This window comes from Ectothiorhodospira haloalkaliphila ATCC 51935 (assembly GCF_000633935.1).
GTDB lineage: Bacteria > Pseudomonadota > Gammaproteobacteria > Ectothiorhodospirales > Ectothiorhodospiraceae > Ectothiorhodospira > Ectothiorhodospira haloalkaliphila.
This window is the reverse complement of record NZ_KK214998.1, coordinates 1523425-1580469: the sequence shown is the minus strand read 5'-3', so window position 1 is coordinate 1580469 and position 57045 is coordinate 1523425. Positions and strand designations below refer to the sequence as shown.

General features: G+C 63.5%; 51 protein-coding genes (2 of these 51 cut by a window edge). 16 read left to right on the top strand and 35 right to left on the bottom strand.

The window, feature by feature from the left end; genetic code table 11:
* Window positions 1-283, bottom strand: the 5' portion of a protein-coding gene (locus ECTHA_RS0115145; protein ID WP_025283060.1) for an ArsR/SmtB family transcription factor. 32 nt of this gene lie to the left of the window's left edge; only the first 283 of its 315 coding nucleotides appear in the window; it begins with the start codon at window positions 281-283; its stop codon lies off the left edge, out of view.
* A 93-nt stretch (window positions 284-376) separates the two neighbouring features.
* Here ECTHA_RS0115145 and ECTHA_RS0115140 point away from each other — a divergent pair, with 93 nt between their 5' ends.
* The 6 genes from ECTHA_RS0115140 (at window position 377) to ECTHA_RS18585 (ending at window position 5450) form a co-directional block, all read left to right on the top strand.
* Window positions 377-1591 (top strand): murein hydrolase activator EnvC family protein, encoded by a 1215-nt coding sequence (locus ECTHA_RS0115140; protein WP_244875630.1) that lies wholly within the window; start codon window positions 377-379, stop codon window positions 1589-1591.
* A 95-nt stretch (window positions 1592-1686) separates the two neighbouring features.
* Window positions 1687-2988, top strand: a complete 1302-nt coding sequence (locus tag ECTHA_RS0115135; protein WP_025283062.1) for a S41 family peptidase — start codon at window positions 1687-1689, stop codon at window positions 2986-2988.
* Between the two features lie 25 nt (window positions 2989-3013).
* Window positions 3014-3823 (top strand): divergent polysaccharide deacetylase family protein, encoded by an 810-nt coding sequence (locus ECTHA_RS0115130; RefSeq protein ID WP_025283063.1) that lies wholly within the window; start codon window positions 3014-3016, stop codon window positions 3821-3823.
* Entirely contained in the window at window positions 3763-4317 is a 555-nt protein-coding gene (locus ECTHA_RS0115125) for a DJ-1 family glyoxalase III (RefSeq protein WP_025283064.1), read from the top strand. Before ECTHA_RS0115130 ends, ECTHA_RS0115125 begins: the two co-directional genes overlap by 61 nt.
* Window positions 4318-4435: 118 nt before the next feature.
* Window positions 4436-4885 carry a hypothetical protein gene (locus ECTHA_RS0115120; protein WP_025283065.1) on the top strand — a complete coding sequence of 150 codons (450 nt, stop codon included), beginning with the start codon at window positions 4436-4438 and terminating at the stop codon, window positions 4883-4885.
* A gap of 118 nt (window positions 4886-5003) precedes the next feature.
* Window positions 5004-5450 (top strand): cytochrome c, encoded by a 447-nt coding sequence (locus ECTHA_RS18585; RefSeq protein WP_025283066.1) that lies wholly within the window; start codon window positions 5004-5006, stop codon window positions 5448-5450.
* Window positions 5451-5540: 90 nt separating this feature from the next.
* On the opposite strand, the gene glmS is transcribed toward ECTHA_RS18585, so the two are convergent.
* The 22 genes from glmS to ECTHA_RS0115005 form a co-directional block, all read right to left on the bottom strand.
* Complete coding sequence (glmS, locus tag ECTHA_RS0115110; RefSeq protein ID WP_025283067.1) at window positions 5541-7373, bottom strand: glutamine--fructose-6-phosphate transaminase (isomerizing); 1833 nt, start codon at window positions 7371-7373, stop codon at window positions 5541-5543.
* A gap of 57 nt (window positions 7374-7430) precedes the next feature.
* Window positions 7431-8804 (bottom strand): bifunctional UDP-N-acetylglucosamine diphosphorylase/glucosamine-1-phosphate N-acetyltransferase GlmU, encoded by a 1374-nt coding sequence (glmU, locus tag ECTHA_RS0115105; protein ID WP_026623853.1) that lies wholly within the window; start codon window positions 8802-8804, stop codon window positions 7431-7433.
* 175 nt (window positions 8805-8979) lie between these two features.
* Window positions 8980-9411 (bottom strand): F0F1 ATP synthase subunit epsilon, encoded by a 432-nt coding sequence (locus tag ECTHA_RS0115100; RefSeq protein WP_025283068.1) that lies wholly within the window; start codon window positions 9409-9411, stop codon window positions 8980-8982.
* A gap of 12 nt (window positions 9412-9423) precedes the next feature.
* Entirely contained in the window at window positions 9424-10806 is a 1383-nt protein-coding gene (gene atpD, locus ECTHA_RS0115095; protein WP_025283069.1) for a F0F1 ATP synthase subunit beta, read from the bottom strand.
* A 44-nt stretch (window positions 10807-10850) separates the two neighbouring features.
* Window positions 10851-11711: a F0F1 ATP synthase subunit gamma gene (atpG, locus tag ECTHA_RS0115090; protein WP_025283070.1), complete on the bottom strand. Its 861-nt coding sequence runs from the start codon at window positions 11709-11711 to the stop codon at window positions 10851-10853.
* Between the two features lie 14 nt (window positions 11712-11725).
* Window positions 11726-13267, bottom strand: a complete 1542-nt coding sequence (gene atpA, locus ECTHA_RS0115085) for a F0F1 ATP synthase subunit alpha (RefSeq protein WP_025283071.1) — start codon at window positions 13265-13267, stop codon at window positions 11726-11728.
* Between the two features lie 29 nt (window positions 13268-13296).
* Window positions 13297-13833 (bottom strand): F0F1 ATP synthase subunit delta, encoded by a 537-nt coding sequence (locus ECTHA_RS0115080; RefSeq protein WP_025283072.1) that lies wholly within the window; start codon window positions 13831-13833, stop codon window positions 13297-13299.
* Between the two features lie 10 nt (window positions 13834-13843).
* Complete coding sequence (locus ECTHA_RS0115075; protein ID WP_025283073.1) at window positions 13844-14314, bottom strand: F0F1 ATP synthase subunit B; 471 nt, start codon at window positions 14312-14314, stop codon at window positions 13844-13846.
* Window positions 14315-14374: 60 nt separating this feature from the next.
* Window positions 14375-14644: a F0F1 ATP synthase subunit C gene (atpE, locus tag ECTHA_RS0115070; RefSeq protein WP_025283074.1), complete on the bottom strand. Its 270-nt coding sequence runs from the start codon at window positions 14642-14644 to the stop codon at window positions 14375-14377.
* Between the two features lie 95 nt (window positions 14645-14739).
* On the bottom strand, window positions 14740-15513 hold the full coding sequence (gene atpB, locus ECTHA_RS0115065) for a F0F1 ATP synthase subunit A (RefSeq protein WP_025283075.1): 774 nt from the start codon (window positions 15511-15513) through the stop codon (window positions 14740-14742).
* A 15-nt stretch (window positions 15514-15528) separates the two neighbouring features.
* Window positions 15529-15930, bottom strand: a complete 402-nt coding sequence (locus ECTHA_RS18580) for an ATP synthase subunit I (RefSeq protein WP_025283076.1) — start codon at window positions 15928-15930, stop codon at window positions 15529-15531.
* A gap of 135 nt (window positions 15931-16065) precedes the next feature.
* A complete protein-coding gene (locus ECTHA_RS0115055; RefSeq protein ID WP_025283077.1) occupies window positions 16066-16929 on the bottom strand; it encodes a ParB/RepB/Spo0J family partition protein in 864 nt (287 codons plus the stop codon).
* 86 nt (window positions 16930-17015) lie between these two features.
* Entirely contained in the window at window positions 17016-17816 is an 801-nt protein-coding gene (locus ECTHA_RS0115050) for a ParA family protein (protein WP_025283078.1), read from the bottom strand.
* 3 nt (window positions 17817-17819) lie between these two features.
* Window positions 17820-18488, bottom strand: coding sequence for a 16S rRNA (guanine(527)-N(7))-methyltransferase RsmG (gene rsmG, locus ECTHA_RS0115045; protein WP_025283079.1), 669 nt, complete (start codon window positions 18486-18488; stop codon window positions 17820-17822).
* The gene (gene mnmG, locus ECTHA_RS0115040; protein ID WP_025283080.1) at window positions 18481-20373 is read right to left on the bottom strand and encodes a tRNA uridine-5-carboxymethylaminomethyl(34) synthesis enzyme MnmG; all 1893 of its coding nucleotides are present in this window, start codon (window positions 20371-20373) and stop codon (window positions 18481-18483) included. Before mnmG ends, rsmG begins: the two co-directional genes overlap by 8 nt.
* Before the next feature lie 396 nt (window positions 20374-20769).
* On the bottom strand, window positions 20770-21666 hold the full coding sequence (locus tag ECTHA_RS0115035; protein WP_026623851.1) for a PfkB family carbohydrate kinase: 897 nt from the start codon (window positions 21664-21666) through the stop codon (window positions 20770-20772).
* Between the two features lie 404 nt (window positions 21667-22070).
* Window positions 22071-23075 (bottom strand): porin, encoded by a 1005-nt coding sequence (locus ECTHA_RS0115030; protein ID WP_025283082.1) that lies wholly within the window; start codon window positions 23073-23075, stop codon window positions 22071-22073.
* A gap of 174 nt (window positions 23076-23249) precedes the next feature.
* Window positions 23250-24065, bottom strand: a complete 816-nt coding sequence (locus tag ECTHA_RS0115025) for a glycine betaine ABC transporter substrate-binding protein (protein WP_026623850.1) — start codon at window positions 24063-24065, stop codon at window positions 23250-23252.
* Between the two features lie 74 nt (window positions 24066-24139).
* Complete coding sequence (locus tag ECTHA_RS0115020) at window positions 24140-24994, bottom strand: ABC transporter permease (RefSeq protein WP_025283084.1); 855 nt, start codon at window positions 24992-24994, stop codon at window positions 24140-24142.
* A 93-nt stretch (window positions 24995-25087) separates the two neighbouring features.
* Window positions 25088-26362 (bottom strand): quaternary amine ABC transporter ATP-binding protein, encoded by a 1275-nt coding sequence (locus tag ECTHA_RS18575; protein WP_238623991.1) that lies wholly within the window; start codon window positions 26360-26362, stop codon window positions 25088-25090.
* Window positions 26363-26513: 151 nt separating this feature from the next.
* Window positions 26514-28502, bottom strand: a complete 1989-nt coding sequence (locus tag ECTHA_RS0115010; protein WP_025280259.1) for a BCCT family transporter — start codon at window positions 28500-28502, stop codon at window positions 26514-26516.
* Between the two features lie 338 nt (window positions 28503-28840).
* Window positions 28841-29620, bottom strand: a complete 780-nt coding sequence (locus ECTHA_RS0115005) for an exodeoxyribonuclease III (protein WP_026623849.1) — start codon at window positions 29618-29620, stop codon at window positions 28841-28843.
* A gap of 104 nt (window positions 29621-29724) precedes the next feature.
* Between ECTHA_RS0115005 and pyrE the strand changes: the two genes are divergently transcribed.
* Together pyrE and ECTHA_RS0114995 are read left to right on the top strand one after the other, a co-directional pair.
* Window positions 29725-30372: an orotate phosphoribosyltransferase gene (pyrE, locus tag ECTHA_RS0115000; protein ID WP_025280258.1), complete on the top strand. Its 648-nt coding sequence runs from the start codon at window positions 29725-29727 to the stop codon at window positions 30370-30372.
* 14 nt (window positions 30373-30386) lie between these two features.
* Window positions 30387-31031, top strand: coding sequence for a DUF4124 domain-containing protein (locus ECTHA_RS0114995; protein ID WP_025280257.1), 645 nt, complete (start codon window positions 30387-30389; stop codon window positions 31029-31031).
* Between the two features lie 56 nt (window positions 31032-31087).
* Here ECTHA_RS0114995 and argB read toward each other — a convergent pair whose 3' ends face one another.
* From argB to coaBC, 4 genes are all read right to left on the bottom strand, one after another.
* Window positions 31088-31975, bottom strand: coding sequence for an acetylglutamate kinase (gene argB / locus ECTHA_RS0114990; RefSeq protein WP_025280256.1), 888 nt, complete (start codon window positions 31973-31975; stop codon window positions 31088-31090).
* A gap of 86 nt (window positions 31976-32061) precedes the next feature.
* Complete coding sequence (locus ECTHA_RS0114985; protein ID WP_025280255.1) at window positions 32062-33462, bottom strand: phosphomannomutase/phosphoglucomutase; 1401 nt, start codon at window positions 33460-33462, stop codon at window positions 32062-32064.
* A 98-nt stretch (window positions 33463-33560) separates the two neighbouring features.
* A complete protein-coding gene (dut, locus tag ECTHA_RS0114980) occupies window positions 33561-34016 on the bottom strand; it encodes a dUTP diphosphatase (RefSeq protein WP_025280254.1) in 456 nt (151 codons plus the stop codon).
* Between the two features lie 7 nt (window positions 34017-34023).
* The gene (gene coaBC / locus ECTHA_RS0114975; RefSeq protein ID WP_025280253.1) at window positions 34024-35229 is read right to left on the bottom strand and encodes a bifunctional phosphopantothenoylcysteine decarboxylase/phosphopantothenate--cysteine ligase CoaBC; all 1206 of its coding nucleotides are present in this window, start codon (window positions 35227-35229) and stop codon (window positions 34024-34026) included.
* A 148-nt stretch (window positions 35230-35377) separates the two neighbouring features.
* Here coaBC and ECTHA_RS0114970 point away from each other — a divergent pair, with 148 nt between their 5' ends.
* Together ECTHA_RS0114970 and ECTHA_RS0114965 are read left to right on the top strand one after the other, a co-directional pair.
* On the top strand, window positions 35378-36685 hold the full coding sequence (locus ECTHA_RS0114970; RefSeq protein ID WP_025280252.1) for an MFS transporter: 1308 nt from the start codon (window positions 35378-35380) through the stop codon (window positions 36683-36685).
* Window positions 36686-36847: 162 nt separating this feature from the next.
* The gene (locus ECTHA_RS0114965; RefSeq protein WP_238623997.1) at window positions 36848-37105 is read left to right on the top strand and encodes a DUF2845 domain-containing protein; all 258 of its coding nucleotides are present in this window, start codon (window positions 36848-36850) and stop codon (window positions 37103-37105) included.
* A gap of 120 nt (window positions 37106-37225) precedes the next feature.
* On the opposite strand, the gene ECTHA_RS0114960 is transcribed toward ECTHA_RS0114965, so the two are convergent.
* On the bottom strand, window positions 37226-39610 hold the full coding sequence (locus ECTHA_RS0114960; RefSeq protein WP_025280250.1) for a sucrose synthase: 2385 nt from the start codon (window positions 39608-39610) through the stop codon (window positions 37226-37228).
* A gap of 139 nt (window positions 39611-39749) precedes the next feature.
* Between ECTHA_RS0114960 and ECTHA_RS0114955 the strand changes: the two genes are divergently transcribed.
* The 5 genes from ECTHA_RS0114955 (at window position 39750) to asnB (ending at window position 45555) form a co-directional block, all read left to right on the top strand.
* A complete protein-coding gene (locus ECTHA_RS0114955; protein WP_025280249.1) occupies window positions 39750-40280 on the top strand; it encodes a MarR family winged helix-turn-helix transcriptional regulator in 531 nt (176 codons plus the stop codon).
* 92 nt (window positions 40281-40372) lie between these two features.
* Window positions 40373-41629: a Zn-dependent hydrolase gene (locus tag ECTHA_RS0114950; protein WP_025280248.1), complete on the top strand. Its 1257-nt coding sequence runs from the start codon at window positions 40373-40375 to the stop codon at window positions 41627-41629.
* A complete protein-coding gene (locus ECTHA_RS0114945) occupies window positions 41626-42378 on the top strand; it encodes a cysteine hydrolase family protein (RefSeq protein ID WP_025280247.1) in 753 nt (250 codons plus the stop codon). The genes ECTHA_RS0114950 and ECTHA_RS0114945 overlap by 4 nt, the downstream gene beginning before the upstream one ends.
* Before the next feature lie 34 nt (window positions 42379-42412).
* Window positions 42413-43477 carry an aspartate/ornithine carbamoyltransferase family protein gene (locus tag ECTHA_RS0114940; protein ID WP_026623847.1) on the top strand — a complete coding sequence of 355 codons (1065 nt, stop codon included), beginning with the start codon at window positions 42413-42415 and terminating at the stop codon, window positions 43475-43477.
* Between the two features lie 65 nt (window positions 43478-43542).
* Entirely contained in the window at window positions 43543-45555 is a 2013-nt protein-coding gene (gene asnB, locus ECTHA_RS0114935; protein ID WP_026623846.1) for an asparagine synthase (glutamine-hydrolyzing), read from the top strand.
* Between the two features lie 84 nt (window positions 45556-45639).
* Here the strand turns inward: asnB and ECTHA_RS18570 are convergent, their stop codons facing one another.
* The 6 genes from ECTHA_RS18570 to ECTHA_RS0114905 all read right to left on the bottom strand — a co-directional run bounded on the left by ECTHA_RS18570 (window position 45640) and on the right by ECTHA_RS0114905 (window position 53181).
* A complete protein-coding gene (locus ECTHA_RS18570) occupies window positions 45640-46554 on the bottom strand; it encodes a carbohydrate kinase family protein (RefSeq protein WP_025280246.1) in 915 nt (304 codons plus the stop codon).
* Between the two features lie 79 nt (window positions 46555-46633).
* Entirely contained in the window at window positions 46634-47977 is a 1344-nt protein-coding gene (locus ECTHA_RS0114925) for a GGDEF domain-containing protein (protein ID WP_025280245.1), read from the bottom strand.
* Window positions 47967-48815, bottom strand: coding sequence for an endonuclease/exonuclease/phosphatase family protein (locus tag ECTHA_RS18565; protein WP_128571983.1), 849 nt, complete (start codon window positions 48813-48815; stop codon window positions 47967-47969). The genes ECTHA_RS0114925 and ECTHA_RS18565 overlap by 11 nt, the downstream gene beginning before the upstream one ends.
* A 105-nt stretch (window positions 48816-48920) precedes the next feature.
* A complete protein-coding gene (ccsB, locus tag ECTHA_RS0114915; RefSeq protein ID WP_025280243.1) occupies window positions 48921-50267 on the bottom strand; it encodes a c-type cytochrome biogenesis protein CcsB in 1347 nt (448 codons plus the stop codon).
* Between the two features lie 45 nt (window positions 50268-50312).
* On the bottom strand, window positions 50313-52376 hold the full coding sequence (locus ECTHA_RS0114910) for a cytochrome c biogenesis protein ResB (RefSeq protein ID WP_025280242.1): 2064 nt from the start codon (window positions 52374-52376) through the stop codon (window positions 50313-50315).
* Window positions 52377-52551: 175 nt separating this feature from the next.
* Window positions 52552-53181, bottom strand: coding sequence for a c-type cytochrome (locus ECTHA_RS0114905; RefSeq protein WP_025280241.1), 630 nt, complete (start codon window positions 53179-53181; stop codon window positions 52552-52554).
* Between the two features lie 172 nt (window positions 53182-53353).
* Between ECTHA_RS0114905 and yihA the strand changes: the two genes are divergently transcribed.
* Complete coding sequence (yihA, locus tag ECTHA_RS0114900) at window positions 53354-53998, top strand: ribosome biogenesis GTP-binding protein YihA/YsxC (protein ID WP_025280240.1); 645 nt, start codon at window positions 53354-53356, stop codon at window positions 53996-53998.
* A gap of 401 nt (window positions 53999-54399) precedes the next feature.
* On the opposite strand, the gene polA is transcribed toward yihA, so the two are convergent.
* Window positions 54400-57045: the 3' portion of a DNA polymerase I gene (gene polA / locus ECTHA_RS0114895; protein ID WP_203225290.1), read on the bottom strand. 126 nt of this gene lie beyond the right edge of the window; only the last 2646 of its 2772 coding nucleotides appear in the window; the start codon falls outside the window, past its right edge; the stop codon is at window positions 54400-54402.

The window sequence follows — 57045 nt, the reverse complement described above, 5'->3', positions numbered from 1 at the left end:
TCCCGATCAGGCGCAGGGTGCGGCCATCACCTACCCGGTAATACACCCGATTGGCGTCCTTGCGGGCCGAGAGAATACCCTTGTCCCTCAGGATGGCCAGATGCTGTGAGATATTGCTCTGGGACGTACCCACATGATCCACGATCTCCTGCACACTCACCTCGCGGTCTCCGAGCACGCAGAGGATCTTGAGGCGCAACGGATGTGCCATGGCCTTGAGCGAACGCGAGGCGCGCTCGATATCCTCTTCCTTGTCCATGAGGTCAGAACGATCGGATGGCATGGGCCCTGCCCTGTTCACGGGCTCGGCGGCATTGTTGGCAACTGGAACCGGCGGCATCGGATATCTCGTATATTAGTAGTGGTTAATCCAATTATGATCTTTATCAAAAATATTTCAATGGGCAGGCGGTCAAGAGGCCTGTTCGGGGCGACCACACTCACACTCCTGCTGGCCCTGCCCCCTGCTGCCGATGCCAACCAGACCGACTGGGAGCAGGCCCGCGAGCGCCTTCAGGAAGTGCAGCGGGAGATCGAAGAGGTTCGGGATGAACTGGAAAAGGCCCGTGGCCAACGGGGCGCCCTGGAGGCGCAACTGCGGGAGACCGAGCGCGCTGTCAGCCGTGCGTCGCGGGATCTGGCCGAAAGCGAGGCCGATCTGGAGAAAACCCGGGCGCGCCTGCGCACCCTGGAGACCCGCGCCCGGGAAGAGGAAGCGCGCCTGGAAAGCCATCGTGAGGCTCTCGCCCTGCAATTGCGGCGCGCCCATCAGGCCGGGCAGCAGGATCAGCTCAAGCTCATCCTCAATCAGGAGGATCCGGCCCGGCTGGAGCGCATGCTCACCTACTATCGTCACTTCAACGAGGCCCGTGGCGAGCGTATCCGTGAGGCCCGTGAGGCCCTGGCCGATCTGGCGCGCACCCGGCAGGCCCTGGACCAGGTCAGGGTGGAGCAGGCCCGGCAGCGGTCGGCCCGGCAACGCCTGCAAACCGAGCTGGAAAGCCGCCGGGAGGAGCGATCCGAGGCCCTCGCCGCGCTGCAGGCGGACATCGACGCCGCCGGCCACACCCTCACCCAACTGGAAAGTGACCAACAGGCCCTGGAGGAATTGCTCCAGTCCCTGGATGAAGCATTGAGCGACATCCCCGACGAATCCCTGATGGACGAAGCCTTCGCCGATCATCGCGGCCAACTGCCCTACCCCGTCCGCGGCGAGATCCGGCACAGCTTCGGCACGGCCCGAGCCAGCGGCACCGGCCAGCGCTGGCGTGGCGTGGTGATCGCGGCTGGCCGGGGGGATGCGGTCAAGGCCGTGCATCATGGGCGGGTGGCCTTCGCCGACTGGATGCGCGGGTTCGGCATGCTGTTGATCGTGGACCACGGTGACGGCTACATGACCCTGTACGGCCATAACGAAAGCCTGCACAAGTCTGCGGGCGACTGGGTGCGAAAAGGCGACATCATCGCCCGTGCCGGTGACAGCGGCACGGATGAGGCCCCTGGCGTGTATTTTGAGATACGCCACGACGGCCAACCCGTGAACCCCGCACGATGGTGCGACTCTAACGAGCGAATGGTAGGCTCTCGGTAACGGCGCATGCCAAACAAACCGTCTGGCCGATTGAGGCCCTAGCCCGACATATCGCGGATTCCTCGCGTGGCGGGACTGCAGTGGAGTAAAAGTATATGAAAACCCAAACCCGCGTGGGCGCAGGCCTGCTGATGGGCCTGATTCTGGGCGTGATGCTCAGCGTCTCGTTCGGCGTGGTCGCCGACAGAAAGGAAGCCGCACAAGCCGTCCCCCTGGAGGATCTGCGGGCATTCACGGATGTGTACATGCGCATCAAGCGCAATTATGTGGACGAGGTGGAGGACTCGGATCTGCTGCAAAATGCGATCCGGGGCATGTTGTCCGGGCTGGACCCCCATTCCACCTTCCTCAGCTCCGATGAATTCTCCGAGCTTCAAATCGGCACTCAAGGCGAATTCGGCGGACTGGGCCTGGAAGTGGGCATGGAGGATGGCTTCGTCAAGGTCATTTCCCCCATCGACGGCACCCCCGCGAGCCGTGCCGGCATGCAGGCCGGGGACCTGATCATCCGTCTGGACGACACCCCGGTGAAAGGGATGACCCTCAATGAGGCCGTCAACAAGATGCGCGGCCCCCGGGGCAGCGACATCACCCTGACCGTGGTCCGCGAAGGCCGCGAGGCCCCGTTCGAGGTGGAGATCACCCGGGACACCATCCGTGTGCAGAGTGTGCGCAGCGAGATGCTGGAACCCGGTTTCGGCTACCTGCGGGTAACCACCTTCCAGTCCCGCACCGCACAGATGCTGGTGGAAGAGGCGCGCAAGCTGCAAAAGGAAAGTGGCGGCCTCAAGGGCCTGGTGCTGGACCTGCGCAACAACCCGGGCGGCATCCTCAACGGTGCCGTGGGCGTATCCGACGCCTTCCTGAACGACGGCCTGATCGTCTACACCGAAGGCCGCGTCAAGGACTCCCAGTTCCGCTACACCGCCTCCCCGGGAGACGTGCTCAATGGCGCCCCCATGGTGGTGCTGGTGAACGCGGGTTCGGCATCGGCATCGGAAATCGTTGCCGGTGCCCTGCAGGACCATGAGCGGGCCATCATCATGGGCTCATCCACCTTCGGCAAGGGCTCGGTGCAGACCATCCTGCCCCTGGAGAAGGGCCAGGCGCTCAAGCTGACCACGGCGCGTTACTACACTCCGTCGGGCCGCTCCATCCAGGCTGATGGCATCGAACCGGACATCAAGCTGGAGCAGATCACCCTGGCGGAATCCGGCGAGCCGACCGTACGACCGATCACGGAGGCTCAGTTGAATCGTCATCTGCGGGGTGCGGACCGTGACGCCGATGATGAGGACCGTGTCGAGGCCCGCGAATCCCTGGCACAGCGGGACTACCAGCTCTATGAGGCCCTGAACATGCTCAAGGGGCTGGACATCCTCCAGGCGCGCCGCTGAAGTGACGCGCCTGGCCGGGGCGAGCATGTTGGGCCTGCTGCTTTGGGCCCTGACGTTGACGGTCGCGGAGGCGGTGGCCGGGGATGACCCCAGGCCAGTGATCGCGATCATCATCGACGACCTGGGCAATGACCCGCGGGAAGCGCGTCGTACCGCCGCGCTTCCCGGCCCCATCACGGTGGCCGTGCTGCCCCACACCCCCCAGGCGCACAACGCAGCCATCTGGGCCCATGAGCATGGCCACGAGGTGATGCTGCACCTGCCCATGGAGGCCGACAACGGGCACGATCCCGGCCCCGGGGCCATCTTGCGGCACATGAATGAATACGAAACACGCGACACGGTTCGACTCGCCCTGGCCAGCGTCCCGCATGTGCGGGGCGTGAATAATCACATGGGCAGTCGTCTCTCCCGCGAGCCCCACCATCTGGCCTGGGTGATGGCCGAAGTGAGCGACACCGATCCAGCACTGTATTTCGTGGACAGCCGCACCCACGCAGAGACGCTCGTGCGTCATATCTCCACCTGGGCAGGCCTGCCCAGCACCCAGCGGGATGTCTTCCTGGACGCCCAGCCCCACGACGCCGATTTCGTTCGCAATCAGGTGAAGCTGCTGGGTCAATTGGCACGCATGCGCGGCCATGCGTTGGGCATTGGACACCCCTACCCGGCAACGCTGGAGGTGCTGGAGGCGATGCTGCCCGAACTGAAGGCTCAGGGTATCCGCCTGGTCACCGTCAGCGATTACCTCATACGCAAGCAGGAGGTGAAACAATGGCACGCGTCCTTATCCCCATCACCCACGGAAGCGAAGAAGTCGAAGCCGTCACCCTGATCGATCTGCTGCGCCGGGCCGACTTTCAGGTGGTGGTCGCCGGGCTGGAACCGGGCACGGTCACCTGCTCCCGAGGGGTGGTTCTCAAGCCCGACGTGCTCCTGGACGAGGTCCTGGACGACCCCTTTGATCTGGTCGTCCTGCCCGGTGGTCTGCCGGGTGCCAACCGTCTGGATGCCGATCCCCGCATCCATGCTCTCTTGCACCGTCTGCACGATGAAGGTCGCCTCGTGGGCGCCATCTGCGCTGCGCCCAAGGTGCTCGGCAGCGCCGGCTTGCTCAAGGGCCGCAACGCCACCGGTCATCCCTCAGTGGTGAAGACCCTGGACCTGCCCGACACCCGGTTCGCCGAGCAACCGGTGGTCGTGGATGGCAACATCGCCACCTCGCAAGGACCGGGAACGGCCATGGACTTCGCCCTGACGCTGATCGAACTGCTGGCGGGTGCCGACAAGCGTCGTGAGGTGGAGGGACCGCTGTGTCGGCCTGAATAGGGGCGCGGCATCCCTGCCTTTGGAAGGGCAATACTTGACAAGAATGCTCAGTCTTCTACATTAGGAACTGCTGATGCACCTCGGATCAGCTTGATTTCCATTTTGGAGGAGGCATGCGATGAGTGGTCTGATTCCCAACTTTCCGATGGATGGCGTGGTCACGGTCAACCGGGTGATCCTCAAGCCGCAGTACACGGTGGACGATCTGGAGGAGCGCGTGGCAGTGCTCTGTGAAAACGTGAAGACCTACCACTCAGAAACCGGCTTCGTGGGTGGGTTCGTGGCTCTGAACAGCGGCAATGTGTCCAATGAAGGTTCCACGGTGGGTCAGGCAGTAAAAAGCCCGCTCAAGGGCAAGGAGGCGCTGATCATCACCTTCTGGAACACCTTCGAAGACCATGAGCGCTCCCATCGCAGCGAAACCTTCCAGCCCCTGTTCCAGGAAGTGCTGGACCTGTGCGAAAACGGCAACGAAGAGATCGCCTACGAGGTGCTGTGGTCAGGCGCGGCATACACCCCGGAAGAGGCCCGGGTCGCCCAAGAGGCAAAGTCGCAGCATGCGGCCTGAATCGCTCCCCTTGTCCCGCTGAGCAGGGGCGCTCACCGCTCGGCGGCGGGCACCATCTTGCAGCGCAGCGTAGCGGGGGCTATCGTGGGAGCACGTCCCCACACATGGTCTCTCTGGCATGCGCCTTTCGATGCTCGTCATCCTCATGGGCCTGTGCGTCCTTCCCGCACAGGCCCAGCCACCCGCCCCCCCACCGGATCACCGCCAGATGGTGGAGATGCCGGAATTGCAGCGTGAGTTACTACGACAGGAGATGCAGGAACACCTGATCGCCTATCAGCGAATCCTGGATCATCTGTCACGGGGCGAGATCGCCGAAGCCGGTGACTTTGCGGAGCAGACGATGGGCGTAAGCACCATGGGCAAGCACCGGGAAATCACCCAGGGCATGGGTCCCGGTCGCTTCATGCCGGCGGGCATGCGCCAGATGGCGTTCACGATGCATGAAACGGCCAGCGAATTTGCTCAGGTCGCCCAGGAAGAGGACATGCCGAAGGCCCTCAGGGCACTGCATGAACTCACATCCACCTGCGTGGGCTGTCACATGTCGTTTCGCACCCGCTGAGGCCGGCAAGTTCGGTGGCGGCCAGGTCAGGGGCCCCACCATAAAGCCCAACCGGACCGTGAGCACAAGCCGCCCGGATCCGTCTGCCCCCTACTCCACCGTCACCGACTTGGCCAGGTTACGGGGCTGATCCACATCGGTGCCCTTGAGGATGGCGGTGTGGTAGGAGAGCAGTTGCAGGGGCACGGTGTGGATGATGGCGGAGAGCCAGTCGTCCACCGGAGGAACCGCCAGGCTCTGGATGGCGCCGTCGCTGCCCAGGGCGGCCACGTCGTCGGTGAAGACCATCAGGTGGCCACCACGAGCTCTCACCTCTTCCAGGTTGGACTTGAGCTTTTCCAGCAGGTGATTGTTGGGTGCCACCACCACCACGGGCATGTCGGCGTCCACCAGGGCCAGGGGGCCGTGCTTGAGCTCGCCGGCGGGATAGGCCTCCGCGTGGATGTAGGAGATCTCCTTGAGCTTGAGGGCGCCTTCCAGGGCGATGGGGTAGTGGCAGCCCCGCCCCAGGAACAGAGCATGATGCTTGTCGGCCAACCCCATGGCCAGGCGCTCGATGGGCGTGTCCAGGGCCAGCACCTTCTCCAGGGCCGCAGGCAGGGCGCGCAGTTGCTCCACGAAGGATTGGGCCCGGGCGGGCGCCAGACCATGATGGCGCCCCAGGGAGAGCACCAGCAGGAACAGGGCCACCAGCTGGGTGGTGAAGGCCTTGGTGGAGGCCACGCCGATCTCCGGGCCGGCATGGGTCATGAGGACCATGTCGGATTCACGCACCAGTGAACTCTCCGGCACATTGCAGATGGCCAGGGAACCCAGATAATCATCCTCGCGGGCCTGTCGCAGGGCCGCCAGGGAATCGGCGGTCTCGCCGGACTGGGAGATGGTCACCAGCAGGCAATCGGGTAGCACCGCATGGCGCCGGTAGCGGAATTCGCTGGCCACCTCCACCCGGCAGGGCAGGCCCAGCAGGCCCTCGATCCAGTAGCTGGCCACCAGCCCGGCATGGTAGCTGGTGCCGCAGGCGAGGATCTGCACCGACTTCACTTGCGCCAGGATTTCCTCGGAGCCCGGCCCCATGATGCCTTCCAGCACCCCATCGGGAGCCAGGCGACCCTCCAGGGTCTCGGCCACGGCGCGGGGCTGCTCGTGGATTTCCTTGAGCATGAAGTGACGGAAGCGGCCCCGGTCGGCGGCACCGGCAGTCAGCGAGCTTTCGGTCACCGGGCGGTCCACCGCCTGGCCGTCGGCGTCCAGGATACGATGGCTGTCCCGGCGCAGTTCGGCGATGTCGCCGTTCTCCAGGTACACAAAGCGTTGCGTCACCGGCAACATGGCCTGGATGTCCGAGGCGATGAAATGCTCACCGATGCCCAGTCCGATGATCAATGGGCTGCCTTCGCGCACGGCGATCAGGCGATCGGGTTCGTCGCGGCTGATCACACCCAGGGCATAGGCGCCACTGAAATGCGCCGTGGCCCGCCGCACCGCCTCCAGGAGATCATGACCCTGCTGGCAGTAGTCCATGATCTGGTGGGCGATGACTTCGGTGTCGGTGTCGGAGGTGAATTCAAAGCCCCGAGCCTTGAGGTCGTCCCGCAGGGCCTGGTAGTTCTCGATGATGCCGTTGTGGACCACAGCGATGCGCTCGCCGCTCAGATGGGGATGGGCATTGCGCTCGGTGGGGCCACCATGGGTGGCCCAGCGGGTGTGTGCGATGCCCAGGGTACCGGTCAGGCCGCTGCCGGCCACCCGTTGCGCCAGGGCTTCCACCTTGCCCACGGAGCGTTCCCGCTGCAGGCGACCCTGAGGGTCCATGACGACCATGCCGGCGGAGTCGTAGCCTCGGTATTCCAGGCGCCTGAGGCCTTCGATGAGGATGGGTTGGACATCACGTTGGGCGATGGCGCCGATGATTCCGCACATGGTGAATCCTTTTGTTTATGTCATAAGGGTGAGGGCCCGTATGGCACTCCACCTCCCTCAACCGCCTTTCTTCGTCGGTCGCTGCCAATCGGTTCTCGTTTCCAACGGCGCCCGGGTCAGGGTCAGCTGTCCCGCCGGGGCATCGGCGTTGATGGTGGAACCGGCACCGATGGTGGCACCCTCGCCCACCGTGACCGGAGCCACCAGGGCCGTGTTGGAGCCGATGAAGGCCCCATCGCCGATCACGGTGAGATGCTTGTTCGCACCATCATAGTTGCAGGTGATGGTCCCGGCGCCCACGTTCACGCCCCGGCCCACCTGGCTATCGCCCACGTAGCTCAGGTGGTTCACCTTGGACCCCTCGCCCACCCGGCTTTTCTTGATCTCGACAAAATTCCCCACGTGCACGCCGGCCGCCAGTTCCGTGCCGGGCCGGATGCGGGCAAAGGGGCCGATCCTGGCATCCGCCCCGATGGTGGCGTCCTCCAGGATGCAATGGGACTGAATGATCGTGCCCGGCCCCACGCTGACGTTGCGCAGCACGCAATGGGCGCCCACCTGGACACCCTCGCCCAGGGTGACATCGCCTTCCAGGATCACGTTGACGTCCAGGGTCACATCCTGCCCGGTAGAGAGGGTGCCCCGGATATCCAGACGCGCCGGATCACGCACCGAGACACCCCCCCGCATCAGGATTTCGGCCTGGCGACGCTGATAGGCACGCTCCAGGGCCGCCAGTTGCACCCGATCGTTGACGCCCTGGAACTGCTCGGGATCATCGGCCACCACCGCAGCCACCCGCACGCCATCCCCGGCCGCCAGGGAAATGCAATCGGTCAGGTAATATTCGCCCTGGGCATTGTTACGGTCCACCCGGCCCAGCCAGTCTTCCAGACGGCGGCGATAGGCCGCCATGAAGCCCGTGTTCACCTCGCGGATGGTCAGCTCATCGGCAGTGGCGTCCTTTTGTTCAACAATGCGTGCCGGTTGCCCCTTGGCGTCGCGCAGGATGCGTCCGTAACCGGTGGGGTCTTCCAGCATCATGGTCTGTACGGCCAGTTCATGGTCATCCAGGGCCCGCAGAAGCCGAGCCAGGCTCTCCTGAGCCACCAGGGGCACATCCCCATAGAGGACAAGAACACGGTCGTCCTGCCCGGCCTCAGGCAGGGCCTGGGCCACCGCATGCCCCGTGCCCAGTTGCTCGGTCTGCTCCACCCAGGTGACCGGGGCATCCGCCAGGGCCAGGCGAACCTGATCGCCCCCATGACCGTAGACGACAACAATCCGCTCGGGCGTCAGCGCCTGGGCGGTCTGGATGACATGCGCCAGCAAGGGCTGCCCAGCCAGAGGGTGCAGTACCTTGGGCAGGGCAGAGCGCATGCGCGTGCCCTGGCCGGCGGCGAGGATGATGACAGTGGTTGGGGTGCTCACCTGGGGGCCTTCCCGGTACATGTTCCAATAAGGTGGGGAAAGTCTACCGGAATGAACGGAGACGGGGGAACCGCCAGGGCCCGAAGACCGCCATCCGGGGCGCCAGAACGACAAAAGGCCCCTCTCCCGAAGGCGAAGGGCCTTTGTCGCGAACGGGAACCTCCCCCGCCCGGCCTTACTGCTTGTTACTGCTGTTACGCAGCTTCTGGATCATGCGCAGGCGTGCAGCCGCCTCAATCAGCTCCGACTGAGCCTTGGCATAGTCGAAGTCCGCCTTGCGGTTGGCCAGTGCATCCTCGGCACGCTGCTTGGCCTCCAGGGCCTCCGCCTCGTCCAGATCCTTGGCCCGGATGGCAGTATCCGCCAACACGGTCACCACGTGGGGCTGAACCTCCAGCACACCACCGGAAATGAAGATGTTGTGCTCCTCACCGGAGTCCGACACCTTCACCCGGATCTCGCCCGGCTTGAGCAGCGAGATGTACTGGGAGTGACGAGGCATGACACCCACCTCGCCATGTTCTGCCGGCGCCACCAGCATGTGAGCTGTTCCGGAGTAGATGGACTCCTCCGCACTCACAATATCGACGTGAAACGTCATGGACATGGTTGCCCCCGCTTACTTGTTGAGCTTCTCCGCCTTCTCGACGGCCTCTTCGATGCTGCCCACCATGTAGAAGGCCTGCTCCGGGAGGTGATCGTACTCGCCGTCGACGATGGCCTGGAAGCCATTGATCGTGTCCTTGAGGGACACGTACTTGCCGGGCGAGCCGGTGAACACTTCCGCCACAAAGAAGGGCTGGGACAGGAAGCGCTGGATCTTGCGAGCCCGGGACACCACCTGCTTGTCTTCCTCGGACAGCTCATCCATACCCAGGATGGCAATGATGTCCTTGAGTTCCTTATAGCGCTGCAGGGTGTTCTGCACGGCACGGGCCGTATCGTAGTGTTCCTGACCGATGATCAGCGGGTCCAGCTGACGACTGGTGGAGTCCAAGGGATCCACCGCCGGGTAGATGCCCAGCTCGGCAATCTGACGGGACAGCACCACCGTGGCGTCCAGGTGAGCAAAGGTGGTGGCCGGAGAGGGGTCGGTCAAGTCATCCGCAGGCACGTAAACGGCCTGGATGGAGGTGATGGAGCCCTTCTTGGTGGAGGTGATACGCTCCTGAAGAACACCCATTTCCTCAGCCAGGGTCGGCTGGTAACCCACTGCGGAGGGCATACGACCCAGCAGTGCGGACACCTCGGTACCGGCCAGGGTGTAACGGTAGATGTTGTCGATGAACATCAGCACGTCACGGCCTTCGTCACGGAAGTATTCCGCCATGGTCAGGCCGGTCAGTGCGACGCGCAGACGGTTACCCGGGGGCTCGTTCATCTGGCCATAGACCAGGGCCACCTTGTCCAGCACGTTGGAGTCCTTCATCTCGTGGTAGAAGTCGTTCCCCTCACGGGTACGCTCCCCCACACCGGCGAACACGGAGTAACCGGAGTGTTCGATGGCGATGTTACGGATCAGCTCCATCATGTTCACGGTCTTGCCCACGCCGGCACCACCGAACAGGCCCACCTTGCCGCCCTTGGCGAACGGGCAAAGCAGGTCGATCACCTTGATGCCGGTCTCCAGCAGGTCGGTGGAACCGGCCTGTTCTTCGTAGCTGGGTGCCGCACGGTGGATGGACCAGGAGTCTTCCGCCTTCACGTCGCCGGCGTTGTCCACCGGCTTGCCCAGCACGTCCATGATCCGGCCCAGGGTGCCCTTGCCCACCGGCACGGTGATGGCCTTGCCGGTGTTGGAGACATTGATGCCACGGCGCAGGCCGTCCGTTGTACCCATGGCGATGGTCCGCACCACACCGTCACCCAGCTGCTGCTGAACTTCCAGGGTGAGGCCGACCTCTTCCACCATGAGGGCATCGTAGATCTTGGGCACGGCGTCACGGGGGAACTCTACGTCCACCACCGCGCCGATAATTTCAACGATGTTTCCAGCACTCATGTTGATAATCCTCTAGTCTTTCGAATCTTGAACCGGGGTCGGCCTCAAACCGCAGCGGCGCCGCCGACGATCTCGGAGATCTCCTGGGTGATGGCTGCCTGACGTGCCTTGTTGTACACCAGCTGCAGTTCATCAATGAGATCCCCGGCGTTGTCGGTGGCCGACTTCATTGCCACCATCCGGGCTGCCATTTCACAGGCCACGTTTTCGACCACCGCCTGGTAGATTACGGACTCGATGTAACGGGTCAGCAGGGTGTCCAGCACGGGCACGGTATCCGGCTCGTAGATGTAGTCCCAGTGATGCTTGAGTTGGTCCTCGCCAGCGGGCTCGATGGGCAGCAGGGTCGTGACCTTGGGCTTCTGGCTCATGGTGTTCACGAACTCGTTTTCCACCAGCAGCAGCCGGTCGATCCGGCCCTCGTCATAGGCCTCGAGCATCACCTTGATGGTGCCGATCAGGTCGTTGAGACGGGGCTTGTCGCCCAGGTTGGCCGTATTGGCCACCACATTGCCACCCATGCGACGGAAGAACCCGAGGGCCTTGCTGCCGATCAGGCACAAATCGATCTCCACGTCCTGTTCCCGCCACTCGCGCATCTGCTGCACGGTCTTCTTGAACAGGTTGATGTTCAGACCGCCGCACAGCCCCCGGTCGGTGGACACCACAATGATGCCCACACGCTTGACGTCCCGCTCTTCCAGATACGGATGCCGGTATTCCGCGTTGGCCATGGCCACATGGCCGATCACCTGCCGGATCTTTTCCGCGTAGGGGCGGGTTTCCAGCATGCGATCCTGCGCCCTGCGCATTTTGCTGGCGGCCACCATCTCCATGGCTTTGGTGATCTTCTGAGTATTCTTGATACTCTTGATCTGGCCGCGGATCTCTTTTGCGCCTGCCATAAGTCAGCCCCCGATTACCAGCTGTGATTTGCCTTGAAGTCATCAAGAGCGGCCTTCATGCCGGACTTGATGTCGTCGCCGAAATCACCCGTCTCGTTGATCTTGTCCAGGAGTTCCTTCTGGCTCGAGCGCAGGTAATCGTGCAGGGCGTGCTCAAAGTCCACGACCTTCTTGTCTTCCACGTCGTCCAGGTAGCCTTCCTCGGCGGCGAACAGCGAGAAGGCCATCTCACCGATGGACAGCGGCGCGTACTGCTTCTGCTTCATGAGCTCCATGACGCGCTGGCCGCGTTCCAACTGCTTGCGGGTGGCTTCGTCCAGGTCGGAAGCAAACTGCGAGAAGGCTGCCAGCTCACGATACTGAGCCAGTGCCAGACGCACACCGCCACCCAGCTTCTTGATGATCTTGGTCTGCGCCGAACCCCCCACACGAGACACCGACAGACCCGCGTTGATGGCCGGTCGGATACCTGCGTTGAACAGGTCGGTTTCCAGGAAGATCTGGCCGTCGGTGATGGAGATCACGTTGGTCGGCACAAAGGCAGACACGTCACCGGCCTGGGTCTCGATGATGGGCAGGGCGGTCAGCGAACCGGTCTTGCCCTTCACCTTGCCGTTGGTGAACTTCTCCACGTATTCCGCATTCACGCGGGAAGAGCGCTCCAGCAGGCGGGAGTGCAGGTAGAACACGTCACCGGGGTAGGCTTCACGACCCGGCGGACGACGCAGCAGCAGGGACACCTGACGATAGGCCCAGGCCTGCTTGGTGAGGTCATCATAGATGATCAGGGCATCTTCACCCCGGTCACGGAAGTACTCGCCCATGGCGCAACCGGCGTAAGGGGCAATGTACTGCATGGCGGCGGATTCAGAAGCGGTGGCCGCGACGATGATGGTGTGCTCCATCGCGCCATGCTCTTCCAGCTTGCGCACCACGCTGGCAATGGAAGAGGCCTTCTGCCCCACTGCCACGTAGATGCACTTAATGCCGCTGCCTTTCTGGTTGATGATGGCATCCACGGCCACGGCGGTCTTGCCGGTCTGGCGGTCGCCGATGATCAGCTCACGCTGACCACGACCCACTGGCACCATGGCATCCACAGCCTTCAGACCGGTCTGCACCGGCTGATCCACGGACTGGCGTTCGATCACGCCCGGGGCAATCTTCTCGATGGGAGCCGTCCCATCGGATTCAATGCTGCCCTTGCCATCCACCGGCATGCCCAGGGAGTTCACCACACGGCCCAGCAGGGCCTCGCCTACCGGCACTTCCAGGATGCGACCGGTGCACTTGGCGGTGTCGCCTTCCTTGATGTGCTTGTAATCACCCAGAATAACGGCGCCCACGGAATCACGCTCAAGGTTGAGCGCCAGGCCATAGGTGTCGCCGGGGAATTCGATCATTTCGCCCTGCATGACATCGGCCAGACCGTGCAGTCGGCAGATACCATCGGACAAACTGACCACGGTGCCCTCGGTGCGAGCCTCGGCCGCCGATTCGTAGCTTTTGATACGCTGGCTGATCAGTTCACTGATTTCAGACGGGTTGAGTTGCATAGTTCGAAATCCTCTTAGCTCGAATCCTCTTAGCGGCTCAGACTACTGGCCAGGCGCGACAAGCGCCCTCGGACCGAGCCATCGATGACCAGGTCTCCCGCGCGGATGATGGCGCCGCCGATGAGGCTGTCGTCCACCTGGCAGACCAGATCCACGTCACGCCCGAGGCGCTTTTTCAGCGCGTCGGCGATCGCCTTTTTCTGATCCGCATCCACATCCTGCGCGGAGAACACCGTGGCTTCCACCTTGCGTTCTGCTTCCGCCTTCATGGTCTCGAAGAGCCGGGCGATCTCGGGCAGTAGCGGCAAACGGTCATTCTCCGCCAATAGGCGCAGGAAGTTGCGTCCACCATCATCCACCTTGCCTTCGCAGGTCTCGAGGAAGGCCTTGGCCATCGTCTCGCGGGTGATTTTGGGGCTATCGAGGAACTCGCTCATCTTCGCGTCACTGGCGACAGCGGACATGAAAGCGAGTTGATCGGACCAGCCAGCCAGATTGCCGGCGTCCTTTGCGACCTCGAACGCCGCCTTGGCGTAAGGCCTTGCGGCCGTGGTTTTTTCAGACATGGCGGCTCACCTAGATCTGGCTCACCAGGTCTTTGATCACCTGATTGTGGGCTTTGGCGTCGACTTCCTTCTTCAGGATGCGCTCGGCACCAGTGACCGCCAGCGTACCCACCTGCTTGCGCAGTTCTTCGCGGGCACGATTGACCTCCTGCTCGATCTCGGAGTGAGCGGATTCCTTGATGCGGTCGGCTTCCTGGCGAGCGGTATCCTTGGAGGATTCAACGATTTCGTTGGCGCGCTTTTGAGCCGTGGCGACGATTTCCGCAGCCTGCTGCTTGGCTTCCTGAAGGACCTTCTTGGCCCTGTCTTCGGCAAGCTGCTGCTCATGCTTGCCGCGCTCGGCGGCCGCCAGGCCATCGGCGATCTCTTTCTGACGCTCTTTCATCGCCTTGATGATGGGGGGCCACACATACTTCATGGTGACCCACACCAACAGGGCGAAGGTGATCATCTGACCGAGCAGCGTGAGATTGATATTCACGTTGCTACCTCCCCTAGAGACGGTTGTATCGGGTGGACTGCGCGATAAGGCATCCGCGCTTTAACCGGTCACCGCGCCCAGGAAGGGGTTAGCAAAGGTGAAGAACAGGGCCAGACCCACACCGATCATGGTCACGGCGTCGAGCAGACCGGCAACGATGAACATCTTCACCTGCAGCATGGGGACCATCTCAGGCTGACGCGCAGCGCCTTCCAGGAAACGACCACCCAGCAGACCGAAGCCGATTGCGGTACCGAGTGCACCCAAACCCAGAATCAGACCCACAGCGATGGCGGTCATGCCCTGAACGTTAGCGATGGCGAGTTCCATAACTTCCTCCAGAAAGTTTAAAAGTCAAAGGTTACAAAGAACAGCTTGGGGTGAATCCACCCCGAGTCGCCGAAGGCGGCCCGGGGTGCCGTTCGTCAATGATCTTCGTGGGCCATGCTCAGGTACACGATGGTGAGCACCATGAAGATGAACGCCTGCAAGGTGATGATCAGCAACTTGAACAGCGACCAGGGCAGACCCAGCGACCACTGGATGTACCAGGGCAGCAGGGCAATCAGGGTGAAGATCAGGCCGCCAGCATACATGTTGCCGAAGAGTCGCAGTGAGAGAGAAACCGGCTTGGCGATCTCTTCCACCACCTTGAGGACCAGATTGAAGGGCATCAGCCACTTACCGAAGGGGTGCAGGAGCATTTCCTTGGCGAAACCTGCACCGCCCTTGATATGGATGCTGTAGTAGATGATCAGGCCGAACACCGCCAGGGACATGCCGAAGGTGGCATTGATGTCCGAGGTGGGGTTGATGCGCATGTATTCAAGGCCAACCGCGTGGGCCAGATAGGGAATCAGATCGTAGGGGAGCAGCTTGAGCAGATTCATGAGGAAAATCCACACGAACAGCGTCAGCGCCAGCGGGGCGATCAGGTTGCTGCGGCCATGGAAGGTGTCTTTCACCTGCTGATCCACGAAGCCGACAATGATCTCCACGAGATTCTGAAGGTTGCCCGGCACGCCTTGAGTGACGTATTTGGCGGCTTGCATGAAGATGAAGAGGAACAGACCACCCATGGCCAGGGAGAAGAACATGGTATCCAGATGGATGGACCAGAACGACTCCGGGTTGCCCAGGGTCAAATGCCCGAGGTGGTGCTTGATGTAGTCTCCAGCAGACTCGTATTCCATTGACATGGTGTTCGCTCGCTTTTACTCGTTTGCGCCGGACATCACCGGCAGCAGGGCCAGCCAAAAGGCCATGAGTCCGGCCATGTAAGTCAGAAACATGGGCAGGAACTCAACCTCCAGCCACACGATTGCGACCACAAACAGGGCCACAGTCAGGAAGATTTTCTGGGTCTCCCCGGCATAGAAACTTCTTACGATGGTTTTCGCCGGCCGCCCCCTGCGGCCGGAAAAGACGCGGAACGCAAAATACGCTGTCGAGATGAAGCTGATCAAGCCACCCACCAGGGCAGCCCACGCCGTATCCGATCCACCCGCCAGATAGCCGCCCAGATAACCCAGGCCAGCGACCAGCAACTGCAGGCCAAGTATCAGCTTGGTTGCCCGATTCCAGAGTCTTGCCTGGGCGAGCGGATATTGGGTCATGTCGTCAATCGGTGCTTCACCTTGTTTTTTCGGCGCTCCGGAAGACCGCGCACCGATGACAGCAGCGCGGCATTATAAGAGTCCGCTAACGGGCGGTCAACGCTGGAATTGACAAACACGAGGTTTGATGACCCACTAATTAATGTGGCCAAGGATGCCATCCAGCTCATCCAGGCTGTTGTACTGGATGACAAGCTTGCCTCGTCCGCGGGTGTTGTACTGGATATTCACCCGTGCCCCGAGCCGATCGGAAAGCTCGGATTCCAGGCGTTCCACGTCCGGGTTACGCGAGGGCTTGGTATTGTCGGGGGTCTTTTCCTGCTCGTTGAGCAGGGATTGCACCAGACGCTCGGTCTCGCGCACGGACAACCCCTTGTCGGCCACACGGCGCGCGGCATCCACCTGCACCGGCCCCACCAGGGACAGCAATGCCCGGGCATGCCCCATCTCCAGACGCCCTTCGTCCACCAGGGTCTTGACCGGTTCCTCCAGCTCCTGCAGGCGCAGCAGGTTGGTGACACTGGTGCGTGAGCGCCCCACGGACTCTGCCGCCTGCTGATGAGTGAGGCCAAACTCATCGATGAGCCGGTGCAGGGCGTTGGCCTCCTCCAGGGGGTTGAGATCTTCCCGCTGGATGTTCTCGATCAGAGCCATGGCGGCCGCCGCACGATCCGGGATGTCGCGCACCACAGCGGGTATCTCGCGCAGACCGACCATCTGCGCGGCCCGCCAGCGGCGCTCGCCGGCCACCAGCTCGAATCCCTCCTCCACCGGCCGGACAACCACCGGCTGCACCATGCCCTGGGCACGGATGGAGTTGGCCAGCTCCTCCAGCGCCTCGGGCTGGATGTTCATGCGGGGCTGGTAGCGGCCACGACGGATCTGCTCCACCGGCACCTGCCGCAGGTCGGAAGGGTCATCCCTTTCATGTCCGGCCTGGCTGGCGCTGGAAAGCAATACATCCAGGCCGCGACCCAGTCCCGATTTTCTTCTTGCCATGATGCTGTTCACCCGAAAGTAAGGGGCTGCAAAGCGGATGGGACGCCCCATGCGGCGGGCACCCCGGTCCCGGCGGGCGCAGACACTCAAGCCACGCCCGGGACATTCTCCGGGGCCGTGGGCCGGCCTTCGCGACGCAGGATCTCGCCGGCCAGGGCCAGGTAGGCCAGGGCACCGCGAGAGGACTTATCATACAGGATGACCGGCAGGCCATGGCTGGGCGCCTCCGCCAGACGGATATTGCGCGGAATCACGGTGCGATACACCCGGTCCCCGAAGTGCTGGGTGAGCTGTTCGCTCACTTCGGTGGACAGGTTGTTGCGTGGATCGAACATGGTGCGCAGCAAGCCATGGATCTGCAGTTCATGATTGACCGACTCGCGGATGCTGTCGATGGTCTGCACCAGGGCCGAGAGCCCTTCCAGGGCGTAATACTCGCACTGCATGGGGATGATCACGCCATGGGCCGCCACCAGGGCGTTGACGGTGAGCATGTTCAGCGAGGGCGGGCAATCAATGATGATGAAGTCGTAGTCCTCCTGAACACCGGCCAGCGCCTCCTGCAGGCGATACTCCCGACGCAGGGCCGTCATCAGGTTCACTTCGGCCACGGTCAGGTCGCTGTTGGAAGGCATCAGGCTGTAACCCACGGCCTCCATCTTCATGATGGTATCGGCAGCCGATGCACGCTTCATGAGGACATCACAGGCGCTGTGGGAGAGGTCGTACTTGTCGGCACCACTGCCCATGGTGGCATTGCCCTGCGGGTCCAGGTCGATCAGGAGCACGCGCCGCCGGGCGGCCGCCAGGGAGGCAGCCAGGTTGATGCTGGTGGTGGTCTTGCCGACACCGCCTTTCTGGTTGGCCACGGCGATAATTCTGACCATGTCTCAGGAATCCTTTTTGATTTCGACCAGATGCCGCACGGCAGACAAGCCGGGCACCCGGAGCGAATGGGTCGCCACCACGGACCAGCCAGCGGGCAGCCCTTCGGGGTCATTGTCGGCGTCGCGGCCCTTCATGGCGAGCAATTGTCCCCCGGGGCCGCACAGATGGCCGGCCACACGCGTGAACGTGCCGGTGGCGGAGAATGCGCGGCTCATGACTGTATCAAAGCCCTGGTCCGGACGGTAGTTTTCCACTCGGGAATGGACCACCTCCACATTGCCAAGACCCAGCTCCATGACCACCTGACGCAGGAATCGGGTCTTCTTGATCCCTGAGTCCAGCAGCACGAACTGCCAATCAGGCCGGGTCAGTGCCAGCGGAATGCCCGGCAGCCCGGGCCCCGTGCCCACATCCAGGATGCGCGGCCCGCGCGCATGGGGCAGTGCGGCCAGGGAATCCAGCAGATGGACATTGACCATATCCCTGGGGTCGCGCACGGCGGTGAGGTTGTAGGCCTTGTTCCAGCGAGTGAGCAGGGAGACATAGGCCAGCAGGGGCGTTTTCAGATCGGCATCCAGCCCCAGCTGGCCCAGCCCCCGGGCCAGGCGTTCTCCCACATGGGGTGGAAAGGGATGGACGGCATCGTGGGCGAGGCGGGTGGAATCAGGCACTGCGTTTGAGACTCATGGATTGTTTCTTGAGGTGCACCAGCAGCAGGGAGACGGCAGCGGGCGTCACGCCGGGGATGCGCGAGGCCTGTCCCACGGTGGCCGGTCGGTGTTCCGCCAGTTTCTGACGCACCTCGTGGGAGAGGCCGGCCACGGCCTGGTAGTCCAGATTCTCGGGCAGGGCGGTGTCTTCCAGGCGACGTGAACGCGCCACTTCGTCCTTCTGGCGCTCGATGTAGCCGGCGTATTTCACCTGGATCTCCACCTGCTCGGCCACCCGCGGGTCTTGCACTGGCGGGCCGGCGTCTGCCAGGGCAGTGAGTTCGGCGTAGCCAACGCCGGGGCGGCGCAGCAGTTCCAGCAGGGAGCAGTCCCGGGTCAGCGCCCCCCCGAACAGCGCCTGCGCCTGATCTTCGGGCACACGACCGGGTTTGAGTGTGACCCGCTCCAGCCGGGCGGTCTCGCGCTCGATGGCCTCGCGTTTGGCGGCAAAAGCGGCCCAGCGTGCGTCATCCACCACGCCCAGCTCACGACCGGCCGGGGTAAGGCGCAGGTCGGCATTGTCCTCGCGCAGGGTGAGGCGGTATTCGGCACGACTGGTGAACATGCGGTAGGGCTCGCCGGTGCCGCGGGTGATGAGGTCGTCGATCATCACGCCGATGTAGGCTTCGTCCCGGCGTGGGCACCAGGCATCCTGGTCGCGCACGCGCCGGGCGGCATTGATACCGGCCACGAGCCCCTGGGCTCCGGCCTCTTCGTAGCCGGTGGTGCCGTTGATCTGGCCAGCGAAGAACAGCCCCTGCACGGCACGGGTTTCCAGGCTGGGCTTGAGGTCGCGGGGGTCGAAGAAGTCGTATTCGATGGCGTAGCCGGGCCGGATGATGTGGGCCTGCTCGAAGCCTTCGATGGAGCGCACCACCTGGACCTGCACGTCGAACGGCAGGCTGGTGGAGAGGCCGTTGGGATAGATTTCGTGGGTATCCAGGCCTTCGGGTTCGATGAAGATCTGGTGACGTTCCTTGTCGGCGAAGCGCACCACCTTGTCCTCGATGGAGGGGCAATAGCGGGGGCCGATGCCTTCGATGACGCCGCTGTACATGGGGGAGCGGTGCAGGTTGTCGCGAATGATGTCCAGGGTGCGCGGGGTGGTCCAGGTAATGTGGCAGCTGATCTGGCGCGGGTGCTGGGCGGCGCTGCCGATGAAGGAGAACACGGGCGTGGGGGTGTCGCCGGGTTGTTCGCTCACCCGGTCAAAATCGATGCTGCGGGCGTCCAGGCGCGGCGGTGTGCCGGTCTTGAGGCGACCCACGCGTGGTGCCAGTTCGCGCAGGCGTTCGGCCAGGCGGGTGGCGGGGGGATCGCCGGCGCGGCCTCCTGCGTGGTTGGCCTCGCCCACGTGGATGCGACCGGCCAGGAAGGTGCCGACGGTGAGCACCACTGAGGGGGCCATGAAGTGCAGGCCGCCCTGGGTGATGACGCCGGTGACGCGTTCGCCTTCGATGATGAGGTCGTCCACGGCCTGCTGGAAGAGTTGCAGATTGGGCTGGTTTTCGACGCCATGGCGCACGGCGGCCTTGTAGAGGCTGCGGTCGGCCTGGGCGCGGGTGGCGCGCACGGCGGGGCCCTTGCGGCTGTTGAGGGTGCGGAACTGGATGCCGCCCTGGTCGGCGGCTCGTGCCATGAGGCCGCCGAGGGCGTCGATTTCCTTGACCAGGTGGCCTTTGCCGATGCCGCCGATGGCGGGGTTGCAGCTCATCTGGCCGATGGTGTCGATGTTGTGGGTGAGCAGCAGGGTGTTGCAGCCCATGCGGGCGGCCGCCAGGGCCGCCTCGGTCCCGGCATGTCCGCCGCCGACGACGATGACGTCGTATTGAGCCTGGTAGTGCATGGTTGAGGGCCGGGGTTGGGATATTTCTTTAGTTTAACCGTTTGAGGGGTTGGGTGCAGGGGATCGTGGGTGGTTTGGCTGGGGCATTGGCTTCCTTGGATGGGGGGGGCATTTCCTTCGTTCAGCATTGGGGGCGCCCCTTTGGGGAGGGTAAGGCCGTTCGCGGGACGCCGTGAATACATCCCTGTAGGCTTGAGCGCCGCATCCATGCGGCGCACACCCGCGCACAGCCTTACCCTCCCCAAAGGGGCTCGGATGCTGTATTGGCTTCGCCTTAGGGTGCCCTCCGAGTGGGTCGTGGGTGATCGCAGGGCTTGGGTGGGGGTGACCTCGCCCCTGGGTGCACTTCGGGAGCTCTGTAAGTAATCGCTAAGTTTTGGATGGATACGTCGGGTCTCAGTTGTCGCCTTCGCTTTGCAGGATGCTGATGTCCAGGCCGTCGAGGCCGCGTTGGCCGACCTTGTGGCCTGCCAGGCGGGTGGCGTTGGAGAGGGCCTGGGTGACGGTGCCGCCGTTGGCGAGGGTGTGGATGAGGCCGGCGTTGTAGGTGTCGCCGGCGCCGAGGGTGTCGATGACTTGGGGGGGTGGGCAGGCGGGGGCGTGGTAGAGGCCGTCGCGGCTGGCCCAGGCCCAGGAGCCTTCTTCGCCCCAGGTGCTGATGAGGATGGCGCCGGGCACGCGTTTGTGGATGCCCCTCAGGAAGGCTTCGGGTTCGTCGTAGCCGCGGCCGAGGACGAAGGGTCGGGAGAAGATGATGACGTCGGGTTGACCGAAGAGCATGTCGACGCCGTCTCTGTCCTTTTCCACTTCGAGGGAGATGGGGCGATGGCTGGGCTGGTGGCTGCGCAGGGTTTGCAGGATGCGGCTGGTGGTGTGGGTGTCGCGCGCCTGGAGGTGGATCCAGTCGTAGCGGTCCAGGGGGAGGTTTGCGACGTGGCTGGCTTGCAGTTCGGGCAGGTCGCGGTGGTGGATGATGGTGCGGGAGCCGTTGGTGGCGTTGAGGGTGATGTAGGAGGTGGGGGTGCGGCCGCTGCGACGCTGGCAGGTGTCGGTGCCGATGCCGCGCTGTGTCAGGAGGTTTTTGAGGCGGTCGCCGTCGGGTTCTTCCGCCAGGACGGTGGCCAGGTCGCAGTGGTGGCCCAGTTGTTTGAGGACGTGGAGGGTGTTGGCGGCGTTGCCGCCGGGGCAGGCGCGTTGTTCGAGGGCGCGCATTTCTTCGTCTTCCGCGGGGTAGTGGTCGACGATGTTGATGATGTCCAGGGTGGCGACGCCGATGCCGAGGATGTGGGCCATGGTGTGGGGTGCCTGTGGGCGGGTGGAGGCGGGTCGGGACAGGATAGTGAATGGGGGGGTGGGGGTAAAGTTGGGGGGTGTGGTGGCTGGCTTGGATTCCGCTGGGGGCTGGCGGTCCGCAGCTGGCGGTGAGGTCGGCGCATTGGGGGCGGTCCGGCTGCCGGCGGGACGCCGTGAATACGTCCCTGTAGGCTTGATCGCCGCATCCCTGCGGCGAACACCCGCCCACAGCCGGACCGCCCCCAATGCACCTGGATCGTGGTGAACCTGGGGTCGCGCCTTGCTGTTTGCTTTGGACGGACAGGCTCCGCTTGGGCCTGACACGACAAAGGGGGCTCGCGAGCCCCCTTTGTCTGCTTGGCATGGCCTACCCTGAGGGCGCCATCCCGGATGATGCGACTGACTTAGAAGTCGTAGCGCATGCCGGCGGTGAAGACCTGGCCGCCTTTAGCTTCGGCCGGGAACACACCGCGCCCTTCGCGCTTGTCCGTGATCGCAGCAGTCGTCTGTTCACGATAATACTCAGCGAAGAATTTCAGGTCATTATTGAACTGGTAGTCGTAACCGAGATGCACCACGGTCTCACCAAACTCCTTAACCTCGGCAACCATCACCTTGAACGTATTTTGTCCCATGGTGTAACCAGCATACACGTTCATGGCAGTGTCACCATCTTCTCCATACCCGGAATCGGCATCGCTGTAGAAGCGCTCATATTTTGCTCCCAGGTACAGGTCACCCATCGTATGAGCGATTGAGATCCCGGCCAGCGTCGTGTTGTCGTCACCTCGGAAGTCATCCATACCAACGGACACGATGGTGTCGCCAAAGGCATAACTACCCGTCAGCTGGACACGATCATCGCCATTCAGGCCATTTTCCTCACTCCAGGCGAAGGCGAAGGACAGGCCATTCATGTCCGGGCTGTAGTAAGAAATGCTGTCCTTCTCACGGAAGGTGGTGAAGGTCGCAAAGCCACTGTAGTAGCTGCTGAACATATCCACCGGGAAGGAGATGGCATTGTAATAGGGCATCCACATCTGGCCATACAGCAGCGTACCCATATCACCCTGCACCCCGATCTGGGCAACGCGCACGTCCTGCTCCTGATCCCACGGATCCTGCACGGCCTTGTTGGCGATGTCGATGGGCAGTTCAAGCTGGCCGATCAGGGTCAGGCCTTCAGCCAGGGGGTAGTCGGCGTTGAAGCCGATGCGGGAATAGGCGTCGCGGAAGCCGCTGTAGGAATCCAGGCCGCCGTCATTCTCGTCCTGGTTGTCAGGACGGACGTTTTCCACGGCGATGCGCGCGGAGCCGTAGAAGTCGAAGTTCAGGTCATTGGCCTGGGTGTAGGCCGGCACGGCCAGGGCGGCGGTGACGGCGGTGGCGATCAAGGTCTTTCTGTTCATGGCGTGTGTGTTCACTCGTTTTCCCGTCTGTGCGGGGTTTTGGTCATAAGCACGTTCAGACCCGCTGAACGTGCTGGTTTCAAAGGTGTTGTACTACCAGGCTGATGCCTTGGGTCCCATGAGGGCCCAAGGCATCAGCGGGTGCCCGAGTATCGTGCCGGGCACCCGTGGGGCTTACGGCAGCCAGGTGTCCACCAGGTCGCGGTTCTGCTCGACCCAGCGCTTGGCGTTGTCGTAAGGATCGCCGCCCTCTTCGTTCATCACCATCAACTCGGCCATCTTCTCAGGCGTCCAGTTGAAGTTGTTGAGGATGGCGTAGGCTTCGGGCATGTCGTCCTTGAGTCCGGCCCGGACGATGGTGTGGACGTATTCCTCACCACCGTAGATGCCCTTGGGATCTTCCAGGTACTTGAGATCCCAGCGGGCTTCCTTCCAATGGGGGGTCCAGGCGGTGACCACCACCCAGTCGTTGGTGCGGATGGCATTAGCCAGCACACCGGTCATGGTGGCGTCGGAGCCTTCCACCAGACGCAGGTTGAGGCCGTATTCCTCGATGGCGTCCTCGGTGGTGCTCATGATGCCGGCGCCGGGGTCGATGCCGATGATCTGGCGACCGAACTGGCGGCGGTGATCATTGAGTTCCTCGATGGAATCGATTTCCACGTAGGTGGGCACGGCCAGGCCGATGCGGGTGCCTTCCATGTTGGGGCCCAGGTCCTCGACCCGGTCCTGCACCTGCTCCAGGTAGTGGCCGTGGGTGGTGGGCAGCCAGGCGGCGACGAAGGCGTCCTGGTCGCCGGTGGCGACGGACTGCCACATGGCGGCGGCACTCACCGAAACCATGCGCACGTCGTAGCCGGCCTCTTCCAGCACCACGCGCACCACGTTGGTGCTGGCCACTTCGCTGGCCCACTCCACGTAGGGCAGGCTGATGCGACCCTTGTCGCCTGCGGTGGCAGCCATGGGCAGGGCCAGCAGGGCGATGATCATGATGATGCCGGCCCAGTGGGCGGCCCGTGTTTTTCTTGCTTGATGCATCGGCGTATCTCCGGTTGTGGGGCTGACTACTGCTGCTTCTTCTTGGGTTGCCCGATCTTCTGGGTGACCCGGTCGAGGATCATGGCCAGGATGACGATGGCGATGCCGGCCTCGAAACCGTTGCCCGGCTGCAGTCGCTGGATGGCGCGCCACACCTCGCCGCCCAGGCCGCCGGCGCCGATCATGGCAGCGATCACCACCATGGACAGTGCCAGCATGATGGTCTGATTGATGCCGGCCATGATGGTGGGCACGGCCAGGGGCATCTGCACCTTGAACAGTTTCTGGCGCCAGTTGGCACCAAAGGCGTCCGAGGCCTCCACCAGTTCCTTGGGTACCTGGCGAATGCCGAGGATGGTGAGGCGGATGGCCGGGGGCATGGAGAAAATGACGGTGGCGAACATGGCGGACACCTGCCCCAGCCCGAAGAACGGGATGGCCGGGATCAGGTAAACGAAGGCCGGCATGGTCTGCATGAAGTCCAGCACCGGCATGACCGCCGCCTTGAACCGGTCGGAAAGCCCCCCCAGGATGCCCAGCGGCAGGGCGATGGCCACGGCCACGGCGGTGGCGAACAGCACCAGGGTGAAGGTCTCGACAGTGGCCTGCCAGAGCTGCAGGTTCCAGAGGAACAGCAGGCCGGCTGCCGTGCCGATACCCACGCGCCGGCCTGCCAGGTACCAGGCGAGGGCCGCGAAACCGAGGATGACCACCCAGGGGGGCGGGAAGCTGAGGGCGGTCACCACGCCTTCCACGCCGTTGCCGAGCACGGTACTGATGGCCCGGGTGACACCCGAGAAGGTGGTGGTCAGCCAGTCCAGACCGTCGTCGATGTAATCCGACAACGGGAACTTGCCTACGAAGGGAAAATCTTGACTCATTGTATGGTGATCCGGGCTTGAACGGGGGTCATGGGACAGGCCTTGCCACCCGGGTGCAGGCCACAATCGGCTCGCACCCGGAGACGCATACCGTCAGGCGCCGACCTTGGCTTCTGCGGTTTCCTGGGCCTGGGTGGGTTCGGTTTCGCCTTCGCCATCTCCAGCTTCGGCATCCTCCTTGTCGGGCTGGGCATCGGCGAGCGCGGCCAGGACTTGCGTCTTGACGATGGTGCCCAGCAACTTGCCGTTGTCGTCCACCACGGCGAGCGGAATGCGCGTGTCCACCAGCATCTGGAACAGCGTGCCAATGCTCTCGTCGGGTTTCACCGCGTAGTGGTCGCGCTGGATGATGCCCTCCAGGGTCTTTTCCTTGCGCTTGACCGCCTCGGCCGCGTCCTCAGCCCAGACATAGCCCTCCAGGGTGCCGTCGCGCTGGGTGACAAAGACGCTGTAGAAGCTTTCCTGATCCATCTTGTGCAGCGCAGTGCGAGGCCCATCGTTGGGCGTCACACGTATTCGGGAATCGTGCATGATGGCGCCGGCGGTCAGGATCTGGGTCTTGTCCACATCCTCCACGAAACGCTCCACGTAGCGGCTGGCGGGGGACGTGAGGATGTCCTCGGGGGTGCCGATCTGCACCACATACCCATCCTTCATGAGCACGATGCGATCCCCCAGTCGCAGGGCCTCGTCCAGGTCGTGGGTGATGAAGACGATGGTCTTTTTCACCCGGGACTGCAGGGCCAGCAACTCATCCTGCATGTCACGGCGAATCAGGGGGTCCAGGGCGCTGAAGGCCTCGTCCATGAGCAGGATGTCCGGGTCCACCGCCAGGGCCCGGGCCAGGCCCACGCGCTGCTGCATGCCGCCGGACAATTGCGAGGGATAGGACTGCTCCCAGCCATCCAGACCTACCAGCTTCAGCGCCTCGGTGGCCTTGGCGTCGCGGGTTTCCTTGTCGGTACCGCCGATCTCCAGCCCAAAGGCGGCATTTTCCATGATGGTGCGGTGAGGGAACAGGGCAAAGTTCTGGAACACCATGCCGAACTTGCGACGGCGTCGCTCCAGGACCTGATCGTTGGATAGCTTGAGGATGTCTTCGCCGTCGATCACCACCTCGCCAGCAGTGGGCTCGATGAGACGGTTAAGGCAACGGATCAGTGTGGACTTGCCGCAGCCACTGAGCCCCATGACCACGAGGATCTCGCCCTGGGCCACATCGAAGCAGACGTTCTGGATCCCCACCGTCTGCCCGGTGCGCTGAAGGATTTCCTTTCTGTCCAGGCCCTCGTCCAGGAGTTGCAAGGCGCGTTCGGGGTGGTCACCAAACACCTTGGTGACGTTCTTTACCTGGATTTTCGGTTGCAAGGTCTTGTCCTGCCTGGGCCCCTCGAAGGACCCGTGAAAGTTCGGAAAAATGAAAACACTGCGCCCCGATGCCTGTTCAGGCCCGGGGCGCAGCGAGCTTCAGATCAGATCCGGGCCGCAATGCAGCCCGGGCCTGTTCCATGCCGCGGCCTCAACGCACCGCGTCGAGGAAGTGCATGTGCCGCTCATAGTGCTCCAGCACGTCGTTGATGAGGGCCTCCTGGCTCCAGCCCACCACGTCGTAGTCCTGACCACCCTCGCTCAGGTGCACCTCGGCCCGGAAGTACTTCAGGGCCTCAGCCCGTTTCGGGCGGGTATCACGCATGACGAAGGACGGCGGCTCGTAGGCACGGGGACGCACGGAGTAGAAGAAATCGATCTCCTCGCCATGGCGCACTTCCACCCAGCAACGACCGTCTTCACGCTCGCCCACCACGGCGTCCAGGTTCTGCTTGCGCAGTTCCTCTGCCACCGCATTCAACGCGGGCTTGACCGTTTCCTGGATGTAGCGGACCACCTCGTTACGGCGTGGCTGATGCACGATGGAGCGCAACCGCCGCTGCCAGCTCACCGCCGCGTGCGGACCCACGGGCGAGACCCGGGCCTCCAGCAGGCTCACCTTCTTCATCCGGTCGATGCGCAAGGCCTTGAGCAGCCCCCAGCACATGATGATCATGATGATGGTGAAGGGCAATGCACTGGCAATGGTGGCCGTTTGCAGTGCTGCCAGTCCCCCGGCCAATAGCAGGGCCGCGGCGATCACGCCCTCCAGAATGGCCCAGAAGATGCGCTGCCAGGTGGGGGAATCTTCCTTGCCCCCGGAGGTGAGGATGTCCACCACCAGAGAGCCGGAGTCCGAGGAGGTAACGAAGAACGTCACGACCAGTATCGTGGCCAGAAAAGCCGTGATGGTGGAAAACGGCAGGTGTTCAAAGAACTGGAACAGCGCCACCGAGGTATCCGCCGACACCTGCTCTGCCAGATCGCCGATGCCCTGTTCCATGATCATGTTCAGGGCCGTGTTGCCGAAGAAGGTCATCCACATGATGGTGAAACCCACCGGCACCAGCAGCACACCGAAGGTGAACTCGCGAATGGTACGTCCCCTGGAGACGCGAGCGATGAACATGCCCACGAAAGGCGCCCAGGCGATCCACCAACCCCAGTAGAACAGCGTCCAGCCGCCGATCCAGTCCGTGGGTTCGTAGGCATAGAGGTTGAAGGTCATGCTGAACACACTGGAGACATAGTTACCGGTGTTCTGCACCACTGTCTGCAGGAGGTAGACCGTGGGCCCGGCCACGAGCACGAAGATCAGCAAGCCGACAGCCAGGATGATGTTGAATTCAGAGACCCGACGGATGCCGCCGTCCAGCCCCAGCACCACGGACACCGTGGCGATGGCCGTGATGACCGCAATCAGCACCACCTGCACAATGGGCGCGTTGGGCACACCGAAGAGGTATTCCAGGCCGGAGTTGATCTGCATGGCACCGAAACCCAGGGAGGTGGCCACGCCAAACAGGGTGCCCAGCACGGCAAAGGTGTCCACCGTATGGCCGATGCCACCATGGATACGATCACCAATCAGGGGATACAGGGACGAGCGGATGGTCAGGGGCAATCCCTGACGGAAGGCAAAATAAGCCAGCGAGAGCGCCACCACACCATAGATGGCCCAGGCATGCACGCCCCAATGGAAGAAGGTGATGCTCATGGCGTCGCGGGCGGCCTGAACCGTTTCCGGGTCGCCGGTGGGCGGCGACACGTAGTGCATCACCGGCTCGGCCACGCCAAAGAACATCAGCCCAATACCCATGCCCGCAGAGAACAACATGGCGAACCAGGAGAGATAGCTGTAGTCGGGCTCACTATGGTCCGGCCCGAGTTTGATTCCTCCATAACTGGATATGGCCACAGCGAACATGAACACCACGAAACCGGCTACGGCCAGGACGTAGAACCATCCCACCTTGTCGGTGACCCAGCCCAGGACGGCACTGAACACATCCCCCGCCAGATCGGTGAATGTGGTGGCAAACACCACCAGGACAAGGGCTATCAGCGCCGAGGCGATGAACACCGGCGGGTTGATCTGCAAACGCGGTGCCCGTGTCGGGGCATCGTTACTTTCGGCCATAGACCCTCCTGATACCATTGGCTATGAGTACCGGCCACCTGGCCGGAAAAACCTTCAACGACGGACTGGCCGCACACATCTGGCCGGGGCATCGAAACCGGGGATTCGAATATCCCCGCACCCCATCAATCGGCCGCTCGCGCGAACCAGACGGGCCACGACACGCCGCAGCGCACATCACTCAACGCTTGATTCCAAACCACTGCCCGAGAGTTATTCTTGTCTTGAAAAGGTCACCGACCCCTTGCACCCGGACCAGCCTTGCCGAGGACTGCATGCTCGGGAAATCACGCTGAAAATTAACATAGAAAGCCCGAGTCGTGCGACCCGGCGTGCTGTCAGCGGTATGCGGGCCAGTCGTAGTCCATGATCACCGGGGCGTGATCGGAGAAGCGATCCTCCCGGTGCACGGCGGCCGCGCGCACGCTGTCCGCCACCCCCGGGGTTGCCACCTGATAGTCGAGACGCCAGCCCACATTCCTGGACCAGGCCTGACCACGATGCGACCACCAGGTGTATTCATCGGGCTGCGGATTCACCCGACGAAAGGTGTCCACCCAGCCCACCTCGTCGTAGAGCTGATCCAGCCAGGCCCGCTCCTCGGGGAGAAACCCGGAATTCTTTTGATTACTGCGCCAGTTGCGCAAGTCGATGGCCTTGTGGGCGATGTTCCAGTCGCCGCACAGGACGTACTCCCGACCATCCTGACGGGCCGCCCGCAGACGCCCCATGAAGGCATCCATGAACCGGTACTTGGCCTGCTGCCGGACCTCGCCGGAGGAGCCGGAGGGCAGATACACGGAGGCCACCGACAAGCCACCAAAACGCGCCTCGATATAGCGCGCTTCAGAATCGAACTCCTGCGAATCCATACCGATCACCAACTCATCGGGCGCTTGGCGGGTGTAGAGGGCCACGCCGCTGTAGCCCTTCTTCTGCGCATCGAAGTAGTGGCAGTGATAACCCCGGGGATGAAAGGTCTCATCCGCGAGCTGATGCACCTGTGCCTTGGTCTCCTGGATGCACACCAGATCCGCCTCACAGGCTTCAAGCCACTGAAAAAAACCCTTGCGGGCGGCGGAGCGGATACCATTCGCGTTAAAATTGACAATGCGCATATCTGAATCGGTTCGATGAGGGTTTCAGGTCGAGCCGACGAACTTACCACAGGGGCTGCCCGCCGGCCTTGTGAACCCCAAGGGATCCTTGTAACTTCAAGCCCATGAACACATTCCGCACCGAATTCCTTCAATTCTGCCTGGAGAGGGGCGTACTGCGCTTTGGCGAGTTCACCCTCAAGTCCGGGCGGGTCAGCCCCTACTTCTTCAACGCCGGCCTGTTCAGTACCGGACGGGACCTGTCACGACTGGGGGCCTTCTATGCCCGTACCCTGGTGGATGCTGATGCCGAGATCGACATGCTCTTTGGCCCGGCCTACAAGGGCATCCCCCTGGCGGCTGCCACCGCCATCGCGCTGGCGCAGCAACATGATCGGGATTACCCCTATTGCTTCAACCGCAAGGAGGCCAAGGACCATGGTGAGGGAGGCAGTCTGGTGGGCTCTCCGCTCACGGGCCGGGTACTCATCGTGGACGACGTGATTACCGCCGGCACTGCAATCCGCGAGTCCGTGGAGATCATCCGCGCCGCTGGTGCCGAGCCCGCCGGCGTGTTGATCGCGCTGGATCGCCAGGAACGGGGGCAGGGTGAACTGTCCGCCATTCAGGAAGTGGAGCGGGACTTCGGCCTCAAGGTGCATGCCATCGCCACCCTCTCCGACCTGGTGGAGTTCCTGGGCGAACTGCCCGACATGGCACGGCATCGGGATGCCGTGGAAGCCTATCGAAAGGAATTCGGGATCCGGATTTAGGAACGGGTGCCGCCGTGATCCACCTCCCCGCGCGATGGCCCACACAACTGCTGGCGGGCACCTTGCTGCTGACCATGGCCTCGGGGGCCGGGGCACAGATGTATCGCTGGGTGGACGAGGATGGTCAGGTGCACTTCAGCGACACCCCGCCCACCGATGCAGGCCGCTACGACCGCGAGGTCCTGGATCGGCGGGGGCTGGTGGTGGAGCGACTGGAGCGCGCCCAGACCGCCGAGGAGCGGGAACGGGAACAGGCCCGTCAGGCCGCGGAGGCAGAGACCGCTCGTCGTGAGGCGGAGCAGTCCCGCGCGGACCGCATCCTGCTGCAGTCCTTCGGCTCGGAACGGGAATTGCTGCACGCCCGGGATGACCGTCTGGCCATGGTGGATGGCAACATCAACCTGGTACGCAACAAGCTCTCATCCCTTCAGGAACAGCACGAGGAGGCACGTGACCGGGCCCAGCGCCTCCAGGCCCAGGATCGTGAATTACCGGAGAACCTGCAGCGGCGCCTGAGCTCGCTGGAACGCCAGATCCTTCGCCATGAGGAGCAATTGGTCGCCCGCCAACAGGAACGCGAGGCCCTGGTGGAGCGATTCAATCGGGACCTGAAACGCCTGCGGCAATTGCGCCAGGAGCAGGAAGGCCCTGCATCCTAGGCATCGCTGATACGACCTGACACCACCTGCGCCCGAGCCGGGCGCTCCAGGATCCATCACCCGCGGATCAGTGTCCCCACCCCCTTGTCGGTCAGCAATTCCAGCATCACCGCATGGGCGACGCGCCCGTCGATGATATGGGCACTCTTCACCCCCGACTTGACCGCATCCAGGGCACACTGGATTTTCGGGATCATGCCTCCATGGATCACGCCCGAGGCGATCAGCTCGTCCACTTCCCGGGCAGTCAGTCCGGTGAGCAGGCTGCCCGCATCATCCAGCACACCCGGGGTGTTCGTGAGCAGGATCAGCTTTTCGGCGGCCAGCACCGAGGCCATCTTGCCCGCCACCAGGTCGGCATTGATGTTGTAGGCCACCCCATCCTCACCCACCCCCACCGGCGCGATCACCGGAATGAAATCCCCCGAGTCCAGCATGTGCACCACCGCCGGATCGATGGAGGCCACCTCTCCCACATGCCCAAGATCGATGATCTCCGAGGCCTCGGGGTCCGCTTTCGCGCGCCGATGGCTCAAGCGCCTGGCGCGGATCAACCCGCCATCCTTGCCGGTCAGCCCCACGGCGCGCCCGCCGAATTGGTTGATGAGACTGACGATCTCCTTGTTCACCAGCCCTCCCAGGACCATCTGCACCACATCCATGGTCTCCCGGTCCGTCACCCGCAGGCCGTCGATGAAACGGGACTCCTTGCCCAGCTGGTCCAGCATCTTGCCGATCTGCGGCCCGCCGCCGTGGACCACCACCGGGTTCATGCCCACCTGCTTGAGCAGGACGATATCCCGGGCGAAGCCCCGTTTGAGTTCCTCGTCCACCATGGCATTGCCGCCATACTTGATCACCAGGGTCTTGCGGGAAAAGCGCTGGATATACGGCAGCGCCTCGGTCAGCACCCGGGCGATGGTGTGCACACTGATTTGGTCCATGGCGGTGGACTCGGACATGGGGCATTTCTCCGTTTTTACAGATCAAGACAATACAACGAACAGGGGTGACAGGGTGGCAGCCCGCCTCAGAAGGGCAACCCGAGCGTGACATCCGCCTGGTGCATCAACGCCCGGAAACGGGCCTGAATCCGTGCCAGTGCCTCGGGGGTGTCACCCTCGAAGCGCAGGGTGAGGCAGGGGGTGGTGTTGGAGGCTCGCACCAGGCCCCAACCGTCGGGAAAATCCACTCGCAGGCCATCGATGCGTGTGATCGTCCCGCCTTCCAGCGCTTCCTGACCTTCCATCGCCTCCAGCAGACGAGCCATGAATACATCATGGGCATCCTCAACCCCTTCGGGGCTCACCAGGATCTCCGGGGTGTGACAGCCCTGGGGCAGGTCGTCCAGCACCCGCGCCGGCGGACGATCATCCCGCGACAACCATTCCAGCAGGCGGGCCCCGGCGTACAGGGCGTCATCCACCCCCAGCCAGCGATCGCGGAAGAATACATGCCCGCTCATCTCTCCCGCCAGCAAGGCTCCGGTTTCTTCCATGCGCGCCTTGAGCAGGGAGTGCCCGGTGCACCACATATCCGGCACGCCACCCCGGCGACGCACCTCCTCGGCCAGGTGATGGGTGCATTTCACGTCGAATACCACGCCGGCGCCGGGATGATGAGCCAGCACATCGTCGGCAAAGCACATCATCAGGCGGTCCGGCCAGTGGATGCGCCCCTGGCCGTCCACCATGCCGAGGCGATCTCCATCACCGTCAAAGGCCAGGCCCAGATCCAGGCCCTGCCGGCGCACCACATCGGCCAGGTGGGCCAGGTTTTCCGGACGCGAGGGGTCGGGGTGATGATTGGGAAAATGACCATCCACCCGGCAGAACAGGGGCTCCACGCGGCAGCCCAGGCGCCGGTAAACCTCGGGAGCGATATCCGATGCGGCACCATTGCCACAGTCCACGGCCACCGACAGGGGGCGGTGCAGATGAATGTCGTTGCAGAGTCGGTGCAGATAGTCCTGGGTCACCTCCGCCTCGACACAGCGACCACCCGGGCCTTCGGGCAAGCGATCCTCGGCAATGCGGCGACGCAGTCGCTGCACCGTTTCCCGGTGCAGGGTACGCCTCCCCAGCATGAGCTTGAAACCGTTGTAACGGGGCGGATTATGACTCCCGGTGACCATCACGCCGTTGCCATCGGCCAGCTCCAGGGCAGCGAAATAGGTCACTGGGGTGGGCACGCATCCCAGCAGGATCACCTCCAGACCAGTGGCCATGAGCCCTTTCACCAGGGCAGCCTCCAGTGCCGGACTGGAGAGACGGCCATCGCGGCCGACGGCGACCCGCTTGCTGCCCTGCTCGCGGGCCTCGGCCCCGTAGGCGCGACCCACGGCCTCGGCCACCCCAGGGTCCAGGCCAGCCTCCACCACCCCGCGGATATCGTAGGCCCGGAAGATGGAAGGCGACACCTGAACACTCATATGGGTAATCCCTGTAGATAACCTTGGGCCTGTTAAAACCTCTGACCTTTCAAAACTGCAGGGCCCTGGATGGATGCCGACAGGCGGATGGGGTCGTCTCAGATTCGGCCCGAGGAGCCGAAACCACCGGTTCCCCGCTGCGTGGCCTCGAACTCATCCACCACCTGGAAACGGGGCTGCACCACGGGCACCACCACCATCTGGGCAACGCGCTCCCCCGGGGAGATCACGAAGGACTCCTCTCCCCGGTTCCAGCAGGAGACCATCAGCGGTCCCTGGTAGTCGGAGTCGATCAAGCCCACCAGGTTGCCCAGCACGATGCCCTGTTTATGGCCCAGCCCCGAGCGGGGCAGGATCATGGCCGCCAGACCCGGATCGGCGATGTGCATGGCCATGCCCGTGGGAATGAGTTCAGCCTGACCGGGAAGCAGCGTCAGGGGCGCATCCAGGCAAGCGCGCAGATCCACGCCGGCGGAACCCTCGGTGGCCGGGGTGGGCAGGGGAAAATCACGGCCCAGGCGGGCATCGAGAATCTTGATCTGTATGGTCTGCATGTTCGGCTCAGTTTTGTCCACGGGCCATCTGGAATCGATCCGCGATCACCTGCACCAGCGCCCGCGCCAGCGTCACCTTGGATTGTCGCGGCAGCGAGCAATCCCCATCGCGCCAGAACACCCGCAGGGCGTTGTCGTCCACATCGAACCCCTGACCGCCGGACACGTCATTGGCGGCGATCATGTCCAGGCGCTTGTTCTCGAGCTTGGCGCGTGCGTGCTCCTCCAGGGAATCCGTCTCGGCGGCAAAACCCACGCTGAAGGGTCGATCCCCGGAGGCAGCTACCAGGGCGAGGATGTCCGGGTTCTTCACCAGTTGCAGGTCCAGGGTGTCGCCCTGCTTCTTGATCTTTTGCTGCGCCGGTTGCGCCACGCGGTAATCGGCCACGGCGGCGGTGGCGATGAAGATGTCGGCTCCCGGCAAGTGGGCCATCACCGTCTCCTGCATCTGTGCAGCCGTCTCCACCATCAGACGCTCCACCCCCGCAGGGGCTTCCAGTGTCACCGGACCGCTCACCAGGGTGACCCGGGCGCCGGCCAGTGCGGCAGCGGCGGCCACAGCATGGCCCATGCGCCCGGAACTGCGGTTGGTGATGTAGCGCACCGGATCCACGGGCTCCCGGGTGGGGCCCGCAGTGACCAGGACACGGCGTCCTGCAAGGCGCGGGGCCTCGAACAGGGACTGGAGAGACTGCAACAGCTCGGCGGGCTCAAGCATGCGCCCTGCCCCGATCTCACCACAGGCCTGCCCACCGGTGCCCGGACCAAACAGGTGTACGCCACGCGAGGCCATCAGGCGGGCATTTTCCCGGGTGGCCACGTGGCCCCACATGGCCCGGTTCATGGCCGGGGCCAGACAAACAGGGGCCTCGGTGGCCAGACACAGGGTGCTCAGCAGGTCATCGGCCATGCCGTGGGCCAGACGGGCCATGACATCCGCCGTGGCCGGCGCCACCAGGATGGCGTCGGCCCAGCGGGCCAGGCTGATATGATCCATCCCGGCCTCCGCCTCGGCGTCGAACACGGCCGTGCGCACCGGGTGCCCGGACAGGGCCTGGAAGGTGAGCGGCGCCACGAATTCCGTGGCCCGGGGCGTCATCACCACCCTCACCCGCGCCCCGGCCCCGGTGAGCAGGCGCACCAGTTCGCAGCTCTTGTAGGCGGCAATGCCGGCGCTGACGCCCAGCAGGATGTTCTTTTCTGTGAGTGGCATGGGGGGATTCTACCTTGTCGGCGAGGGCAAGTCCTGTGAACGGAGGGCGTGTCCTGGTCCGGGGGCGCGGCGGGCATCATGCGTGACCTCGCACTGTCGGCCCTGTAACTTAAGCCCCGGCGAAAACATCTCCGACCAAGGACTTCCCATGCCTCAAGCCTACGATCCCGCCCGCTTCGAACGGGTGCGCTGGACCATCTACAGCGTGCTCATCGCAGCTTACATGCTGGTGTTCTTTCACCGCTTTGCGCCAGCCATGGTTTCCGGGGAACTCACCGAAGCATTCGGCGTGACGGCGGCGGCGCTGGGGTCCCTCTCGGCCATGTATTTCTACATCTACACCGCCATGCAGATGCCGGCAGGTGTGCTGGCAGACACCCTGGGTTCGCGTTTTGCGGTGATGCTGGGCAACGCAGTGGCCGGGTGCGGCTCCATCGTCTTTGGGCTCGCCGAGACGCTGGCCACCGCCAGCGTGGGCCGTTTCCTGGTAGGGCTGGGGGTCTCGGTGGTCTTCGTCGGCCTCATGAAGAGCAATTCCGTGTGGTTCAGCGAACGCAAGTACGGCAGCATCAGCGGCCTCACCCTGCTGCTGGGCAACCTGGGGGCCATCGCCGCCACCGGCCCCCTCGCCTTGATGCTGCTTGTGGTGGACTGGCGCAGCCTGTTCGTGGCCCTGGGAGTGATCGCCATCGGCCTGGCCGTGCTCTCCTGGTGGCTGGTGCGTGACAAGCCCGAACAGATGGGTTTCCCATCGGTACGTGAGATGGAAGGCCTGCCGCCGGCAACGCCGCGCCAGCAGCATTGGATACGGGATCTCAAGTCAGTGGTGAGCAACCGCCGCCTGTGGCCTGGTTTCATCTACGACTTCGGCATCACCGGCAGTCTGTTCGGCATGCTGGGACTGTGGGCCATCCCCCTGCTGCGGGATGTTCATGGGCTCAGCCGGGGAGATGCCTCCCTTTACACGACCCTGGCCACCGTAGCCTTCGCCATCGGCTGCCTGGTGGCAGGCAATGTCTCGGACCGCCTGGGTCGGCGCCGCCCGGTGCTGCAGGCTGGTGCCCTGGCCTATCTGGGCATGTGCCTGGGTCTGTTATTACTGCCTTGGGGACCGGGAGCCCTGGGGCTTACCCTGTTCATCCTGCTGGGCCTGAGCGCCGGCTGTTTCGTGGTGGCGTACGCCCACGCCAAGGAAGTGGCGCCACCTGCCTTTTCGGGCATGGCCATCGCCCTGGTGAACACCGGACTGTTCCTGGGCGCTGCCCTGTTCCAGCCTTTGTTTGGCTGGGTGATGGACCTGGGCTGGGATGGCACGCTCAGTGCCACCGGCGCCCCGGTCTATGACGCAGGGGATTATCAGCGTGGGCTTTGGCTGCTCACCGGCTTTGCGGCGCTGGCCACGGTGGCGTCGTGGCTACTGGTGGAGACTCGGGGAAAAAATATTGTGGAGGACTGATAACCCCCGGCCATCCCCACAAAAGTGCGACCCACGGCCGAACTGGTCGCCCCGGGCAGCTGGCTCGTGCTGCCCCCTGTTATGATCACAGAATCCCCCCATGAAAGGGCCAGAGCGCACATGATCAAACAGTACAGATGGCTCCTCTTGCTGGTGCTCCTGGTGAGCACCACATCCCAGGCCTCCAGCCTGCGTTTCGATGGCGTGCTCATCCGCGAGGGCAGTCCGGCCTGGCTGCTGCTGGAACACATGGGCGAGCCCATCCAGCGCAGCAGCCGGGACGCCTGCGTACGTCGGGAACGACGTGACTGCGTGGAATGGCGGACCACGGAGACCTGGTTCTACAGGCACAATGACCTGAACTACACCATCAAGGTGGGTGACGGAAAGATCCTCAAGATCGAGTGGAGCCGGTTCTAAGGCGCCTTGGCCTGGCCCGGATCGCCCCATCGGGCCAATCCGTCACCTGGCGGGCTGTGGACGGCAATGGAGGACCCGCCTGAAGTCCATGAGACTTTCCAGGCGGGCATCGTCACCCGATCAATGCTCCAGCCGCGCCGCCAGGGGCCGGTACTGGAGGGCGTAGAACATCTCCAGGTAGCGCCGGGTCTCGGCCCGCTCCAGGTTGGTGACGTACTTCCAGAACCCGTAGATACGGGACAGTGTCATCATGCGTTCGGCATAGAGTTTCCAGGTGTAACGGGCCTCCACCCGGTCCATGCCGGCCTGGGAGATGCGGTTCCAGTGGCCTGGATCACTCTCGCAGCGGGTAAAGAATTCCACCAGGATTTCGGCTGCCTCGTCCCCATGGTTCGGGTCGATGTGATAACCCGAATGGCCATGCTCGATGATCTCCAGCGGCCCCCCGTAGAGGGTGGCAAACGTGGGCAGCCCCGAGACCATGGCCTCGATCACCGTCAGACCAAAGGCCTCGAACAGGGCCGGCTGCACGAACACGCCGCGGTGATCGGCGATATAGCGGTAGAGTTCGCCGCAGAGCACCTTGTCCAGGCGCACCCCCAACCAGCGCACCTGATCCTCCAGACCATATTCATCGAACAGATGATGCATGTGCGCGATCTGCTCCTGCTCCTCACGATCGGAGGAACGGGAAGCATCGGTGTAACCGGCCACCACCACCAGGTTGGCCCGCTTGCGCAGTTCCGGATTGGCCGCATACCAGGACACCAGACCGGTGATGTTCTTGATGCGATCCAGACGTGCCATGGTGAAGATGACGGGCTTGTCCGGTTCTGCCAGCACGCCGCGCCCCTCCGGATGCGGGCCGCCGAAGACCATCTCGTGCAGCTCCTCATGCAGCCCCTTCATGCGCCGCTCACCTTTTTGATGAGAGAAATACACCTCGGAATCCGCCCCCGGTGAGACGATGTTGAATCGGGGATCGAACACATCAATCCCGTTCACCACCCGATACATGTCCGGCATGGTGAACGAGCCATAACTCTCGTACTGGCCGATGGCGTGATCGGTGCCAGCAATCTCCTGGTAGGTACTGGTAATGATGAAATCCGCCGCATTCATGGCGATGAGGTCGGCGGTGAACTGGCAGGAAAAATGATAGTGCTCCTCGTTTTCCTTCCAGTAGAGATCCGAGTACAGGTACTTGGTCTTCTCCAGGGCATGGGCGATGTTGCACTGGGTGACGTGCATGCGCGCCGACAGCAGGGTGGCCACCAGATTGCCATCGGAATAGTTGCCCACGATCAGATCGGGACGCCCTCCCAGTTCGGCGCGCACCCGGGTCTCCACATCATTGGTGAAACGCTCCAGATAGGGCCAGATCTCGAAACGGGAAGTCCACTGGGGCACCACTTCGCCATCGCGCCCCCGGAAGGGCACGCGCAGGATCTTGGCGTTCTGGGTGCCGGAGATCATCTCCTCGGGCTGGTCGCAGGTGGTGCCCCGGGCCTCGGGGATGAGGCGGGTCACCACCAGGATGCGGGGCTGAATGTCCAGGCCCTGCTCGGCCAATCGGTCGTGCATCTCCCGCTCCAGGGCCCGCACCTGATCCAGGATGTAAACCACCTGCCCACCGGTATCAGGCAGCCCCAGCACATTGGACTGCCCGAAGAATCCGTGGGGCGAGAGGATCAGCATGCTGAAGATCATGGGGATACGCGCCAGGAAGTGCTCCAGGGTCTTGGGCGAGGGGGCCTCAAGCAACTCCGAGAGCAGTTGCAGGCTCTCGATCACCCGACCCACGTCCTTGCCCCATCCAGCCTCGAGACCCAGGTCCTGCAGCGCGTGGGCCACCTCTGCCCAGGGGGTCTGACGGTCCTTGCGGGCGAGCGCCTTCTCGGCGGCGCGAATGGCCCTGCGCAGGCCATCCACATCCCGCACCCGATCATTGATCATCAGTTGCTGGCCGTTGCAGCGATGCTCCCTCAGAAACTGGAAAAGTTTGTCGAAACCCTGGCCCTGGCCGTCGAACAACTGGCTGGAGAGCTTGCGGTTGAGGAATTCCACCCCCTGCCCGATGGATCGGGCCTCGCGCATATTGGGGAAGTTGCGCTGAAAGGCTCCGATGTCGAACTCCAGGGGACGGTCTTCCTCCAGGTGCGGGGCCACCATGCGCTCCTTCGAGCCCAGAAACTCGCTCACGCTGAGCGGCTCCACCGCCAGTTCATCGGCATGGATGCGCAGGTAGACCCAGCGGCCCACGCGAGGGCGCACGGAGAAGGCGACCCAGGGTGGAGTGATCACCGCCTCCTGCACATCCTCCACCATCTGTGTCAGGGTCGAGGTGTCCGGGGGTGGAGCGTCATGCTCCGCCTCCAGTTCCCGGAAGGCATCCTGCAGGTCCGAGCGCAGCACGAAGGCGCGCCCGAGATTCTGGTAACGACGTAGCAGCAGGTAGGTGAATTCCCGGTGTTGGGTAATGTTTTCCCGCAAGATTTCCAACATGCTGTGTCCCCCTGATGCGCATCGGATGGCAGGTGATACGTGGCCTGGCCAGTGCAGCAAGGCCGACCGGCAAGCCCGTTTGTGACCCGTTCAGCTTAATGCTATTGTACAAAAAGGATTTGTGCAAAAAGAACATGCCATGGCCAGCCTTCCGTCACGAGCCCACTCCCCACCTGCCGAACCGCATGGCAGCGGCGGTCGCGCCGAAGAGATGCGCGTGCAGGCGGTCATCCAGCGTCTGCGGGTGCTGTTCCGTTCGTTGCAGGGTCACTCCCGGCGCATCCAGGAAGACTGCGGCGTCAGCGCCGCGCAGCTGTGGGCCCTTTGGGAGGTTCAACTGGAACCGGGCCTGAGCGTGGGGGATCTGTCCCAGCGACTCTCCATACACGTGTCGACGGCCTCCAACATGCTGGACAAGCTGGAACGCAAGGGCCTGCTGGAGCGCCGCAGGGCCGGCCGCGATCAACGGGTGGTCCGGCTGTTCACCACGCCCGCAGGGCAAGGCCTGCTGGACAACGCCCCGGCTCCGGCCCAGGGTGAACTCAACCGGGCCCTGCAGGCGCTGCCCGCCGAAAGCCTTGCCGCCCTGGAGGCGGGTCTGGGGGATCTGCTGGAGATCATGGAAACCCCGGACGAAAAGGCAGCACTCAAGCCTATCGCCGACGATTGACGGTGCCATTCTCGACCCGGGGCATCGCTGGCCTTGCAGCCACCCGGCCTAGTACTATCCAAGGGTCATATGCATAGCAGAGAGGGGACTGAATGACGCCCATCCGAATCAATTTCCAACGCCTGCAGCACGACATCGAGGCCCTTTCAGCCATTGGCCGGGATGCCGACCGCGGCATTCACCGCATGGCCTTCAGCGAAGGGGATCTCGCCGGGCGTCAGTGGTTTCGGGAGCGCATTCTGGAGGCGGACCTGGACTTCTACGAGGACGGCGCCGCCAATCTGCATGGTCGCCTGGACTGGGATGGTCAGCGCCCCAGCGTGATGATGGGCTCCCATCTGGACACCGTACCGGGTGGAGGCCCCCTGGATGGCGCCCTGGGCGTGCTCGTCGGCCTGGAGGTGCTGCGTACCGTGAAGGAGTCGGGCCTGCCCCTGCGCCACCCCCTGGAAGTGGTGAACTTCACTGACGAAGAAGGACGATTCGGTGGTCTGTTCGGCTCCCAGGCGGTGGCCGGCCAACTGACCCCGGCCATGATCCATGCGGCCCGGGACCTGGATGGCATCACCCTTACCGAGGCCATGGCCGCCTGGGGGCTGGACGCCAATGCCGCCCTGTTCGCCCGTCGCCCCAGGGACTCCATCCACGCCTATCTGGAGCTGCACATCGAGCAGGGCCCGGTACTGGACCGCGGCAAGATCAGCGTCGGCGTGGTGGAGGCCATCACCGGCCTGTTCAAGTGGGATGTGCAACTCAAGGGACAGACCAATCACGCCGGCACCACCCCCATGGACATGCGCAACGACACCTTCCAGGGGCTGGCGGAATTTGCCGGCGAGATCGAGCGCATTCTGGAAGAACACGGCAGCCCCCACAGCCGCGCCACCATCGGCCGCGTGGAACTCAAGCCCGGTGCCGCCAATACCGTGCCCGGCTACACCAGCTTTTCCCTGGACGTGAGGGATACGGACCCGGACACCCTGACCAACCTGGCGGACGCCTTCCGCCGCACGCTGTCGACCATGGCCCGGCGACGTTCGCTGATGTTCGAGTTCGAAGTGCTCTCGGAATTGCCTCCGCAACGCTGCGACCCGGCGCTGGTGCAACTGCTGGAGGACAAGGCCCGCGCACTGGACCTGAAGGACCTTCGCCTGCCCAGCGGCGCCGCCCATGATGCCCAGATCATGGCCTCGCTCACCCGCACCGGCATGATCTTCGTGCCCAGCCTGGAGGGGCGCAGCCATTCGGCGGCAGAGTGGACCAACTGGGAAGACATCGAACGCGGGGCCAACCTGATGCTGCAGGCCATCCTGTCGCTGGCCACCGAGAGCGGAGGGGAACTCAAGTGAGCAACGACAAGACCCAAGACACGGCAACCAGCACCACCTACGACAGCGTCGACCCGCTGCGCGAGCAGTATCGGGAGACCCTCATCACCAACCGGGCCCTGACCCGGGCCCTGGGCACCCACCATGCGGCGATGCTCTGCATTGACCTGCAATATCTGGATGCCGCCCGGGGCTGGGGGGTGTTTGCCGACGCGGAACGCTCCGGTCTGCCCCCCGAATCCCAGGACTACTACTTCGATCGCCTGGAGAACACGGTTCTGCCCAATGTGCGCCGTCTGCAGGATGGCTTTCGCTCCCTGGGCCTGGAAGTGATCCACACCCGCATCCAGTCCCTCACCCAGGATGGCCGGGATCGGGGTCCGGGTCACAAGCGCCTGGGCCTGCATGCGGCCCCAGGGTCCAAGGAGGCGGATTTCCTTGAGATCGTGGCGCCTCAGGGTGACGAGATCATCATCAACAAGACGGCCAGTGGCGTGTTCACTGCCACCAATCTGGAGTATGTGCTGCGCAACCTGAATGTGACGGCCCTGTTCGTGGTGGGTGTCTACAGCAACGAATGTGTCTCCACGGCCATCCGGGATGCCTGTGACCTGGGTTTTTATGTCACCCTGATCGAAGACGCCAGCGCCACGGTGACCCCCGAACTGCAGCGGGCCACGATACTCACCATGAAGGATCGCTACGCCCGGGTGATGAGCACTGACCAGGCCCTGGCGGAGATCTCCAAGGTGGAAGAGATCGCCGATTGAACCGTTGTCTTTCCCAGCCAAAGAGGCATTAGTCATGGTAGTCGACTCGCAGCTTCAAAAGCCGCTTCGCCCCAAGGACGGTACCGCCGGCATCGAGCGGCCCCGCGCCCTGGCAGAGAGCATCCCCGAAGATCCCGGCCCGCTGCTGGCCCTGGCCAGTCGGCACGTGGTGTCCTCGCGGCAGTTTGACCGGGACACCCTCACCCAGCTGTTCCGCCTGTCGGCCCAGTACGAGAGCACACCGGCGCTCATGCACCTGCCGCTGCAAGGCAAGATCCTGATCAGTGCCTTCTACGAACCCAGCACCCGCACACGCCTCTCCTTCGAGAGTGCCTGGCACCGCCTGGGGGGAGACATCATGTCCATCACCGATCCCAAGAGCACGGGCATGGCCAAGGGAGAGTCCATTCAGGACATCGCCGAGATGTTCAACAACTACGGGGATGTGATCGTCCTGCGCAACAACGAGGACCGCTCCGTCTACGACATGCTGGATGCCCTGCGCATCCCCATCGTCAATGCCGGCAACGGCATTGACGAGCACCCCACCCAGGCGATGGCGGACGTGTATACCATCTTCAAGTGGCGCCCCGAGTTGCTGGACCCGGACCTGCCCCGTGACAAGCGTATCCGCGTGGGCATCATCGGCGTACCCAATCGCATGCGCACCGTGCGCAGTCTGCTGCTCCTGCTGGCGCGCTTCCCCACTGCCATTGAGGAAGTGGTGATCTTCACGGACCAGGATACCCCCTTCGACGAGGGTCAGGCAGAGGAACTGAGCGAGGCAGGGCTGTCCGTGCGTGTGTCCAAGCGGCTGGAACCGGAGCTTCCCGACCTGGACGTGGTGTACATCAACGCCATTGCCTGGGTGGGTGACAGCTTCGAGCAGATGGGCGCAGAGCTGAAGCTCTCCACCGCCTCCCCCCTGAAGAAGGACTCCATCATCCTGCACCCCCTTGCCCGGGGCAAGGAGCTGGACACGGATCTGGACCCCACCCGCCACAACTGGTACTTCGCCCAGGCCAGGGGCGCCGTGTTCGTGCGCATGGCCCTGCTGACCTGCATGGTGCGCCGTGTGAGCGAAGTGATGGATACCTGAACCTGCTGGCTGTCCGTTCGATCCCGGGCACCCGCTGATACGAATTCATTGACGAGGAGTTTCCTATGTGCGGCATCGCCGGCGTCATGCACGCCGATCCCCATCAACCGGTGGATCCCGAAACCCTGGTGGCCATGGCGGCCATCCAGTACCACCGTGGCCCCGACGGCTTCGGCTACAAGGTGCAGGACGACCGCGGCGTGGGCTTCTCCCATGCCCGTCTGACCATCATCGACCTGGATGAGAACCGTGGCCGTCAGCCGTTCATGTCGCCGGACAACAACCTGATGCTGGCGGTGAACGGTGAGTTGTACGATTACAAACGCATCCGCACCGACCTCACCTCCCGAGGTGCGAAGTTCCGCACCAAGAGTGACTCGGAGATGGTGTTGCATCTGTACCAGGACCTGGGCCTGGAGGACATGCTGCCGCATTTGCGGGGTGAATTCGGCATGGCTCTGTACGACCGCCAGCATGACCGGCTGATGCTCATTCGCGACCGCTTTGGCGTGAAGCCCCTGTACTGGACCCAGATCAATGGCACCCTGGTGTTCGGCTCGGAACTCAAGGTGCTGTTTGCCCACCCCGAAGTGCCACGCCGCTTCGAGGCCAAGGGTCTTTATCACCAGCTGATGCAGACCATGGTGCCCGGTCAGACCGCCTTCGAAGGCATCAACCAGGTGAAGCCCGGCCATGTGGTCACCATCGAGCGGCGCCATGGCAAATTCGAGATCCGCGACGACCGCTACTGGGACATGGACTTCCCACTGATGTCCGAGCGGGGTGATGAAAAGGACGAGTCCTACTACATCGAGGGCGTGCGCGACAGGCTCATGGAAGCGGTGCAGTTGCGCCTGGAAGCCGACGTGCCCGTGGCCTGCTACCTGTCCGGCGGCATCGACTCGTGCATCACCCTGGGCCTTTCGGCGGCCCATCAGCAATCCCCGGTGAAGGCCTTCACCATCGGCTTCGACAATGCTGACTACGACGAGACGGCCATCGCCACGGAGATGGCCGAAAGCGTGGGTGCCGACCAGGACGTGATGACCCTGAACGCGGATCATCTCTACGACAACCTGGTGGAGACCCTGTGGCACGCCGAGCGCACCATCTACAACACCCTGGGCGTGGCCAAGCTGCTCATGAGCCGCCACGTGAACAAGGCCGGCTACCGGGTGGTGGTCACCGGCGAGGGCTCCGATGAGCTGTTCGGGGGTTACCCCTCCTTCCGCCGGGACATGTTCCTGCATGGCCTGGACACCCTGTCTGCCGCCGAGCGTGCCAGCTGGCAACAACTGCTGTCGGAGAGCAACCAGCTTTTCCAGGGGGCCATGCTGGCGGAGAACGAACTCCACGATCCGGCTCTGGACGCCCTGGTGGGCTTCACGCCCTCCTGCCTGCAGCCCTGGCTGGCCAGCGCCGAACACGCCCCGGGCCTGATGGCCCCGCACCTGCGCGAGCAGGTGAAAGGCTATGAGCCAGGCCGAGCCATTGCCGAGGCGCTGGACAGGGACATGATCGAAGGTCGCCACCCGCTGGACAAGGCCCAGTACGTATGGATCAAGACCATGCTGGAAGGCCAGATCCTCACCTGGGGGGGCGACCGCGTGGACATGGCCAATTCCATGGAGGCCCGTCCGCCGTTCCTGGATCATCACCTGGCGGAGTTCGCCACCCAACTGCCCCCATCCATGCGTATCAAGGGGCGCACGGAAAAATACGTTCTGCGCGAGTCCATGAAGGGACTGCTTCCCAAGGTGCTGTACGAGCGCGAGAAGTTCGCCTTCATGGCCCCACCGGCCCATACCGATCCCAAGAAGTGGGCGGCCATGCGGGCGCTGGCGGATCAGTATCTGTCGGATGACGCAGTGAAGGAAGCGGGCCTGCTGGACCCCGCTGGCGTACAGGCCCTGTTCGACCTGCATGATGCGCCGGACACCACCGCCTCAACCCAGGTGCAGCTGGATGCCGTGATCAACCACATGATCGGCGTGCAGGTGCTGCACAGTCACTTCGTGGCCCAGGACATTCCCCGGGTAGCGCGCAAGCGGGCCGAGGCCCTGGGGTGGCATCCCTGAGCTCATAAGCCCCTCTCCCCTCTGGGGAGAGGGGTTGGGGTGAGGGGCGCAGCGGGCTGGTAGGGTCGGGTGCGATCCTCCCCCTCATCCCCGGGCCTTCTCCCCGGAGGGAGAGTTCCAGGCGTCGTGAGCCAACGCATAGAACCCCGCGTCCTCCGTGGTAGCCCCATGCAGGGTGCACACCCTGGCTGCAAACCCGGCAGCACGATGCAGGATCACATCCCACGGCCACCCCTCCAGCAACCCCAGCAAAGTGACCGCACTGAAGGCATCCCCTGCCCCCACGGTGTCCTTGAGCCCCTCAACCTTCGGCGCGTGCATGGCGTGCACGGCACCATCCCGCGTGAGTACCATGGCCCCTTCAGAAGCGCGGGTGACGATGATGGCCTCCAGGTCGAAGCAGGCCAGGGTGAGGCGCGCCTGTACTTCCGGATCGTCCGCGGGCTCGGGGGCCAATGCCGACAATTCATCCTGATTCAGCTTCACCCAGGTGGCTCGGCGCATCAGATCATGCACCACTTCACGCTCCCACCAGGGTGCGCGCAGATTCACGTCCATGAACACCCGGGCACCCATGTGATCCCGCAGGGTTTCCAGGCCATGGCGGGCCGCCAGCTCGCGCAGCGCCAGACTGCCGTGATAGAGGATGCCGCCGCGGGGGAGCCCCTCCAGAGCACGCGTCACGTCCACATGATCGTAGGCCTGATCGGCCAGAATCTCGTATTGGGGCTCGCCACCGCTCAACCTGACCTGCACCTGCCCCGTGGGGTGGTCCGGGTCCACCTGAAGGCCCTCGGGGCGCATTCCCCAGGCCGACAGGGCCTGCTGCACCTGCGCACCCAGTTCATCCTCGCCCACGGCGCCAATGAATAGCGGCTCGCGCCCCAGCCCCTTGAGGTTCCAGGCTACATTGAAGGGTGCGCCTCCCAGCACGGAACGGTCCTCAAAGCAGTCGAAGAGCACTTCCCCGAAGATCACGGGCTCGGGATTGGCTGTCACGTCGGCCTCCTGCGATGGTGTGGAAGTCTTCGAGGTTACCCAGCGCCAAAAGGGCTTGGCAAGTCGCCGGCCAGGCCAGTCAACCCTGCACGCAGCGGTTGCGTCCCTGGTGCTTGGCCTGATAGAGCGCCTTGTCGGCGCGGTCGAACAAGGTCATCGGGGTGTCTCCCACCCGGGCCTCGGTCACACCGGCGGACAGGGTAATGGCCACCGGTTCGCCGTCGAAATGAAAACCCAGATCGGCCAGTTCCTGGCGCAGGGAGTCGCAGAAAGACAATGCCTCGGCGGCGGGCGTGCCCACCAGGATCATGACGAACTCCTCGCCTCCGTAGCGGGCCACCATGTCGGTGCGCCGACATCGCTCTCTCAAGCGCTGGGCAACGGTGGTGATCACCCGATCGCCTGCACTGTGACCATAGGTATCGTTCACCTGCTTGAAATGATCAATGTCCCATACCACCAGGCTCAGGGGAGTGCCGAGGCGGGCCCAGCGACTCAGTTCATCAAGGATGCGTTCATCAAAGGCCTCACGGTTGGGCAGGCCGGACAGGCTGTCCTGATGGGCACGGCGCTGCTGCCAAAGGAAGGCCTCACGCAACTGCGCTGAGTGCTTTTCCAGGTCTGCCACCCGCTGGCGCAAGCGTTCGGTTTCGATGCGGACCTCCTGGTCCCGCAGGCCCTCCTGCTCCCGATAGGTCTCCATATGCTGGCCAATGGCCCGAATACGCCCGCGCACCAGTTCCTTGAGATGGGCGAGATCCAGAGTCCTGTCCGATAATCCGCTATCCAGACGGGACATCTCCCGCTCCACATTGCCCTGGAACGCCTCGCGGTTGTGTTGCGAGTCACGCAGGTGGTCGCCCTGGCCCGCCAGGTAACCATCGAAGCTGGCCAGTTCCCGGGTGATATCCTGGAGAAAGTCTTCCATCTCCTCCCGCTGATGATGAAGGTCACTCAGGCACTGATGCACCGCCTTGGCCACACGGGAGACCCACTCCGACCAGGGGGGCACACGCTCGCTCACCCTCAATTCCTGGCGCAGACGATCCATGGCATCCTGCAGCCGGGGCAACGAGGCCAGTTCCACCAGCAGTTGCAGCCCCAGGGAGCGAATCTCTGCCGCATCGCCAGAACCGTCCAACGGGGCTGCGGAAGCCCTCCCCCGAGCGCGATCATGCAACAGACCGGACAACTCGTTCAGGTAGACCTCCAATTGCGCCGAGGTGAGCATTCCTTCTGCCTGCACATCCAGTTGCAGACGGCTGAGGATCGGGTCCAGATGCGGATGCCCGCCCTCGGCGGCCATGCACAAACGGTTCAGCAGGCGCCTCAGGCTGGCCTCCAAGGCTGCCCGATCATCCAGTTCCTGTTCCAGCTGCCGAATCGTCTCCAGGCACTTGAGGCGTGCCTCATCAGTGTTCACCCACAGCGCCTCTTCTCACGTGTCCGCCGGCCTGGCCCTCCGCATGAAACTGGGCCAGTTTCACGGAATCCGGAATGACCAGCTCCACGCCCACCGGCAGATGGTCTGAATAGTTGAGGTTGTAGACATGCACCTGTTCAAGACCGAGACCCGGCGTGACCAGGATGTGGTCGAAGGCGTGCATGGGGCGCCAGCTCGGGTAGGTCTTGGCACTGTCCAGGGGTTCCTGCAGGCGGGTGTTGCGCACCAGCTTGCGTACTTCCGCCGAATGGGTCGGGGTGTTGAGATCCCCCATCACCACCACGTGCTCGTGATCACGCAGGACTTCACCGATGTACTGCAACTGACGCATGCGGGTCTTGCGCCCCAGGGACAGGTGCACCAGCATGATCACCAGGGAATCCTCGCCGCTCTCGGCCCCGAAATGGGCCTCCAGCGCCCCCCGGCCCGGGATACGGCTGGGCAGACGATGCTCCATCACCGAGTGGGGCTGGTAGCGCGACAACAACCCCAGGCTGTGCTTGGCGATCTTGCCCAGATTGCGGTTGGTCTGGCTGTACCAGTAGGGCAACTGGCTTTGGCGGGACAGGTATTCGGCCAGATTGACGAAGTTGCTGCGCAGGCTACCGGCATCCAGTTCCTGCAGACCCACCAGATCAAAGCCGGCAATGAACCGTGCAATGCTGTCCAGATTGCCCATGCGCCCGCCGTAGGGCAGCACATGCTTCCAGCTGTTGGTCAGGTAATGGTGAAAGCGGCCCGAGGCGATGCCCACCTGGACGTTGTAGCTGAGGATGCGCAGGCGCTGTCCCTGAACCGGCGGCGTGCTCGGCCCCATGGACAGGCTGGAGGCCAGGGGTCCGTCCAGGGTGATCCCGGACGGGTCCTGAGAATCCAGCCCCAGCCGTTCAAGGTATCGCTCGGCAAGCACGGGTGCCATGGATCAGAGGGCTCCGTAAGAGTGCAGGCCACCCAGGAACATGTTCACCCCCACAAAGGCAAAGGTGGTCAGCAACAGGCCAACGATGGCCCACCAGGCCATGGGCACGCCGCGCCAGCCCTTGGTGAAGCGCATGTGCAGCCAGGCAGCGTAATTGAGCCAGACGATCAGGGCCCAGACCTCCTTGGGATCCCATGACCAGTAGCCACCCCAGGCCTCGGCGGCCCACATGGCACCCAACACCGTGGCAATGGTGAAGAAGGCAAAACCGATGGCGATGGACTTGTACATGACATCGTCCAGGACCTGGCGCCCGGGCAGGCGTCTGGCCAGCAGACCGTCGGGGCGAAGACGCTCGCCGCGGGCCCGCATCAGATAGGCCACCCCCAGCATGGCGGCAATGGCAAAGCCACCGTAGCCGATGAAGTTGGCTGGCACATGCACCTTCATCCACCAACTGTTCAGGGCCGGCACCAGCGGCTGCACCTCGTGGGCCTGACGGTCCAGGGTGTAAAAGAGCAGGAAGGCCACGGCACCACTGACCAGCAGCAGCACGAACCCCCCCATGCCCCGATTCCGGCTGCGGCGCTCGTAGTAGAGGTACATCAGCACCGTCACCACGCAGAAGAGGACAAAGACCTCCCAGAGGTTGCTTACCGGGATGTAGCCCCAGGCCGGGTCGTGAAGGTATGTTTCACGCCAGCGCACGAACAACCCGACAAGGCCGAAAGTGGCTGCCACCCAGGCCAGTGCGCCGCCCACCTGGGCACTGAACTCGGTGCGACTCAGCGGCCCGGTCAACGCGCCCACGGCCACCAGAAAGGCCAGCGGACTCACCCATTCCAGCCCCGGGACGATGCCGGCCTGCCCCAGCCAGAGCAGCATGCCTCCGAGCAGTCCAGTACCCGCAGCCGTGACCATGGCGGGCATCACGCCCGCCGTGCCCGAGGCATCGCGGCGGAAGAGGTAGGCGATGTAGGCGGCCGTGGACATGAACAGCAGGGCGCACATCCACATCACCGCAGACTGCCCAGACACCAGGTATTTGAGGAAGAAGTTGGTCTCGGCCCGCGCCAGGGAATCGCCGTAACTGAGCACGCCGAGCACACTGAGCAGCCCCACGGCCACGGCATAGGCCCGGAAGGGCTTCCAGTACCAGCCCAACCAGACCCCGAGGATCGCGTGAACAATCAGCGTGATCACCTGGTAGATGTCCATGTACTGGCCGAACACGGCCAGAACAAACACGGTGGATACCGTGACCAGAGCCGCCCACAACCAATCGGTGACGGACAGGCGTTTGAAGAAGCCGGGGTATTCGGCCCCGATGGCGTCATGCGGGACGGACATGATTATTACCTCCCGTCGTGCTGGATCGAATCAGGTTGATGGGGATCACCGGGGATCGTTCTCCGAGCTTTCCCGGGCGTGACCGGTGGTATCGCCGGGGCTCTCCTGCCCCAGCACATGACGACTGAGTGTGTCAAATTCCTCGTCGAATTCCAGCATATTCCGGTTGCTGGTGCCAGCGAATACCAGTTGGCTGCCCTGCCCGGCGGGCCGGACCATCAGCCAGCAGCGCCGATGACTCATGTACAGCATGAGGAAGACGCCCACAATGAGCATCAGGCTGCCAAAGTAGACCACGTTCTGCCCGGGTGCCTTGGTGATCATCAGGCCCGAGGCCTGGACATGCTCGAAGTCGTTGAAGGTGATCAAGAAGTCCGAACCGAAGTGCGGCAGTGCATCCAGGGCCACCAGGGCGTCATCCAGGTAAGCCGCTTCCACGCCGGTCATGGATTCGATGCCTTCTTCCGCCAACACGCGCATGTACACCTCCCGCAGTGTCATGTTCACCACCCGACCGAAGAGGTCCATGAGTGATTCCCACTGCTGCTGGGGTGCACGCTGCTCAATATCGGCGACGATGGCATCGTAACCGCCCTGCACGAACAGATCCATCAGGCGGATCATGATGGTCTCCACCACCTCCAGGGGCACCTCGCCCTGGGTGCCCTGGAACTGGCGGGCAGCGGATGTGGCCACATCGGCCACCACATCCGCCACCTGCTGATCATCGTTCAGGAAGGAGACCATGCGCATGAAGCGATCCACGCCATCCCCACCCGGGTCCTTGGGCATGTAGAGATACTGGAACGGCTCGGCGGTGCTGTGCCGCACCCCGGTGAGCACGAAACGCGTGCCATCCCGCTCCATGGGGTTTTTCATGGCCCGGAAGAACATGCCCGAGCCGCTGGGGTCACGGATGGTGTAGTCCAGGCTCGGGCCCATGTCACGGCGTTCGGCATTGCCGTCCGCATCCACCACGGTACCGATGTTGTGGGTCTGCAGATCGGTGAACTCGAAGGTGTAGCGGCTGCCGTCGGTCAGTTCCTGAACATGGTTGCCATACACCCGCGTGTCCAGCGGCAGCGGATCCCGGGCCCCCCGCGCCAGGTGATGCAGGTTCAGATTCAGGAAGGAGCCACCGTCCCGGAAACTGGCCTGGTAGATGGCATAGCCACGATGAATCAGCGGTTCGTTGACGCTGATGGTGCGGGCCAGGGGCTCGTCCAGTTCGTCATCGTGAATGACCAGGTCGGATTCAAAGGCGCGCTCCTGGCCGGTCTCGTGCCGTTCCACGCGAAAATCCTTCACCTCGATGCGAAAGGGCAGATCCTGCACCACGTAACCGTCGCGGATGGTGATGAAGGCCACGGTGGCGCTGTGCCCCTCGGGGATCTCCACACTGCCCCGGAAAGAGGGGTTGGAAGGCCCGAGGCGGCTCTGCTCGGGCACCTGGGAGGCGGGGATCTCCCGCGTCTCCAGCACCAGATTGCCGGTCATCTCCGCCAGCATGAGGGGCACCCGGCCATCGATCAGGCCGCCCACGCAGATGATGACGATGGCGCCATGGGTGAAGAAATAGCCCAGGCGGTTACCGCTGCCCCGCATGGCCGACAGCAGGCGAGTGCCATCGGCCTGCTCCACCTGACGCACCCGGTAGCCGCGTGCCCCCAGCACGTTGCCGGCACGCTCCAGCACCTGCGCGGGGGGTTCAGGGTGTGTTTCGCTCTGCACGTTGTGGGCAAAACTGCGCAGGGACTTTTCCCGCACGTTCAGGCGGAAATTGCGCATGTCACGCAGCATGGTCGGCGTGGTGCGGTAGATGCAGACGGCCGTGGAGACCACGAGAAAGGCCAGCACAAACAAGAACCAGCCCGCGGCGTAGACGTTATAGAGGTTGAGGGTGCGGAACAGCTCGTGCCAGAACGGCCCGAAGTTCATCAGGTAATTCTGGAAGGGCTGATTCTGCTCCAGCACCGTGCCCACCACCGAGGCCACCGCCAGGATCACCAGAAGGGTGATGGCCAGGTTCATGGACCCCAAAAAACTCACCAGAATGGAGAGGCGGGAGGGATGTCGTGGGGATGCAGAGTCCTGGGAGGAACGATTCATGCCGTGAAGAAACCCGTTGGGATACCGGTGGGGCCCGTTCTGGTGGTGGAATGGGCTCTCTGACCACGAAAACCGGGAAAAGATCCGGGTAATACAGCGTGCTCAGACACAAGGGACTGACCATCAAAAAAGGGGTGACTTACGTCACCCCTTTTCAGGACCTACCAGACAAGTATCACTTGGGATCCAGGGTCGCCATGTACTCGGAAACGGCCTTCATTTCCTCCTCGGACATGCGCGAGGCCACAATGCGCATCATCCGGCCCGGGTCATTGTGGCGCTGGCCCTTGCTGAACTGATTGAGCTGATCCAGGCTGTAGGCGCCATGCTGGGCAGCCACCTTGGGGAATACCGCAGCAGGGTTGCCCTTGCCACCGGGGCCGTGACAGGCCACACAGGCAGCCACGCCCTCACTGATGTTACCGCCAAAATAGATCTGCTTACCCAAGGCAAGCGTCTCGTCATCGGCACTGGTGCGGCCCGGAGAGGCTTCCTGGGTGGAGTAAAATGCTGCCAGATCGCGCATGTCCTGCTCGTCGAGCTGAGCCACCTGGGGGTTCATCAGTGCGTGGCTGCGGTCACCCGCCTTGTAGTCCATGAGCTGCTTGAAGAGATAGGCCTTGTCCTTGCCGGCAATCTTCGGCCAGGCGGGGTTCACGCTGTTGCCGTCGGCCTGGTGGCAAGCGATGCAGGGGGTGGAGATCGCCTGTCCGCGCTCCGGGTCGCCCCGCTCGGTATCGGCATGCAGCGACGCCGACAGACTCATTCCCAGGGTGGCGGCGGCAATTACGACGAATTTTTTCATTGTGGGTTGACTCCTGAACCTGAAACAGTGTGCGCTTTTCTTTGGTAACCTGTGGCACCCGGACGCGACCGGCGCAACCTCAAAATAGCCGCAATGTATACCACACTCACCCCCCCGCCGCAAAAGCAGGCAGGGGTGGTACTCAATCATCGCTACGCGAGTTAGACATTAAATGAACCCGGTTTACTCCCGGGCCGAGTTCCTGACCAGTGCCGCCAGCCTCAAGGGCTTGCCACCGGAAACAGGGCGCGAAGTCGCCTTCGCCGGCCGCTCCAACTCTGGCAAGTCCAGCGCCATCAACACATTGTGCCAGCAAAGGGCATTGGCGCGTACCAGCAAGACGCCTGGCAGGACTCAGCTCATCAACTTCTTCGCCCTGGACGAGGACCACCGCCTGGTGGACTTGCCTGGATACGGTTACGCCAAGGTGCCTGAGGCGGTGCGCCGTCGTTGGGGACATTTGATGGAGCAATACCTGGCGGGCCGCGAATGCCTGCGCGGACTGATCCTGGTGATGGATATCCGCCACCCCCTCACGGAACACGACTGGCAAATGGTCGGCTGGGCCCATCGGCGACACCTGCCCCTGCATGTCCTGCTCACCAAGGCCGACAAGCTCAAGCGTGGACCGGCACTGGATACGGTGCGTCAGGTGGCCTCCGCCCTGGGTGCCGAGGATGTGGATGCCACGGTACAACCCTTTTCATCGCTCAAGAAGCAGGGCGTGGATGATGCCCATTCAGTGCTGGATCACTGGCTATTCGCCTCCCGAGGGCCAGAGGCACAGGCGCCCGACACGCCGGAACCCGAAGGCTGAAACGCAGGCAAAAAAAGCCCCGGGGGCCATTGGGGGTTGGCCGGTCCGGGGCAGAGGTTGGCTCGACTTGGGGGAGTGCGAGCCATCCCGCTCAGGGAGGTAAGCGGGAAGCGCCGGGCTGCAGCGCTTACCCCTTGTGACTACCCACCGGGACAATGGTTCACTCTTTTTGTCAGGTAAAGCTCAAAAAAAAGCCCCGCGGCGCTTTAACGACGCGGGGCCAGGCTTGGGCTCGACTTGGGGGAGTCAGAGCATCCCGCTCAGGGGGTTAAGCGGGAAGCGCCCCATCCGGAGCGCCTAACCTGACAGACAGGGCCTTCGAGGGAAAGTTCTGGTCCTGGGTGCCCGCTGGAAATCAATGTTTCAAAACGTGAAATACATCTCATTGGAGGGGGGGGTCATCAGTGTGCCGCGTCCCAATTGGCACCCACACCCACGTCCACCACCAGCGGCACTTCAAGCTCCGCCGCCTGGCACATGAGCCGGCTGAGTTCCTCGCGCACCGCCTCCACGGCCACCTCTTCCACCTCGAACACCAGTTCGTCATGCACCTGCATGATCATGGTGAGTGGCCGCCCGGATGACTGGATCCAGTCATCCACCGCCAGCATGGCCCGCTTGATGATGTCTGCCGCCGTGCCCTGCATGGGGGCATTGATGGCCAGGCGTTCTGCCTGATTGCGCACCTGGGCATTGCGGGCCTTGATATCCGGCAGATAAAGGCGGCGACCGAACACCGTCTCCACATAGCCCTGCTCCCTGGCCCGCTCACGGGTATCGTCCATGTAGGCCTTCACACCCGGATAGCGGGCAAAGTAGCGATCCACATACTCCTGGGCGGCCCCCCGCTCGATGCCCAGCTGCCGGGCCAGCCCGAAGGCCGACATGCCGTAGATCAGGCCGAAGTTGATGGCCTTGGCAGCCCGCCTCTGCTCATGGGTGACCTGGTCCGGCTCCAGACCCCAGACCTCGGCAGCGGTGGCCTGATGGATATCCATGCCCTGACTGAAGGCCTCCACCAGCCCCTTGTCACCGGAAAGATGGGCCATGATGCGCAATTCAATCTGCGAGTAGTCGGCGGCCATGATCACCCGCCCCTGGGGCGCCACGAAGGCCTGGCGAATGCGGCGCCCCTCGGGCGTGCGCACGGGGATATTCTGCAGGTTGGGCTCGGAGGAGGACAGGCGCCCGGTGCTGGTCACCGCCTGATGATAGGACGTATGCACCCGCCCCGTGTCAGCATCGATGCGCCCGGGCAGCTTGTCGGTATAGGTGGATTTGAGCTTGGACAGCCCGCGATACTCCAGGATCAATCGGGGCAGCGGGTAGTCCGCCGCCAGCTGTTCCAGCACGTCCTCCGCAGTGGAGGGCTGCCCCTTGGGTGTCTTGCGCACCACGGGCAGTTTCTGGCGCTCGAACAGGATCTCCTGGATCTGCTTGGGCGAGCCCAGGTTGAAACTGCCGCCGGCCACCTCATGGGCCTCGCGCTCGATCTCTCCCATGCGGTCCGACAGTTCATGGCTCTGTGTGAAGAGCAGGTCCGCGTCCACCCGCACCCCGGCCCGCTCCATACGCGAGAGCACGGGCACCAGGGGGATTTCCAGTTCCTCGTAGATACGACGCTGCCCCGCCTCTCCCTGAAGCCGCCCCCAGAGGTACTCATGCAGGCGCAGGGTGACGTCGGCATCCTCGGCCGCATAGGGGGCCGCCTCATCCAGGCGGACCTGGGAGAAGGCAATCTGCTTGGCTCCCTTGCCGGCGACCTCCTCGTAATGGGTGGTGCGGATTCCCAGGTGACGCTCGGCCAGGGTATCCATGTCATGGCGGCTGGCGGTGCTGTTGAGCACATAGGACGACAGCATGGTGTCGTGGGCGATGCCGCGCAGCTCGATGCCGTGGTTGAGCAGCACGTTGCGATCGTACTTGAGGTGATGCCCCAGCTTGGGCCGGTCCGGGTCCTCCAGCAGGGGCTTCAGCCGGGCCAGGGTCTCCTCCCGGGGCAGTTGCTGTGGGGCATCGGCGTAATCATGGGCCAGGGGCAGATAGGCCGCCTCGCCGGGGCGAACCGAGAAGGAAACCCCCACCACCTGCGCCTGCATGTAGTCCAGACTGGTGGTCTCGGTGTCGAAGGCAAACAACTCCGCCGTTTGCAGCCTCTCCACCCAGCGATCCAATTGCTCTTTTTCCAGCAGGGTTTCGTACTCCACGGGATCGCCCCCGGCACCTGCCTGTTCCGGCTGCCCCTCCCCCTCCTGGACCTCGCCACCCAGCTCCTTGAGCCAGCTGCGAAATTCGAAGCGCTCCAGCAGGCCGCGCAGGGTCTCGGACTCGGCTGGCTGCAGTTCCAGTCCCGTGGGCGCCAGGTCCAGGTCCAGATCGCAGCGCACCGTGACCAGCTCCCGGGACAGGGGCAGGCTGTCCAGGCTGGCGCGCAGGTTCTCGCCCACCTTGCCCTTGATCTCGTCGGCATGGGCCATGATGGCGTCCAGGTCCCCGTGGGCATCCAGCCATTTCACCGCCGTCTTGGGGCCCACCTTGTCCACGCCGGGCACATTGTCCGAGGTGTCCCCCACCAGGCTCAGGTAGTCCACGATCAGCGATGGCGGCACGCCAAAGCGCTCCTTCACGCCGGCCTCATCCAGGGTGGTTCCCGTCATGGTGTTCACCAGGGTGACACCCGGCTCCACCAATTGCGCCAGGTCCTTGTCGCCGGTGGAGATCACCACCTCCATGCCGTCCCGGCGGGCCTGCCGCGCCAGGGTGCCGATCACATCGTCCGCCTCCACCCCCGGCACCACCAGGATAGGAATGCCCATGGCCCGCACCAGTTCGTGCAGCGGATCCACCTGCGCCGCCAGTTCATCGGGCATGGGTGGACGGTTGGCCTTGTACTGTTCATAAAGGTCATCCCGGAAGGTGCGCCCCTTGGCATCGAACACCACGACCATGTGATCGGGCGCGTAGTCGCTCATCAGCCGCCGCAGCATGTTGGCCACACCCAGCACGGCCCCTGTGGGCTCGCCCCGGGAATTGGACAGGGGTGGCAG

What these genes read in the sequence shown, in the direction of transcription:
- ECTHA_RS0115140 (WP_244875630.1), top strand. Translation starts at nt 377, where the DNA reads ATGATCTTTATCAAAAATATTTCAATGGGCAGGCGGTCAAGAGGCCTG.
- ECTHA_RS0115135 (WP_025283062.1), top strand. Translation starts at nt 1,687, where the DNA reads ATGAAAACCCAAACCCGCGTGGGCGCAGGCCTGCTGATGGGCCTGATT.
- ECTHA_RS0115130 (WP_025283063.1), top strand. Translation starts at nt 3,014, where the DNA reads ATGTTGGGCCTGCTGCTTTGGGCCCTGACGTTGACGGTCGCGGAGGCG.
- ECTHA_RS0115125 (WP_025283064.1), top strand. Translation starts at nt 3,763, where the DNA reads ATGGCACGCGTCCTTATCCCCATCACCCACGGAAGCGAAGAAGTCGAA.
- ECTHA_RS0115120 (WP_025283065.1), top strand. Translation starts at nt 4,436, where the DNA reads ATGAGTGGTCTGATTCCCAACTTTCCGATGGATGGCGTGGTCACGGTC.
- ECTHA_RS18585 (WP_025283066.1), top strand. Translation starts at nt 5,004, where the DNA reads ATGCGCCTTTCGATGCTCGTCATCCTCATGGGCCTGTGCGTCCTTCCC.
- glmS (WP_025283067.1), bottom strand. Translation starts at nt 7,373, where the DNA reads ATGTGCGGAATCATCGGCGCCATCGCCCAACGTGATGTCCAACCCATC.
- ECTHA_RS0115100 (WP_025283068.1), bottom strand. Translation starts at nt 9,411, where the DNA reads ATGTCCATGACGTTTCACGTCGATATTGTGAGTGCGGAGGAGTCCATC.
- atpD (WP_025283069.1), bottom strand. Translation starts at nt 10,806, where the DNA reads ATGAGTGCTGGAAACATCGTTGAAATTATCGGCGCGGTGGTGGACGTA.
- atpG (WP_025283070.1), bottom strand. Translation starts at nt 11,711, where the DNA reads ATGGCAGGCGCAAAAGAGATCCGCGGCCAGATCAAGAGTATCAAGAAT.
- atpA (WP_025283071.1), bottom strand. Translation starts at nt 13,267, where the DNA reads ATGCAACTCAACCCGTCTGAAATCAGTGAACTGATCAGCCAGCGTATC.
- ECTHA_RS0115080 (WP_025283072.1), bottom strand. Translation starts at nt 13,833, where the DNA reads ATGTCTGAAAAAACCACGGCCGCAAGGCCTTACGCCAAGGCGGCGTTC.
- atpE (WP_025283074.1), bottom strand. Translation starts at nt 14,644, where the DNA reads ATGGAACTCGCCATCGCTAACGTTCAGGGCATGACCGCCATCGCTGTG.
- atpB (WP_025283075.1), bottom strand. Translation starts at nt 15,513, where the DNA reads ATGTCAATGGAATACGAGTCTGCTGGAGACTACATCAAGCACCACCTC.
- ECTHA_RS18580 (WP_025283076.1), bottom strand. Translation starts at nt 15,930, where the DNA reads ATGACCCAATATCCGCTCGCCCAGGCAAGACTCTGGAATCGGGCAACC.
- ECTHA_RS0115055 (WP_025283077.1), bottom strand. Translation starts at nt 16,929, where the DNA reads ATGGCAAGAAGAAAATCGGGACTGGGTCGCGGCCTGGATGTATTGCTT.
- ECTHA_RS0115050 (WP_025283078.1), bottom strand. Translation starts at nt 17,816, where the DNA reads ATGGTCAGAATTATCGCCGTGGCCAACCAGAAAGGCGGTGTCGGCAAG.
- mnmG (WP_025283080.1), bottom strand. Translation starts at nt 20,373, where the DNA reads ATGCACTACCAGGCTCAATACGACGTCATCGTCGTCGGCGGCGGACAT.
- ECTHA_RS0115035 (WP_026623851.1), bottom strand. Translation starts at nt 21,666, where the DNA reads ATGGCCCACATCCTCGGCATCGGCGTCGCCACCCTGGACATCATCAAC.
- ECTHA_RS0115030 (WP_025283082.1), bottom strand. Translation starts at nt 23,075, where the DNA reads ATGAACAGAAAGACCTTGATCGCCACCGCCGTCACCGCCGCCCTGGCC.
- ECTHA_RS0115025 (WP_026623850.1), bottom strand. Translation starts at nt 24,065, where the DNA reads ATGATCATCGCCCTGCTGGCCCTGCCCATGGCTGCCACCGCAGGCGAC.
- ECTHA_RS0115020 (WP_025283084.1), bottom strand. Translation starts at nt 24,994, where the DNA reads ATGAGTCAAGATTTTCCCTTCGTAGGCAAGTTCCCGTTGTCGGATTAC.
- ECTHA_RS0115010 (WP_025280259.1), bottom strand. Translation starts at nt 28,502, where the DNA reads ATGGCCGAAAGTAACGATGCCCCGACACGGGCACCGCGTTTGCAGATC.
- ECTHA_RS0115005 (WP_026623849.1), bottom strand. Translation starts at nt 29,620, where the DNA reads ATGCGCATTGTCAATTTTAACGCGAATGGTATCCGCTCCGCCGCCCGC.
- pyrE (WP_025280258.1), top strand. Translation starts at nt 29,725, where the DNA reads ATGAACACATTCCGCACCGAATTCCTTCAATTCTGCCTGGAGAGGGGC.
- argB (WP_025280256.1), bottom strand. Translation starts at nt 31,975, where the DNA reads ATGGACCAAATCAGTGTGCACACCATCGCCCGGGTGCTGACCGAGGCG.
- ECTHA_RS0114985 (WP_025280255.1), bottom strand. Translation starts at nt 33,462, where the DNA reads ATGAGTGTTCAGGTGTCGCCTTCCATCTTCCGGGCCTACGATATCCGC.
- dut (WP_025280254.1), bottom strand. Translation starts at nt 34,016, where the DNA reads ATGCAGACCATACAGATCAAGATTCTCGATGCCCGCCTGGGCCGTGAT.
- coaBC (WP_025280253.1), bottom strand. Translation starts at nt 35,229, where the DNA reads ATGCCACTCACAGAAAAGAACATCCTGCTGGGCGTCAGCGCCGGCATT.
- ECTHA_RS0114970 (WP_025280252.1), top strand. Translation starts at nt 35,378, where the DNA reads ATGCCTCAAGCCTACGATCCCGCCCGCTTCGAACGGGTGCGCTGGACC.
- ECTHA_RS0114960 (WP_025280250.1), bottom strand. Translation starts at nt 39,610, where the DNA reads ATGTTGGAAATCTTGCGGGAAAACATTACCCAACACCGGGAATTCACC.
- ECTHA_RS0114955 (WP_025280249.1), top strand. Translation starts at nt 39,750, where the DNA reads ATGGCCAGCCTTCCGTCACGAGCCCACTCCCCACCTGCCGAACCGCAT.
- ECTHA_RS0114950 (WP_025280248.1), top strand. Translation starts at nt 40,373, where the DNA reads ATGACGCCCATCCGAATCAATTTCCAACGCCTGCAGCACGACATCGAG.
- ECTHA_RS0114940 (WP_026623847.1), top strand. Translation starts at nt 42,413, where the DNA reads ATGGTAGTCGACTCGCAGCTTCAAAAGCCGCTTCGCCCCAAGGACGGT.
- asnB (WP_026623846.1), top strand. Translation starts at nt 43,543, where the DNA reads ATGTGCGGCATCGCCGGCGTCATGCACGCCGATCCCCATCAACCGGTG.
- ECTHA_RS18565 (WP_128571983.1), bottom strand. Translation starts at nt 48,815, where the DNA reads ATGGGGCCGAGCACGCCGCCGGTTCAGGGACAGCGCCTGCGCATCCTC.
- ccsB (WP_025280243.1), bottom strand. Translation starts at nt 50,267, where the DNA reads ATGTCCGTCCCGCATGACGCCATCGGGGCCGAATACCCCGGCTTCTTC.
- ECTHA_RS0114910 (WP_025280242.1), bottom strand. Translation starts at nt 52,376, where the DNA reads ATGAATCGTTCCTCCCAGGACTCTGCATCCCCACGACATCCCTCCCGC.
- ECTHA_RS0114905 (WP_025280241.1), bottom strand. Translation starts at nt 53,181, where the DNA reads ATGAAAAAATTCGTCGTAATTGCCGCCGCCACCCTGGGAATGAGTCTG.
- yihA (WP_025280240.1), top strand. Translation starts at nt 53,354, where the DNA reads ATGAACCCGGTTTACTCCCGGGCCGAGTTCCTGACCAGTGCCGCCAGC.